This window comes from Microcoleus sp. BROC3, from assembly GCF_036702515.1.
In the GTDB taxonomy this organism is placed as follows: Bacteria; Cyanobacteriota; Cyanobacteriia; order Cyanobacteriales; family Microcoleaceae; genus Microcoleus.
Map to the genome: position 1 here is coordinate 1 of NZ_JAUBTQ010000016.1, position 57671 is coordinate 57671.

Annotated in this window: 41 protein-coding genes and 1 pseudogene (1 of these 42 running past the window's edge); 22 read left to right on the forward strand and 20 right to left on the reverse strand. The window is 45.4% G+C overall.

The annotated features are described in order from the left end of the window. The first annotated feature begins 46 nt into the window (after positions 1-46). The 3 genes from coaD to QUB30_RS12410 all read left to right on the forward strand — a co-directional run bounded on the left by coaD (position 47) and on the right by QUB30_RS12410 (position 2598). Positions 47-625, forward strand: a complete 579-nt coding sequence (gene coaD, locus QUB30_RS12400; protein WP_333333567.1) for a pantetheine-phosphate adenylyltransferase — start codon at positions 47-49, stop codon at positions 623-625. Next, positions 508-1194 carry a DivIVA domain-containing protein gene (locus QUB30_RS12405; protein ID WP_333333569.1) on the forward strand — a complete coding sequence of 229 codons (687 nt, stop codon included), beginning with the start codon at positions 508-510 and terminating at the stop codon, positions 1192-1194. The genes coaD and QUB30_RS12405 overlap by 118 nt, the downstream gene beginning before the upstream one ends. Positions 1195-1545: 351 nt before the next feature. Further along, complete coding sequence (locus tag QUB30_RS12410) at positions 1546-2598, forward strand: acyltransferase (RefSeq protein ID WP_333333571.1); 1053 nt, start codon at positions 1546-1548, stop codon at positions 2596-2598. Between the two features lie 14 nt (positions 2599-2612). Here the strand turns inward: QUB30_RS12410 and QUB30_RS12415 are convergent, their stop codons facing one another. Then, positions 2613-3344 carry a TIGR04283 family arsenosugar biosynthesis glycosyltransferase gene (locus QUB30_RS12415; RefSeq protein ID WP_333333573.1) on the reverse strand — a complete coding sequence of 244 codons (732 nt, stop codon included), beginning with the start codon at positions 3342-3344 and terminating at the stop codon, positions 2613-2615. 229 nt (positions 3345-3573) lie between these two features. Between QUB30_RS12415 and ubiG the strand changes: the two genes are divergently transcribed. From ubiG to QUB30_RS12435, 4 genes are all read left to right on the forward strand, one after another. Further along, positions 3574-4419, forward strand: a complete 846-nt coding sequence (ubiG, locus tag QUB30_RS12420; protein WP_333333575.1) for a bifunctional 2-polyprenyl-6-hydroxyphenol methylase/3-demethylubiquinol 3-O-methyltransferase UbiG — start codon at positions 3574-3576, stop codon at positions 4417-4419. A gap of 709 nt (positions 4420-5128) precedes the next feature. Further along, entirely contained in the window at positions 5129-5449 is a 321-nt protein-coding gene (locus tag QUB30_RS12425) for a hypothetical protein (protein ID WP_333333577.1), read from the forward strand. A 168-nt stretch (positions 5450-5617) separates the two neighbouring features. Next, entirely contained in the window at positions 5618-6130 is a 513-nt protein-coding gene (fldA, locus tag QUB30_RS12430) for a flavodoxin FldA (RefSeq protein ID WP_333333579.1), read from the forward strand. Positions 6131-6259: 129 nt separating this feature from the next. Beyond that, the gene (locus tag QUB30_RS12435; RefSeq protein ID WP_333333581.1) at positions 6260-6997 is read left to right on the forward strand and encodes an alpha/beta hydrolase; all 738 of its coding nucleotides are present in this window, start codon (positions 6260-6262) and stop codon (positions 6995-6997) included. A gap of 36 nt (positions 6998-7033) precedes the next feature. Here QUB30_RS12435 and QUB30_RS12440 read toward each other — a convergent pair whose 3' ends face one another. Beyond that, complete coding sequence (locus tag QUB30_RS12440) at positions 7034-7174, reverse strand: heavy-metal-associated domain-containing protein (protein ID WP_333333583.1); 141 nt, start codon at positions 7172-7174, stop codon at positions 7034-7036. 578 nt (positions 7175-7752) lie between these two features. Here QUB30_RS12440 and QUB30_RS12445 point away from each other — a divergent pair. Further along, entirely contained in the window at positions 7753-8661 is a 909-nt protein-coding gene (locus tag QUB30_RS12445; RefSeq protein ID WP_333333585.1) for an alpha/beta hydrolase, read from the forward strand. An 85-nt stretch (positions 8662-8746) separates the two neighbouring features. On the opposite strand, the gene QUB30_RS12450 is transcribed toward QUB30_RS12445, so the two are convergent. The 5 genes from QUB30_RS12450 to QUB30_RS12470 form a co-directional block, all read right to left on the reverse strand. Then, positions 8747-9190: a DUF4079 domain-containing protein gene (locus QUB30_RS12450; protein WP_333333587.1), complete on the reverse strand. Its 444-nt coding sequence runs from the start codon at positions 9188-9190 to the stop codon at positions 8747-8749. Positions 9191-9384: 194 nt separating this feature from the next. Then, positions 9385-10179 (reverse strand): WecB/TagA/CpsF family glycosyltransferase, encoded by a 795-nt coding sequence (locus tag QUB30_RS12455; protein WP_333333589.1) that lies wholly within the window; start codon positions 10177-10179, stop codon positions 9385-9387. A gap of 443 nt (positions 10180-10622) precedes the next feature. After that, a complete protein-coding gene (locus QUB30_RS12460) occupies positions 10623-11990 on the reverse strand; it encodes an O-antigen ligase domain-containing protein (protein ID WP_333333591.1) in 1368 nt (455 codons plus the stop codon). A 103-nt stretch (positions 11991-12093) separates the two neighbouring features. After that, positions 12094-13218 (reverse strand): glycosyltransferase family 4 protein, encoded by a 1125-nt coding sequence (locus QUB30_RS12465; protein ID WP_333333593.1) that lies wholly within the window; start codon positions 13216-13218, stop codon positions 12094-12096. A gap of 419 nt (positions 13219-13637) precedes the next feature. Continuing rightward, a complete protein-coding gene (locus tag QUB30_RS12470; RefSeq protein WP_333333595.1) occupies positions 13638-14831 on the reverse strand; it encodes a glycosyltransferase family 4 protein in 1194 nt (397 codons plus the stop codon). A 1158-nt stretch (positions 14832-15989) separates the two neighbouring features. Here QUB30_RS12470 and QUB30_RS12475 point away from each other — a divergent pair. Continuing rightward, positions 15990-18203, forward strand: coding sequence for an ATP-binding protein (locus QUB30_RS12475; RefSeq protein WP_333333597.1), 2214 nt, complete (start codon positions 15990-15992; stop codon positions 18201-18203). On the opposite strand, the gene QUB30_RS12480 is transcribed toward QUB30_RS12475, so the two are convergent. Continuing rightward, positions 18196-18885, reverse strand: a complete 690-nt coding sequence (locus QUB30_RS12480) for a CPBP family intramembrane glutamic endopeptidase (RefSeq protein WP_333333599.1) — start codon at positions 18883-18885, stop codon at positions 18196-18198. The genes QUB30_RS12475 and QUB30_RS12480 overlap by 8 nt on opposite strands. A 365-nt stretch (positions 18886-19250) precedes the next feature. Here QUB30_RS12480 and QUB30_RS12485 point away from each other — a divergent pair, with 365 nt between their 5' ends. The 3 genes from QUB30_RS12485 to QUB30_RS12495 all read left to right on the forward strand — a co-directional run bounded on the left by QUB30_RS12485 (position 19251) and on the right by QUB30_RS12495 (position 23053). Beyond that, positions 19251-20840 carry an Hsp70 family protein gene (locus QUB30_RS12485; RefSeq protein WP_333333601.1) on the forward strand — a complete coding sequence of 530 codons (1590 nt, stop codon included), beginning with the start codon at positions 19251-19253 and terminating at the stop codon, positions 20838-20840. A 300-nt stretch (positions 20841-21140) separates the two neighbouring features. Further along, a complete protein-coding gene (locus QUB30_RS12490) occupies positions 21141-21797 on the forward strand; it encodes an ester cyclase (RefSeq protein WP_333333603.1) in 657 nt (218 codons plus the stop codon). A gap of 938 nt (positions 21798-22735) precedes the next feature. Further along, positions 22736-23053 (forward strand): DUF1963 domain-containing protein, encoded by a 318-nt coding sequence (locus tag QUB30_RS12495; protein WP_333333605.1) that lies wholly within the window; start codon positions 22736-22738, stop codon positions 23051-23053. Positions 23054-23240: 187 nt separating this feature from the next. Here QUB30_RS12495 and QUB30_RS12500 read toward each other — a convergent pair whose 3' ends face one another. From QUB30_RS12500 to ftsH3, 4 genes are all read right to left on the reverse strand, one after another. Continuing rightward, positions 23241-23762, reverse strand: coding sequence for a L,D-transpeptidase (locus QUB30_RS12500; RefSeq protein WP_333333607.1), 522 nt, complete (start codon positions 23760-23762; stop codon positions 23241-23243). A 101-nt stretch (positions 23763-23863) separates the two neighbouring features. After that, positions 23864-24502 (reverse strand): bifunctional 4-hydroxy-2-oxoglutarate aldolase/2-dehydro-3-deoxy-phosphogluconate aldolase, encoded by a 639-nt coding sequence (locus QUB30_RS12505; protein ID WP_333333609.1) that lies wholly within the window; start codon positions 24500-24502, stop codon positions 23864-23866. 240 nt (positions 24503-24742) lie between these two features. Further along, positions 24743-25105, reverse strand: a complete 363-nt coding sequence (locus QUB30_RS12510) for a nuclear transport factor 2 family protein (protein ID WP_333333611.1) — start codon at positions 25103-25105, stop codon at positions 24743-24745. Positions 25106-25252: 147 nt separating this feature from the next. Beyond that, positions 25253-27091 carry an ATP-dependent zinc metalloprotease FtsH3 gene (ftsH3, locus tag QUB30_RS12515; RefSeq protein WP_333333613.1) on the reverse strand — a complete coding sequence of 613 codons (1839 nt, stop codon included), beginning with the start codon at positions 27089-27091 and terminating at the stop codon, positions 25253-25255. A 680-nt stretch (positions 27092-27771) separates the two neighbouring features. On the opposite strand from ftsH3, the gene QUB30_RS12520 reads away from it, so the two are divergent. The 4 genes from QUB30_RS12520 (at position 27772) to QUB30_RS12535 (ending at position 37306) form a co-directional block, all read left to right on the forward strand. Then, a complete protein-coding gene (locus QUB30_RS12520) occupies positions 27772-30885 on the forward strand; it encodes a glycosyltransferase (protein ID WP_333333615.1) in 3114 nt (1037 codons plus the stop codon). 129 nt (positions 30886-31014) lie between these two features. Next, the gene (locus tag QUB30_RS12525) at positions 31015-32343 is read left to right on the forward strand and encodes a glycosyltransferase family 1 protein (RefSeq protein ID WP_333333617.1); all 1329 of its coding nucleotides are present in this window, start codon (positions 31015-31017) and stop codon (positions 32341-32343) included. A gap of 22 nt (positions 32344-32365) precedes the next feature. Then, positions 32366-36652, forward strand: coding sequence for an O-linked N-acetylglucosamine transferase family protein (locus tag QUB30_RS12530; RefSeq protein WP_333333619.1), 4287 nt, complete (start codon positions 32366-32368; stop codon positions 36650-36652). A 96-nt stretch (positions 36653-36748) separates the two neighbouring features. After that, entirely contained in the window at positions 36749-37306 is a 558-nt protein-coding gene (locus tag QUB30_RS12535) for a DUF7638 domain-containing protein (RefSeq protein WP_333333621.1), read from the forward strand. A 47-nt stretch (positions 37307-37353) separates the two neighbouring features. Here QUB30_RS12535 and QUB30_RS12540 read toward each other — a convergent pair whose 3' ends face one another. Then, positions 37354-37551: a hypothetical protein gene (locus QUB30_RS12540; RefSeq protein ID WP_333333623.1), complete on the reverse strand. Its 198-nt coding sequence runs from the start codon at positions 37549-37551 to the stop codon at positions 37354-37356. A 119-nt stretch (positions 37552-37670) separates the two neighbouring features. Between QUB30_RS12540 and QUB30_RS33835 the strand changes: the two genes are divergently transcribed. Next, a complete protein-coding gene (locus QUB30_RS33835; RefSeq protein WP_445300492.1) occupies positions 37671-37850 on the forward strand; it encodes a Rieske 2Fe-2S domain-containing protein in 180 nt (59 codons plus the stop codon). Here QUB30_RS33835 and QUB30_RS12550 read toward each other — a convergent pair. Both QUB30_RS12550 and QUB30_RS12555 read right to left on the reverse strand, forming a co-directional pair. Next, on the reverse strand, positions 37823-38716 hold the full coding sequence (locus tag QUB30_RS12550; RefSeq protein ID WP_333333627.1) for a CNNM domain-containing protein: 894 nt from the start codon (positions 38714-38716) through the stop codon (positions 37823-37825). The genes QUB30_RS33835 and QUB30_RS12550 overlap by 28 nt on opposite strands. A 368-nt stretch (positions 38717-39084) precedes the next feature. After that, complete coding sequence (locus tag QUB30_RS12555) at positions 39085-40170, reverse strand: hypothetical protein (RefSeq protein ID WP_333333629.1); 1086 nt, start codon at positions 40168-40170, stop codon at positions 39085-39087. Positions 40171-40284: 114 nt separating this feature from the next. On the opposite strand from QUB30_RS12555, the gene QUB30_RS12560 reads away from it, so the two are divergent. The 3 genes and pseudogenes from QUB30_RS12560 (at position 40285) to QUB30_RS12570 (ending at position 44159) form a co-directional block, all read left to right on the forward strand. Beyond that, positions 40285-41202: a YihY/virulence factor BrkB family protein gene (locus tag QUB30_RS12560; RefSeq protein ID WP_333333631.1), complete on the forward strand. Its 918-nt coding sequence runs from the start codon at positions 40285-40287 to the stop codon at positions 41200-41202. Between the two features lie 533 nt (positions 41203-41735). Continuing rightward, positions 41736-42999: pseudogene (locus QUB30_RS12565) on the forward strand (glycosyltransferase). Between the two features lie 101 nt (positions 43000-43100). Then, positions 43101-44159: a glycoside hydrolase family 104 protein gene (locus QUB30_RS12570; protein ID WP_333333633.1), complete on the forward strand. Its 1059-nt coding sequence runs from the start codon at positions 43101-43103 to the stop codon at positions 44157-44159. A gap of 116 nt (positions 44160-44275) precedes the next feature. On the opposite strand, the gene QUB30_RS12575 is transcribed toward QUB30_RS12570, so the two are convergent. From QUB30_RS12575 to QUB30_RS12585, 3 genes are all read right to left on the reverse strand, one after another. Beyond that, positions 44276-44992, reverse strand: coding sequence for a DevA family ABC transporter ATP-binding protein (locus tag QUB30_RS12575; RefSeq protein ID WP_333333635.1), 717 nt, complete (start codon positions 44990-44992; stop codon positions 44276-44278). A 253-nt stretch (positions 44993-45245) separates the two neighbouring features. Then, on the reverse strand, positions 45246-46430 hold the full coding sequence (gene devC, locus QUB30_RS12580) for an ABC transporter permease DevC (protein ID WP_333333638.1): 1185 nt from the start codon (positions 46428-46430) through the stop codon (positions 45246-45248). A gap of 64 nt (positions 46431-46494) precedes the next feature. Next, a complete protein-coding gene (locus QUB30_RS12585; protein ID WP_333333742.1) occupies positions 46495-47922 on the reverse strand; it encodes an HlyD family efflux transporter periplasmic adaptor subunit in 1428 nt (475 codons plus the stop codon). A 113-nt stretch (positions 47923-48035) separates the two neighbouring features. Between QUB30_RS12585 and QUB30_RS12590 the strand changes: the two genes are divergently transcribed. Next, the gene (locus QUB30_RS12590; protein WP_333333640.1) at positions 48036-48647 is read left to right on the forward strand and encodes a TetR/AcrR family transcriptional regulator; all 612 of its coding nucleotides are present in this window, start codon (positions 48036-48038) and stop codon (positions 48645-48647) included. A gap of 88 nt (positions 48648-48735) precedes the next feature. Here the strand turns inward: QUB30_RS12590 and QUB30_RS12595 are convergent, their stop codons facing one another. Together QUB30_RS12595 and QUB30_RS12600 are read right to left on the reverse strand one after the other, a co-directional pair. Further along, entirely contained in the window at positions 48736-49908 is a 1173-nt protein-coding gene (locus QUB30_RS12595; protein WP_333333642.1) for a flagellar assembly protein H, read from the reverse strand. Positions 49909-49918: 10 nt separating this feature from the next. After that, positions 49919-51430 (reverse strand): mechanosensitive ion channel domain-containing protein, encoded by a 1512-nt coding sequence (locus QUB30_RS12600; RefSeq protein WP_333333644.1) that lies wholly within the window; start codon positions 51428-51430, stop codon positions 49919-49921. A 998-nt stretch (positions 51431-52428) separates the two neighbouring features. Between QUB30_RS12600 and QUB30_RS12605 the strand changes: the two genes are divergently transcribed. Beyond that, a protein-coding gene (locus QUB30_RS12605) for a PAS domain S-box protein (protein ID WP_333333646.1) crosses the window boundary here: on the forward strand, positions 52429-57671 show its 5' portion. Its footprint extends 403 nt past the window's final position; the window shows 5243 of its 5646 coding nt (coding positions 1-5243); the start codon lies at positions 52429-52431; the stop codon falls past the right edge of the window.

The window sequence follows — 57671 nt, forward strand, 5'->3', positions numbered from 1 at the left end:
CACTCCCCCATTCCCCCACTCCCCCCCACTCGGTTGAGCCAAACTCGTGATTGCAATCTATCCAGGCAGCTTTGACCCCATTACCTTCGGTCACGCAGACATTATCGAGCGGGGCTGCAAACTGTTCGATCGGGTAATTGTTACGGTAGTCAGAAACCCCAGCAAAACCCCTCTCTTCACCGTAGAGGAACGGATCGAGCAGATCCTGCGCTCTACCCAACACTTGCCAAACGTAGAAGTAGACAGTTTTGAGGGTTTGACAGTAAACTATGCTAAGATTCGACAAGCCAAAGTGCTGCTGCGGGGGCTCCGGGTATTAACAGATTTTGAAATGGAACTCCAGATGGCCCACACCAATAAAACCCTTCTGGGTGAAATTGAAACAGTTTTTTTGGCAACTTCTAACGAGTACAGCTTTTTAAGTAGTAGTGTAGTTAAAGAAATAGCCAAGTTTGGTGGCTCCGTAGATCATCTTGTTCCGAAACACGTCGCCCTAGATATTTACAAATGTTACGCCAGCAGGAACCAACTCGCATCGAACCCGACAGTAACGGCCTCCGCACTGAGAACGAATCACCTCAGAACACATCCGCCTTCGGAGACCCCACCCGAACCGCAGGAGTAGACATCCAGCGGGAATTGAACCGGCTTGAGGAAATTGTTCTCGACAGCCCGCGAATTCCCATGACCAGACGCACTCTGGTGGATGAAGAACAGTTGCTCGATCAGTTAGACTTGGTGAGGCTAAATTTGCCGATCGCCTTTCAGGAAGCCGAGACAATCATCCGGCACAAGGACGACTTGCTTCAAGAGGCGGAACTTTACGCCCAGGAAGTGATAGAAGCAGCAGAACAGCGAGCTGCAGAACTTTTAAATGATATGGGCCTGCTCCAGCAGGCGAAGATAGAAGCGGATCAGTTGCGGCAGCAAGTTTTGCTCGACTGCGAGGCAATTCAGCAGGCGACGCTGGCGGAAGTCGAACAAATTCGCTACCAGGCTCAAGAGGAATTGGAAGAGATGAGAGTGAGGGCGATGGCTGAATGCGAGGAAATTCAAAACGGAGCCGACGATTATGCCGACCAAGTGCTAGATAATATCGAACACAAGCTGAGCGATATGCTGCGCGTGATCCGCAACGGGCGCGATCGGTTGGATAGTGTTTCTGCGTCGCACATCCATCACACCAACGGTTAGCCAACAGTTAACTCATTGCTTGAACCTTTATAAAAATCTACCTAATTTAGGTAGATTTTTTTTTGAATAGTCTTTATAGTCTTTCTTCCTCAATTCCAGCACTCGGTGACTTATTTTTGCCGAGATAAGTTTTTTGAACATAGGAGCAAATATAACATTTTATGATATTGTACTCCTCATACCAAATCCGGCTTAAAAACCCCCTTTATCTCTTAGTCTGCGGAGGCGGACTTCGTTTGACTCTATGCAGCGGTTTCAACCGCCGAATGATAAAAGGGGTAGCAAACCCGGATTTCGTATCAGACAAAAAATTCCTAATTTAAATCAAATTTTTGCAATCTAATTTTTACCATGCAAAAAGTTTCTAATCGGTTCGCTGAATTTGATTTGATCCGAGCTTTAGCGATCGTCAGTGTTGTGATTACTCATGCTGGGTTCTTGGCATTTAAAGATCGCAGAATTCTATTTGTTGCGATCGATACATTTCAACTATTTTGCGTACCTGCATTTTTACTGTTGAGCGGTTTTTTTCTCACCAACAAACTGGAAAATCAAAATAATCCCGCACTGGTAGTCAAAAAAAGACTGTCCAAAATTATACCCCCTTATCTGTTTTGGTCAGTAGCTTTGTACATCTTAAATAATTTGGGAGAAATCCAAAAATTTGATTTACTTTCATTACTCAGAGATATCTTGACGGGTTCAGTGATGCCTCCCTATTACTTCATCGTTGTGATTGTTCAATGCTACGGCTGGTGGTGGCTTCTCGTGAAATTAAGATTTTTAGAACCCAGAAAAGTTTTGGCTTTGGGCTTAACAATTCAAACAATTTTTACAATCTTCTTCTACTTAACCGCTTTCCAATACATATCAATACCTCTACCTTTGATGGAGCGCTGGATTTTCAGTTGGATTTTGCCATTTTCAACTGGTCTATTTTTGGGCGGCTCGTATGACAGAATTCAACCCGTTCTCGAACGGAAAAAAATACCAATTTTAGGGGCAACGATCCTTTTTTATTTAGCTAGTATTTGGGAATATTACCTGAAAAGTGGAGTGAGTTCGGAGGCATGGTTTCTCCGATCGTTTTTTAAACTATCGGCTCAAGGATACGCAATTTTGTTCGTATTATCGATCCTCGCATTTTCTAAGAGTATCGCACTTCCCAGTAGAGTATCTGGGTTAGTCAAAATATTGGCTGCTTACTCATTCCCTATATATCTCCTGGATTCGACAGTAGTGAAATATGTGTTGTTAGTGTTTTATAAGTTTATTGACCCGGTAAATCCCCTGCTGAAGCTCGGCTTTTTAGTTACGGGGACTTTGTTAGGTTGTTGGGCGATTATTTACCTGTTGGAAAAAGTTTTACCCAAAAATTACAAGCAGTACATTTTGGGAATTTAATCAAATTTTGTGTTTCAGCGGATGTCTTCATAAAACTGCTTGAGATACCTTGGGGAAACGCCAAAACCCCACAAAAAACCAATCGAAAGATAGAGCGCAATAGCTTTAAATTCGCCCCAATTTGCAACTCGACGATCGCTACTTTCCACTACCCGATTGACTAACTTAAGTCTCCCCCGTCGCACTAACTTCAAACACAAATCCGCTTCCTCCATAATTGGCAGCGCAGCATCGAAACCATCGCATTCCCAAAAATTGGTACGGCGACAAAAAATAACTTGGTCGCCAAACAGCAGGCGCAATCCTTGGAAAAATAAATGAGGTCGAAATAACAGCGGCGCGTAATAAGTTTTCAGGTAATTGTGGAGGGAAAAACCCCATCTTGTTTGCTGCGAACTAGCCATCAGGGAGATAAACCCGCCGCCCACAATTTCGGCATCGGACAATGTTTTCTGGATGACTGCTACAATGTCGTCGGGAACTAAAGTATCGGCGTGCAGAAAGCACAGAATTTCACCGGTGGCGACTTGAGCACCTAAGTTCATTTGCACGGAACGTCCGGCTATACTGCTAGGAATAACACGGGTGGCGGCGGAAAGTGCGATCGCCACTGTTTCGTCTTGACTGCCCCCGTCTACCACTAACACTTCCCAAGCCGGAGGATTGAGAATGCTGAGTTGGCGGAGGGTGCGTTCCAGACAAGTCGCTTCGTTGAGGGCTGGGATGATAATAGAAACGCGATCCATTTCGTTGAACTTTGTGCCAAAAGTATTATAATAAAAAGCTGTGGCGATTCGCAACTTTAGAGAAAATACAACTTATGCGCGCGGATTCCGAAACCCGGTTCCTGCCTGCGAACTCGTCACGAAACCTCGGATTTATCACAGAAACCGGGTTGGTTGGCGTCATTCCTATAAAATCAGGCAAAAGTGCAATCGCCCTCTATATTTTCCACTAATTAGGACTGAGAAAATCGTGCAGAAAACGGAAGTAAAAAATGATTTAGAATTTTATGAGGAAAATGCCGATAAGTGGTGGGACGAAAATGCTAAAATTTATGCCTTATACCATCTAAATAAACCCAGATTTGAGTTTTTCGACAGACACGCGACTAATTGGCAAGGGCTGAAAACCTTAGATGTCGGGTGCGGCGGCGGCTTTTCTTGCGAGTTTATGGCCGAGAGAGGTGCTATTGTTTCTGGAATAGATCGATCGGACAAGTGCATTGTAGCAGCTCAAAACCACGCAGTTACTAGCGGTTTGGAGATTGACTACAGGCAAGGTTTTGCCGAAAATATGCCCTACGACGACAATACCTTCGATGTTGTAATCTGCGTGGATGTTTTGGAACACGTGGCCGATTACAAAAAGGTTGTGTCAGAGGTTCACAGGATTCTCAAGCCTGGGGGACTGTTCTTTTTTGATACCATCAACCGAACTTTTTCCTCACAAATTGTGATGATTGGACTGATGGAAAATATTTTGCAGGAGATTAGGCGGGGCGTTCACGATTGGGAAAAGTTTGTTACCCCCGATGAACTGTTTTTCGTAATGCGCGATACGGGTTTCGGGAAGATTGAAATTAAAGGTTTTGATATGTTGGGAGAAATGGGCGCTGTTTTAGGCGAGATGCACGGTTTTTGGGGGAATTTTACAAGTGGAAAGCAGCTATTTCCTTCCCGGGAAAGTTTCCAACAAGTTTCTCAAGTGCTAATTTCTAATATAGCTAACTATGTTGATTACAAAAAGTCTGGTTTCTTTAAAATCAAAATTAATGAGGATACGTCGATTATGTATGTTGGCGTAGGGGCGAAAAATTAGTCGGTTAATTGTTGATTGTTGATTTTTGACTGTTAACAGTTGTCATTAGGGGCGAGTTTGAGACGGATTTTGGCGATCGACAAATCCGTCTCAAACTCGCCTCTCTTGCATTTTGTAGAGTGCGCCTAGCAAGCGCCTTACTCTATTGAGTGCAATACAGATATTCGGCATTAGACACGGTAAGGCTGTGTCTAATGCTAGATTGCGGAGAATTGAGAATTGCTATATCACTGCTGGACGCACGCTTCCCAAAAAAACCCGGTTTCTCGTTGTCGCGATCGAGCGTATATGACCAAATTACGTCAACAAACCGGGTTTTTGCGTCCTGGACTGCATATCAGTTCTGAACCCACCAAGCCTCATGACCTTGGTTTTTTACCGTTTCTGTGGGCTGCAACGAAGTATGACAACCCGTGCGTCCAGGACTGTATATTTGCGATCGCACTACAAACTTAATTACCCGAACTAACTGCAAATAATTAGCAAGTAATTTTAAACTTAAGCCATCGGGCTTCTCTGTTCTACAACCCAAAAATACCGCCCCGTCTCCATTTCGGCCTGCGTGCGCTGAGCGTAAACCTAGCCAGACAGTCTTTCGTAACAAATCTTAATATTAAAGGCTTGACAATCTATGTAAATTGCATGGTAGCTTATTGAATATTAATTGCAATAACGACCGGAAGTTAACAGTACCTGGAGTTCAATCACCGTGACAGCAGCAATAGTTTCCGCGTCAGCCTCGCGAATCAGCGACGGACAACCCGCCTACAGCCAAAAACTGATGAGTTTGGGTAGAAATTGCGAAATACCTGACCTCGATAACTCCAAAGATGTAACCCTCGCCGTCTTAGAAGGAGTGGGAACTCTCACGGTGTGCTCGCGAACAGTCACTTTAAAACCGGGAGTATTTGTGTTTGTACCCGCCGGCATCCCGCGCAGTCTAAAAGTACAAACGACGCTAAATTTGTTACTAATTGACTGCGAAGCCGACCCGGATATGAGCGAGTCAGTTTGGTTGATGAATTTTTAACTTTAACCCGATGAAAAAACAGTGTCCTTGCTGCCTTGACTCCTTAATTTCTCAGGTTTGCCACAACCGTGTCTACTGTTTTTGTCTGAATTGCAGGCAGGAAATGCCAAATCCTGACTCAAAAAAAATAAATTTTAAACACTGTCAAGTTTCACCTTCGGAGTAAAAATGTCAAAAGCAATTGGTCTTTTCTACGGAACTACAACAGGGAAAACTGAGTCTGTAGCTGAAATGATTCGGGATGAATTTGGCGGCGATATAGTGACCTTACACGAGATCGGCAGCGTTGAAAATGACGATTTTGCCGAATACGAATGTCTGATTATCGCTTGTCCCACTTGGAATATCGGCGAACTGCAAAGCGACTGGGAAGGTTTTTTTACCGAACTATATGATATTGATTTTAGCGGAAAAAAAGTAGCTTATGTGGGAACGGGCGACCAAGAAGGCTACCCGGATAATTTTATGGATGCCATGGGGATTCTGGCTGAAAAAATTTCCGAACAAGGCGGCGAAACAGTCGGTCATTGGCCGATAGAGGCCTATGATTTTAATGAATCTAAAGCAGTCGTTAATGGCAAGTTTTTGGGTCTTGCTATTGATGAAGACAACCAATCAGATCTGACGGAATCGCGCATCAAATCTTGGGTATCTCAACTCAAGAAAGAATTTAGCTTGTAGACTGAACGGTAGCAGGGTGAGTTGTGTAATTAGATGATATTAGGCAATCAAAATTACGGACTCAACCCGCCCTGAAAATCTAGCCGATAAATTATTATGGTTAATAAGTCGCTCACAAACTTAAAATAGATGAAATTTAGTTCAGATGACGTACTTTGGTTAAGTGTAAGTCCGAGTTTGCAATTCTTCGATCGCTCGCTGCTTTCCTACTTAAATGATTCTGTACCAGTGCAAATATGGGAATACCAACAAACTGAAGACGAAGCTTGCTCTTTAGATATGGCTGTTGAACTTTTGCACGATTTTTTAACATTCCGCGATCGCCCAATTCATCTAATAGGCCACAGTACCAGCGGATTAGTTGGTTTAATGTATGCGCGCCGCTATCCTCACAAAGTAAGTTCTTTGGGGCTTTTATCTGTCGGTTTGCCATCTGCTATTAATTGGCAAGCACATTACTATACGTATCTTTCAGCTTTTCCCTGGAGCCGCCAACAAGTTTTGAATCAAATAGTAGGCGATATGCTGGGATGCCAAAATCAAATTATCAATCAAAAATTCATATCATATTTTGAGGATGACTTAGCCTGTTCTCCGTGTCCTCACTCCTTATTTAGGATTAGTAATCCCCGCGACCGAGGTGTAGAAGTACCTTTGTTAATATGCAGCAGCAAAACAGATTTTCTGGTATCTCCTGTTGTGATGCGTCGCTGGTCGGAATTTCTAAAAAAAGGCGATAGGCTTTGGGAATGTCAAGACGGTAGGCATTTCTTTCACCACTTCTATCCAGAACAAGTGGGCGAAGAAATACTTAATTTTTGGCTATCTGTACACAGCCACCAAGCAATTTTAAATTTTAAGTTTTAGGTGAAGCTTGCTATTCGTTGTTCAATTTATCGAAACTTAATGTGGCAAAGACAGATTAATTTCGGTAATTCCGGGCAATTTTTGCATACCTGCTTCTACTTTTTTGGCGCAGTTGTCCCAGTTGATTCCGCCAAGTTGAGTTGCTAGGGTTTTGAGGCATGAAGTTTGAGTTATCATCAATATTCTTTTGAGATTTTAGAAGAATTTTTTAAATTATCAGTTTTGGACGCAAAAACGCGGTTTCTTCACGTAATTTGGTCGTATACGCTCGAAAGTGACAACGATCGACCGGTTTTTTGTTGGGAAGCGTGCGTCCTGGACTGATTATTTAACATACAGCAGATTCCACGTTTATCAAGTACACCCGCCTCTTGCTCCCCGTAGGGACTACCTCTGCTATGTACCTCACTTGCGACGACCAAAAGTGCTGTATATTCAGATGTTTGAGTAAATGGTATGCTAATTTTATTAGATTTGTTAATCAGTTTTTTTTGAATGAACCGCAGAGGCGCTCTTGACGCAGAGGAAGGTAATAATAAATTTAACAGGAATTATTAGCAACGATTATAAAGTATATTAACCTCAGGTTAAGAAACTCAGCCTTAGCCTGGGCAGAGGGATACTAAGTGTCGATCGAATTTTAATGGATCGATCGCCCGAACTCCTAAAATAGCGATCGAAGAAACATATATACTTAGATATTTAGGGTGAGTACAGGGACACAGACCCTACCGATTCACAATTTATCAAGAATTATGCCAGCAAGTTTTCTCCCAAAATCGATCGCACAGCTAACAGAATCTACCTCTATTGCTTTAGCGCAAAGCATTCAACAAGAGGCAATTACAACTCCCCTATCTTCTGGGCCAATTGCCACAACCTACGTGCGCCAAGGCAGGGGAAACACCCCTATTGTGCTAATTCACGGCTTCGACAGTTCCCTGTTTGAATTCCGTCGCCTGTTGCCGCTGCTGGCTGCCGAAAATGAAACTTGGGCGGTTGATTTGTTGGGTTTTGGCTTTACAGAAAGAGGGGCGGGTTTGGCATTTAGTCAAAAGGCGATCGCCACTCACCTCTACTATTTCTGGAAAACGCTAATTTCGCAGCCTGTAATCTTAGTCGGTGCTTCCATGGGAGGTGCAGCAGCAATTGATTTCACCCTCACCCATCCCGAAGCTGTCAAAAAACTGGTGTTAATAGACAGTGCAGGTTTTGCCGTCACTTCTAATAAGGGAAAATTTCTCATTCCTCCTTTAGGATATTTGGCAACTTCATTTTTGCGAAATCCCAAAATCCGTCAGCGAATTAGCATCAATGCTTATTTCGATAAAAAATTGGCTTCTCTAGACGCTCAAACTTGCGCTGCTTTGCACTTGGAAATGCCCAACTGGAATCAAGCTTTAATTGCATTTACCAAAAGCGGCGGTTACGGAGGTTTTCGGGATAAACTCTCGCAAATTCAGCAGCAGACGCTGATTTTGTGGGGAAAACAAGACCGGATTTTGGGGACGGCGGATGCGGAAAAGTTTGCAAGGGCGATCGGCAATTCTCAACTAATTTGGATACCCGACTGCGGGCACGTTCCCCACTTAGAAAAGCCAGAGATTACGGCGCAGCATATTTTAGAATTCATAAATAAAAGCGGACTCACGCCAAACATTTAAACGTAAGGTGCGCTGCGGCGCACCTTACACATATGTTTTATCTTCCGCATTTGGTATGTATAGTTTGATGTCAAACAGACAGGTGTCAAACTTTCGGCAAATACTTTTGTACGATCGTCCATCCTGTGAGTAACACAGTCACAAATCCCACAAACAAAGCCAAATTAGTGCTGATGTGGAGGGGACGCGCCCAAGGATGTTTAGGGCCAATTTGCAAACCGCTTCCAACAGAAACCAACACCAAAGCAACAACAGCTAATCCCGCCGGTAAATGAGCCGAGTGACCCAAATTGCCGTAGTATCCCAGCGTACCGACTACACCAATTCCCAGCAGTAAAATTACCAAAGTCGCCATCCCCGCACCAGTCGCCAAATGAAAGGGACGCAGCCATTTTGGGCGAGGCTGTTTCGTACTGCGAGCGGCAAACATCCAGGTTCCAGTAACGGCCAGCAACAGGTAAGCTAACAGGGAAACACCCATTGACCAAGCCGCTATTTTCCACAACCACAAAAAAGAAGGCAGATTCATGATTTAAATCCCTAATTAGGGATTTGCAACAAAGGTTTCACTCCTATTTTACCTGGACTTGAAAGCAAAAATGAATTATTTTGAGAGAACGTGCGATCCGACTATCCACAGCTTGCATCTATCTTGCCTTGAAGTCAAACGCAATTTTTCTCCTACTCAGCTTAATTTACGCTAGAGATTTGTCGCTCCAGTTTTTAGGAGCCACCTTCCCATTCTAGCTTTCTGCTTTTGCTCTCAATGAAAGGCCTTTTATAATACCCTAATTTTTGTTCTAAGATTAACCGGAAAAAAGGCAGACCTTCTATCAAATATCTTTTCCACAACCTTCTCGGTTCACTTAACAGCCGGTACGCCCATTCTATGCCGACTTCGCTCATCCATTTGGGAGATCTTGCTTTGCAACCAGCTTCAAAATCAATGGTTGCACCTACTGCTAAGAAAATTTTGACGTGTGTTAACTTGCTCCTGTATTTAACCAGCCACTTCTCTTGCTTTGGCGCTCCCACTCCAATAGCCAGAACTGTCGCTCCTGATTTATTGATCGCGTCAATTATTGTTTCACATTCTTCCTCATTGTTTTCAAAGCCAAAAGAAGGAGATAGTGCTTCAACCACTATTTCTCTACCAATTTTTTGGTTAATTTTTTCCTGGGCTTTCTTAGCAATACCTTCAGCAGCTCCTAGCAAAAATATTTTAATCTTCTCGTTATCTTTGTGATACATATAAAATGCAGGGAACAAGTCGGAACCAGAAATCTTTTCTTTGAGAGGAGTACCCAAAAACTTGGAGGCATACATCAATATTTGACTGTCGCAGACTCTATAAGTAGAGGTATTGTAAGCTTCATAGAAGTCGCGGTCATACTGCAACTTAATCAAGTGGTCTACATTGGGCGTAAATACGACACCACCTTCGCAGTCTAGTTTTTCAAACAACTCTGTGATGGACAAGTTATCTATGGAGACATTCAATAAATTAACTGTTTTCATTTGTGATTCCCTTCCAGCTTTTATATTAAACTACAACTCAAACACTCAAACTATTATAACCCACACTACAGCCTCGTGTTTTCACTACTTGGGCGTTTCGGTGAATATACTTTTTTAAGTATATCCTCGTACACCCTACCTGTCCAGTCATGCTTTTTAAAGATTGTGTAAAGACTCAGCTCGTTTTAGCAAAAAGTGTATAAAGCTAATTTGTGTTTACAACCCGGAAAACGATTGTAATAAAAACACAATCCCGTGCTAATATTTGCAGCATTATAAATCAGTGTAAAAAAAAATACACTGATTTTGAGCAAGTGAGAAAGATAGCGCAACTCCCGAAGTTGATTTCCGGAAAAAGTGGTAGATTTTATAGTTTTTGTATGCAGCAAATGCAAGATATTTTCAGGCTTGAAGTGAAGCGGCGATCGCATCCCTGAAAATCATCATGATTTTTGGTGAACTAGCGACTGTCTTCTTGGTGGCGAACTGGTTTTTTTGGTCTTAAGACTTTCGGGAGCTTTTAAGACCAGACCTGATATTCCTCCAGCAATCATCGCAAAAATCGGGTTAGTCATAGCGTTCAAAACACAGTCAAACACGTACATAGTTAAGGCTACTCCCAGGACGGCAGCCGGCGCTACTTTGGGATTAGACCAGGTTCTGGCGGGATATTTAAACACGCAAAAGACAATAACAGGAAGTAACAATGAAGAAAATAAACTAACTAAACCCACTGCACCGTTGATGCCAAATGTAATAATCCATAAGCTGTCGGTGACCGAGATATCTTTACCGGACTGGTCGTAAACGCGGTTTCCGCCGGAATCCCCCCAGCCAAAAAGAAAACTTTGCCGCGCTTTTTCCCCCAATATCTCTTCCATGTCAAATCTAAACTTCAGAGAGGCGGCTCGCTCTTCACCAAATATTGGAGTGATGAAGTCCATCACGTCTTGGCTCGAAAATTGACCCGATGCAGCTACGTACAGATAAAACACTATATATCCAATTATAAATAGCAGGGGCAAAGACGTGCGAAACCACTTGGCAGAAAATAATACGAGTAACGCCATTGCAAATAAACTGTAGGCACCAGTAGAACGGCAGAGGAAAAAAGCGATAGTTAATATAATTGCTAAAGTCTTGATGTTGCGACCCTGAAACTTTTTGAGCGTCCCAGTTTGCCACAGCCAAACTCCGATTAAAGCGGCTGTCATCATCCACAGGCCCACCATCAAACCGTGCTGCATAAATACTACCGGTCTCCATCCCCCCAAACGCCTTGCTTGACCCCAGTCTTCAAAAGCATTGACGCCGTAAATCATTAGGTGCAGAATTGGGCCCTTAACCCCTTCAATTAAAGTAAAAGGAATGTATGCCAACCCACCTGCAAAAATCCCGATCGCCAATTGTCGCAGCCCGTGTAAACTACCCACATACAAGCGTCCTAAAAAATAAGGCAGACCCCAAGTAATGATTTGGTTGAAAGTCGGAGAAATCGGGCTGCCGCCATTAGTAACTTGTGAAACAATTGGACACAAACAGCAAACTACGATTGGCACGTCCAGCCAACCGGGCTTAAAAGTGGTTATGCGCGCAGTATCGTAGACAATAGTCGCCAGCAAAATGCCATAGCAAGCTGCCGAGATTTTGGTATAAGGCGGCAATATGGGGATGGGATACTCAGCTTGCGGCAAAAACAGCCACGCTCCAACAAAACTGATAATTACCGCCCGCTGAGCCGGAAACCTCACAAACAGGTAAAAAACGATTGGAATAAAGCCGAACATAGCAAGTGGGATTAATGCAACCATAGGTCTTTTTTGGCAGTAAAATTGTAGAAAGAAAACACAATTTGCCCCCTAAAAATTCTCAAAAACGATCGCGCAACCCCAATCTTTTAAATCTACCTCAATTTTACGCCTTGTCAGTTAATTGTGGCTGACGTTTCACAGCAGCGTACAGTGCAGCCTCGAAGAGATTAGTTGCATCCTCCCAGGTATAATTTATCACCGTCTGCAAAGCAATCTCAGACATTGCGCGCCATTGGGCCTCAGACAACTGACAAATCTGCTCGATCGCTTTTGCCATATCCTTTGGGTCTTCTGGCTTGACAAGTATTCCACCCCCGCCAGCAAGTAGTTCCGGAGCCGCACCAGCAGGAGTGGCGATGACTGGAGTGCCGCAAGCCATAGCTTCTAAAATTGGCAAGCCGAAGCCTTCCGAGCGACTGGAAAACAGCCAAGCATCGCATTTGCTGTAAAATTCTTTGAGTTGGTCTTGGGTAGGTGCCTTATTATACTCAGTACCAGGCGGCAGCGGCAAATAGGGAGGAGGAGTATCGCCGGAACCAAAGGCAACTAAACGAAGGTTGGGAATTTTTTTAGCAGCTATAGAGAAAGCTTCCAGAGCAATATCGCAGCCTTTCCAAGGAGTTGTTGTATAGTACATCCCGACTGTGGGAACTGACTGCTTGCCTCGTCGCTCCTTGCCTCGCGACTGCGGGTCGTGAAACTGTTTGGTGTCCACAGTGGGAGGGACGAGAGATACAGACAAATCGCCGTATTCATTCCGAGCTATGTCGGCCAGCCACTGGGCCACAGCGATTTTGTGCATTGGCAGCCGCCAAGTTGCCTCTACTCGACCTTTTGGTACGTAGTCAAAAGCCTCGTAGTGTTGGAGAAAATATACTTTCGCTCCTTTGGTCGGAGAGAGTTTTGCCACCCACTCGGCAGTTTCCCACCAAGTAGCCATGATAATATCGGCATCAGGTACGTCCTTGTCAGTAATTGGACGGTAGGTTTCGAGAACTCGGCTTTCGACATCCACCTTGTCAAAGTGAGACGGCCCTTTCTTGGGAGCCGACTGCCAACCCCTACCCCTCAGCAGCCATGGCAATTGTTCGATCAAAGTTGGTTGTCGCTCGGGTGTAGAGACGATAAATATTTTGTGTCCTCGCTTTTGAAGAAGTTCTGTGTAGATAGATAACACCCTCATGCCACCTGTAAGACTAAGGGTAGGCAGGACAAAAGTAATTTTCATGAATAGATGCCCAAGATTGACACTGGTTAATAAAACTTCTCCATAACAGAAAGTTCACACTTACGAGCCTCTTTTTGGCTTTTATGCAGGGTGCGGGCTTCTGCTGGAGGCGATCGTCACTTGATAGTCGAGCCGACCTTACTTTGTCGTCAGGGACTTTTCCCAATTACAAATCGGGAGATGTATGAGGACTAGACAAGTCTAACCTGTAACGGCGCGAGCCTCAAAACCGCCGTTGCACTCGGGTTCAGATTTGGGCCGACGATCGCTTTACAACCAGTATTCGCTAGTTGGTGGGGTCAGTATTTGTGTCTAGACTGCTCGGTAGAAAACAGGACACGGGCGATTTTAATTGTGACAAAAGCACCCCACCAAATGATATTGAGTTTCTGCCGAGAATCCCACGCCACAGCTAGCCGTTAGCGCAGAATTTCCAATGGCTGCAATAAGCCTCCACCGTCAACTCTGTTTGTCGCTACTGCTGGAGCCGGATAGTACGGAGAATAGGAAACTATGTTAACGTCCCGGTGTTTAGATTTGTCTACAGCAACTTTCAATCCCGCTTCAAAATGATCCGTGGCATCTTCCCAAGTATAATTCCTCACCTTGGCATAGGCGGCTTCGGACAGGGCTTGCCACTCGGAATTCGGCAACTGACAGATATACTCTATGGCTTTTGCCATTTCTTGGGGATCTTCTGGTCTTACAAGTATGCCAGTACCGCCGCTCAAAATTTCAGGAGCAGCGCCTGCTGGGGTACTGATGACGGGAGTGCGGCACGCCATCGCTTCGATAATTGGCAAGCCAAAGCCTTCTGAGCGGCTAGCCAGCAGCCAGGCATCGCATTTGCTGTAAGAGTCTTTGAGTTTGTCTTGGTCGGGTTGAACTACATACTCGGTATTGGCCGGCAGGGGCAATTCCGAGGATGGGGCATCTACACCGAAGGCAACCAGACGCAGGTTGGGGATTTTTTCAGCAGCCAGGGAAAAGGCTTTCAGGGCGATGTCGGTTCCTTTCCAGTAGATTGTAGAGTACATTATTCCAATTGTAGGAACCGATTGTTTGTTGCGAGGAGGGGCGTAAAATTGGTTAACGTCCACGCTCGGAGGGGCTATGGAAACTTTGCGATCGCCGTATTTAGTCCGAGCTAGGTCAACTAACCACTGAGAAATCGTAATTTTGTGCATCGGCAGCATCCAGGTTGCTTCTACTCTACCTTGAGGTAGATAGTCAAAAACTTCGTGGTGCTGGAGAAAATAAGCTTTTGCTCCTTTGCTGGGAGAGAGTTTTGCTACCCACTCGGCGGTTTCCCACCAGGTGGCTACTACTACGTCAGCGTCAGGTACATCTTTGTCCTCTACCGGGCGGCAGCGATCGGTAATTTTTTGTTCTACACCTAAGTTATCGAAAAATGAGGGTTCGTTTTCAGGTGGAGAAATCCAACCCCGTCCCCGCAGCAGCGACTTGACTTGCTGGCGCATACTCGGTTGGGGGTGGGGTACAGAGATGACGAACACGGAGTGTCCTCGCTTTCTCAAACGTTCTGCGAAAATAGATACTACTCGTATTCCACCAGTCAGACACAGAGTAGGAAGAACAAACGTGATTTTCATTTTTAAGTCCCGCTGAAGACTCCGACTCGCTTTCGGCGCTGCGATGAGCGCTCGTTTGAGAGTCCGACAGGAAAGAGGGGCGGGTGAATATTAATACCGCTTTCCTGGTGTGTAAATATAATCAAACTTAGTGACTGTTCGCAACACCCCAGTTATTGATATGCCACAAATTCCCTGTCATTGAATAGATAATAACGACAGAGGCGAGCGCCCAACAGTGCTCTAGGGATAATTTTTAGGTGAGCGAAAGTTCATCCTGAAGACAGATTCCTCATCAAAAAGCAACTTTTTTCCCGCCAAACACCAAGCTAGACAACACTTCATGTTTAACTTGACAGCACTTGCCTATCCTACAGACAGCGATGTACGGGAAACCGAAAAGCACCCAACCTTTACTGTGGGGACGCCCGGTAGCATTGGCAACAATACTCAGTAGATTGACATCGCCTTTGGCCAAATTTTATACTGCATTAAACAGGAAATTCTTACTTTAAGAATCTTGATTTCCCGATCGCCCCCACAGATCTAAACACCGCATCGGCGACTTTGACTTTTTGGTAAATGTCCTGTAGGTATTGCTTGACAAAATATCGTATTTGTCAGGATTCACAGATGATGGTTTTTTCAAATACCGGCACGGGGGCGCTGGGAGACAGGCGATCGCGCGAATGACCGTCCTGGACGCGCGCGAATCAGGGAAGAAACCGGGTTTTTCAACCAATATCCCTCGCCCTCACTTGTCGTATTTTCGTGAAAAAACCCGCTTGATGCCTCCGGGACTCTTTGAAAAAGTAGCTTTCCCAATCGCACTACAGAACAGAGAGTTTCACCGCTATAAATTTAATTAGCTGGCTCAGTTTTAAATTTGTTAATAAAAGGCGATCGCATCAAAGAGTCTCAAAAAGCGACTGCCACTTCTCGGTCGAGTATATGTAGCGTCGCTGCGCAAGTCTTGTCTAAGTAATTAGCGGAAAAAAAGTTCACCAACTTATCAAATGACCGTATAAAGATAAAATAAATACTGAGGGCAAAGTGGCATATATCGTGCCAACCTTGACTCAATCAGCAGTAGCAGCTTAGCGGTATGTATCAAAAGACCTCACCTACAAAAAATTTCCTGTTATGAAAGAATCATTCTTCCTAAGTTTGCGATTCCGGATGACAATCGGCGTGCTCTTGGGGGTTGTGCCGCCGATGCTTGCAGCGATATGGTTTGCCAGTTTTCACGCAGCTAACATTATTCGATCGCAAGCGAAACAAAACCTAGAATTAAAAGCCGATGTCTTAACTGAAAGCATCTCGCGGTGGGAACAAATGAACATTCGAGTTTTGCGCAGCATCAGTCAAAATCCCAATACCGTCAGCATGAATGCCAGCAAACAGTTGCCGCTGCTAGTTGGCATCAACCGCAGCTACAGCCACATATACATTGCCGAAGCTTACAATTTAGAAGGGTACGTTGTGGCCCGCGGCAGCGGCACGCCGCCCGATCGCATCAACCGCAGCGATCGCTATTGGTTTAAAAGTGCAGTTGCTGGCACTGAAATTACCCGCGAAGCTTTGATATCTCGCTTAACTGGGAAACCCGCAGTTATTTTCTCAACACCCATTCGGGAATTTGCTAGTTTAACTTTGGGCGATCGAGGAAATTCAGTCAGCCAATTGCAGCAGCAACTCAAACAACTCGGCTATTACAAAAACGAAATTACGGGAATTTACGGAAACGCCACCGCCGACGCCGTGGATCAATTTCAAAAAAAATATTCAGGCTTGCCGGCAGGTGGCAGCCTCGATTCTACAACCAAGCAGCTTCTCGAACTAGCAACTAATTTTCAACAAAAATTTTCTCAAACACCTCAATTAAATTCAACCGATAAATCTGCCGACCAACTGGGAAAAATTCAAGGAGTAGCTATGATAGGTATATTATTAAGCGACCTCGCTAGAGCGATCGGAACAGTCCGCATCGGGAAAACAGGCTTCGCTTTTTTGGTGGACAACAAAGGTCAATTAATCGCTCATCCAGATGAAAAATTTTTTGCACAAAAGCAACTAATAAACCTCAGCAACTATCCGCCAGTCAAAACCCTGTTAGCAGGCAAAAGAGGTGCATTTTACTTCGCAGACGAGCGGGGCGTGAAATGGCTTTCATGTCTAAACCAATTAGACAGTGGTTGGGGCGTAATTATCTTGCAGGAAGAAGCCGAGGTTTTAGAAAAAGAAGAGTTATTTTGGCAGTTGGCAATTACTATTGCCACCATTGCAGTCTTGGGAGTCGGCGGTTTGACCTGGATATTAACCAGCCGTTTGGTTCGGCCGATTGGCGACTTGACAGTTGCAGCAGCACAGTTGTCTAACGGCGACTGGAATCAGAGAGTAAATATCGATCGCCAAGATGAATTGGGAACTTTAGCCAACGCTTTCAATCACATGGCTGTGCAGTTGCAAAAGTTATTTGCTAGCTTGGAAGCAAAAAATCAGGAAGCAGACAAAGCTCGCACGGAAGCTGAAAAAGCTAGCAAGGCAAAAAGCTTATTTATGGCAAATATGAGCCACGAACTCCGCACGCCTCTGAATGCGATTATGGGCTACAGCGAAATCTTAGAAGACGAAGCCTGCGAGCTGAATTGTGAAGAATTAGTCCCGGATTTGCAAAGAATTAATAATGCAAGCAAACATTTACTATCTCTCATTAATGATATTTTAGATATTTCTAAGATTGAAGCTGGTCGCATAGAATTATACCTAGAAAAATGCGATATTTCGGCAATAATTCACGATGTTGCTAATACTATTAAACCTTTAGTAGACAAAAATAGCAATGTTTTGAGCGTCAATTGTCCGCCAGATATCGGCACGGTTTATACTGATGTTACTAAAATTTATCAGTGTTTGTTAAACCTGCTAAGCAATGCCAGCAAATTTACCGAATCTGGTAAAATTACTTTAGAAGTAAGGCGATTTAGAAGAAAGCAGGAAGAAGAAAGGGAGAAGCATGAAGAAAAATTGAGTTTTCTAGGAGATGAGGAAGTAGCATCGGATGTTTTAGGTGTAGAAGCGAAGCGGGAAAGAAGCAAAAGCGAGAAAGAAGTAGAATCGGATATTCCGGCTGCTGAAGAATGGATTAGTTTCACAGTCAGCGATACGGGAATTGGAATGAACCCAGAGCAAATTGAAAGAGTATTTCAAGCTTTTACCCAAGCGGACGAGTCTACTACTCGCCGATACGGCGGTACGGGTTTAGGACTGGCAATCGCCAAGAAGTTCTGTCAGATGATGGGGGGAGATATTAGTCTGGAGAGCGAGTTGGGAAAAGGGTCAATTTTTACTGTAGAATTGCCGGCGATAGTCGCTGAAAAAGCAGCTAGTTAAAGAGGATTTGCCAACCAATACTTGCCAGGGCAAAATCTGCGATCGCGTGGCTGATATAACTCGACCAAAGCGAACGGTAAGTCAGATAAGACTGAGACCAAATTATCCCGGCGGCGAAGACAGCTAAGGAGCCTAAGAGCACAGCCTGCCAGTCGCTGTAAGCTGCTATTACAAAAATGTGGTGGATCGTGAAAAATAGCGAACTCAGAAATATTGCTTTTGTTCCCGGTATGAGAATCTGGCACTTGTTGCAGACAAACCACCGCCAAGTAAATTCTTCGATTAATGAGTTAACTAGCACAAAATATGCTTCAACAATTAAGTAAATATTAGGGCTGCTAATACCTAATTGGTGAGATTTTTCTTTAGCAACTACAGGATCGATCCACTGCTGGCCAAAAAGGTTATAGATACCCACAATCACCGCAAACATGAATATTCCCCAAATAGATCCAGCCAGCAATTCTTGGCGCTTGGGTAGGGATAAACTGAGCTTTTCGCGATCGACAAAAACAGACCACGCGATCGGAAAAACCAGCAACCAAACTTGACACAAGACTGACAGTGTTTGTCCCCAGCCTCCCGGGGCAATATACAAGCCTGCTATGATACCGATACTAGCGGCAGGGACAAGCAGTGTTAAAGCCAATAGTGCTGTTTTGCGATCGCCCATATTTAACATTTTTCACGCTTTATTTGAAAATAGGATTAATATCAAAGGTAAAAAATTGGCGGCGGCGGACAATTTATACCACTTTCAATAAACAATGCAACTGTATTCCCAAATTCCCAACCCTTATGCAGTTAGTCATTCTCAAGTTTTTAATTTAAAATCTAAAAGGGTATGAGTTTTGTGCAGTTTACAAAAGTTGCGCTTATTTGTTGCAACGAAAAATATGCAGTTGCACAAAATTGAAGACTCCGCCGCTAAAGCTGTTCCGGTTGTAACAAAATCTTTATTCAAGCACAATTTGAGAATCTATTTGCATTTACGACTCTAAATACCATAATATAATCTAATCCCTAGTAGCTGTGTATTTTGGCTGAATGACGATCGCAATTGATTTTGGAACTAGCAACACCGTGGCCGCTCGCTGGAATCCAGCCCGATCGCAGCCCGAAACTTTGAAATTACCGGGATTGTCGGCAATCTCGGCTCAAAATCCGCCCCTAATTCCCAGTTTACTCTACGTTGAGGACGCTGCTCAAAGTAAAGTCTTGCTCGGTCAGCAAGTCCGCGACAAAGGCCTTGATTTGAGTGGAGATTCTCGGTTTTTCCGCAATTTTAAGCGGGGAATTGGCACTTCTGTTCAGGGTTTTGTGCCGGAACTTGACGGGCAACATATTACTTTTGAACGAGTAGGTGAGTGGTATTTGAGCCAAATTGTGAACTCAATTCGCGAACTGCCCTTGCCGATCGATTCTTTGATTTTTACTGTGCCGGTAGATAGTTTTGAAGCTTACCGCCATTGGTTGGGCAAAGTGTCTCAATCTCTGCAAGTAGAACAGGTGCGGATGTTGGACGAACCTACGGCGGCTGCTTTGGGTTACGGTTTGGCCGATCGCGAAAATCTGTTAGTAATTGATTTCGGCGGCGGAACTCTAGACCTTTCTTTGGTGCGTTTGGACGCTTCCTCCGACAAAAAGCCCCTCGGTTTTATTCTCAAATGGGGCGAAAAATTATTAGCTGAATCTTCAGCGCAAAAAACAAAAGTTGCGCGGGTTTTGGCTAAAGCCGGACAAAATTTAGGCGGTTCTGATATTGATAATTGGCTGGTTGACTATTTTGTTCAAACAAAAGGGCTGGCAAAATCTCCGATTACAACGAGATTGGCAGAACGGTTAAAGATTCAGTTGTCTTTAGTGAATCAGGCGGTTGAGGTTTATTTTGATGACGAAAATTTTGAGAGTTACGAATTAGAATTAGACCGAACTCGTTTTGAATCTATCCTCGCTGAACATCAGTTTTTTGACAAACTAGACGACTGCATGAATCAAGTATTGCAGCAAGCGCGCCGCCAAGGCTTAGAAATTGGCGATATCGATGCAGTTTTGCTAGTTGGCGGTACTGTACAAATTCCCGCCGTCGGGCGTTGGGTGGAGCAATATTTCGAGGCGGCCAAAATTCGCTGCGACAAACCCTTTGAGGCGATCGCCCAAGGTGCTCTGCAACTGAGTCAAGGGCTAGAAATCAAAGATTTTCTCTATCACAGTTACGGCATTCGCTACTGGAACCGCCGCGACAATTGCCACAGTTGGCACAGTTTAATTAAATCCGGCCAGTCTTATCCGATGAGCGAACCGGTAGAATTAGTCTTGGGAGCTTCTTTAGAAAATCAGCCGAGTATAGAATTAATTATCGGCGAATTGGGAGCGGAAACTGGCGGCACGGAGATATATTTTGACGGCGACAGGCTAATTACTCGGCAACTCGCGGGCCAAACATCGGTACAGCCCTTAAATGATAAAGACGGAGCACGCAGCATCGCTCAATTGACGCCGCCTGGGTATCCGGGGAGCGATCGCATAAAAGTTTTGTTCCGCGTTGACGAACAGCGCTTTTTGCGCATTACTGTTGAAGATTTGTTGACCAATGAAACTTTGTTAGAGGATAAACCAGTGGTGCAGCTAAGTTAAGGATAGACTTTAGATAATTCGGCTCTTGAAATCGCTGCATAGAGTCAAACTTTCGTCCGATCGGAGGGGGACTAAGAAATTACTGGTTCCCAGGCTCTTCCTAGGAACCAGTTAGTTTTTGGAGATGTCTATTGGAGACGACAACCGCAGATATTTAGATTTATGGCTGCGGGGGCTTGACAGGGCGAAAATTTTCGTGTACTCTATCATAAATTCGCATCGGAAACGTCAGTCTTTCAGTCAGTCTTTCATTGTAGTATCAAGATTTTTATTAACCCAAATCCTAGGAGATTAACAGCAATGAGTACAACTCCCGGCTTACCCCTCTGGGTGCAAGATAGAGAAGAAGTTCTGAAACAGGATGATGGAGTAGAATGGCGGTACGGGGATCGTCCAGACTATTCTCACACTAATGCTTTCTTGGAAAAGGAAAAGAAACACAATCATACCGAAGGGTCTTTGAATGCGATCGCCTATAATTTGGTGAGAACATTTGAAATGGAAGCATCCTTCAAAACCAATCCCCAACAATGGCTCTCTGTAGTTACGGATAAATTTCGTATGAGCACTAATGGAGGAAAAGAATACACAGCCCAAGAAGTTGTAGATCAGGGAACCTATAATCTCTTTCTAGAAAACTCAGAGCACTACCGCCCCTCTGATGAAACCTTTGAAACCTCCTACAACCTCTTTCACACAGCTTTTCCCGATGGCTTTCTCTGGGAATTAATCGAAGTCGTTGCAGGGCCTCCTAACGTTGTGTTTAAGTGGAGACACTGGGGTACTTTTAGGGGAGCTTACAAAGATCATCAAGCGACAGGAGAAACTATTGAAATTATTGGTCTTAGCATTGCTAAAGTTACAGAGGATTTAAAGATTGAGTCTGTAGAACATTTCTTTGACACCAATAAGTTCTTAACAGGGTTGACGACAGGAGGATGTCCCGTGAGTCATTAATCAAAGGAAGAGGTCATATCGTTTCCGCTGGAATCGGAATCATAAATAATTGTTCGAGTTGCGGTGCAAGCGTCTCGCTCGGTATAAGTAGCGAAAGCGAGCGAGACTATCGGTTTCGCTACGGTATGATTCCGATGTAGTTAGAGAGTCGATGGCAGAGTGTCCCCTACCATCTCTCCTACAAAACCGTGCTTGCGACTTTCACCGCACACGGCTCCTGAGTGATGTAATCCTGGTTATGGATACAGTACCATCGCATAGCGATCTTATTATTACCGCTTGATAGATGTCCTTTTACCCCTACATCCCACCATCAGATTTTTACTGTGGCCGACGGCTTTTAAAGGGCTACTTGGTCTCTATCTTTTACACCACCCGGTGCTGTCAGCATATCTCTGTCATTACAACAAAGCATTGGCTTCTGCGACCATCCCTCACACTCACAGCTTACGGCTAGCAACCTACTTAATTATTTAAGGGCTGTGAGAGCTTTACTTCGTTCCGATTACACATTAGTTGAACATGACAGCGTAATGCTTTCTACCGGGTTTATTGGGCAGTGCTGATAAGTCAATCCGATAATTGCTTATGCCCTATCCTTGCCTTTTGGCTTGGTCAGTCAGCCGTTTGACCATCTATCATAACGGTAGTTCAGACACATTTTTGCTTTCGCTACGCATAAGTTCTTGCTCGACAGCTACCCCCCAAGGCTAAGAGTCTTTCTTCCTTTTATCCCCGCTTTATCCTGTTAGTTGCTACCCAACAAAATAGGGGATATGCTTTTACCGCTGCACCTGCGGACTGGGACTTGACTTAATGTCTCACCCAGAAATGTAATCAGTTATCACTGGCTTCGAGGAGTCAGGCTAACCGTCCCTGGATAGGAGTACCTATCCATTTAGGTTAAACGAATCGCACACCGGATTTGATATTACAGCTTGCAATTTACTAAAAAATATGCACCGATTGGTACTGATGACTACCAATTTAGTCAACGTTTAGGAGAAGATTTGTATGAATTATTGAGCAATAACGATCGCATCATGAAACAGTATTTAGAGATATCGCGTCCCTTCGGTCATAAAATAGGCGGTTATCCCGATTTTATACAAGGCGACGCAAGATTGGTTAATAACCATGATAGTGACACAGAGCAAAATATTCTTTTATTTCAAATGGATTCCTCTGTTGATGATGCGGTACATATTCTGTGGAGAGACGACGGCATATATAACTTTTTTATTTCTCAATCATAACTTATCAACTTAGACTTTACTGATGTTTGGTACAATTGGGTTTGTGCTTGAAAGCAGCAGTTAAGTAAGCTCACCTAAAAAAACATAATACCCAGAACCCCGACTTCTTTAAGGAGTCGGGGTTCTAACAGATTGAATAGCGTTCGACTATGCCAAGCCCCATAGCCAATTCCCCATGCCCCATGCCCTAAACCTGAGATTTGTGCACCACCACGGGTGTTCCCACCGAGGCCCATTCAAATAGCCATTTAGCGTGATTGACAGCTACATTTGTGCAGCCATGAGTAACTGGATTGCCAAACAAATTGTGCCAGTAAGCGCCGTGAATTGCCATGCCTCCGTCGTAATACATTGTATAGGGAACGTCGGGCACGTCGTAGTCATCCCCAGTCATTCTAGTAACGCGGTGTTTGGTTTGAACGGCAAAGGTTCCCGTGCGGGTGGGAGTCGATGATTTGCCGCTGGAAATAATCACCGCGTAAACGGGTGTATTTCCTTCCCAAGCTATTAACCTTTGTCTTGACAAATCTATTTCAATCCAGCGTTCGCTGGATTGCTGCAACAGCATAATTTTATTGGCAATTATGTTGTGCTGTTCGCTGGCAAATGCGGTCATTGAACCGCCGCAGAATGTAGCAAAAGTGAGGGCGCAGCCGGCACAGAAAGTTCCAGCGCGACGGAAGTAAATTGAGTTGATAATGCTGTTCATTTCTCACACCTCGTACTATTTTAGATTTTAGGTTTTAGATTTTAGATTGGCTTGTCCTATTTTAGATTTTAGATTTGAAATGTTGGATTGGGAAACTGGACTTAACAAGTTGTTAAGTTTTGGGCGAGAGTTCGGGCAATTTGGACGATCGCCCGCCAATCGCGATTGTCCACTAAGTGTTTAGGAAATAAGTCTCCGGCTAAACCAACAGCGATCGCCCCGGCGTCTATAAATACTTTCGCATTTTCCAGCGTCACCCCGCCCGTGGGAATTAAAGGAATGTTTCCCAGGGGGCCTTGCAGGCTTTTCAGGTAAGCCGCGCCTCCCAAAGCCGATATCGGAAACACTTTAACGCAGGTAGCGCCTGCTTGCCACGCGGTCACAATTTCCGTAGGAGAAAAAGCACCGGGGACGATCGGCACTCCGGCATCAACTGCTGTTTTAATCATAGTTAAATCGGTGTGCGGAGTAAACAGAAACTGAGCACCGCAGTCGATTGCTTGCTGCAACTGTTCTAAGTTTAATAAAGTGCCAGTGCCAATACTAAAAGTAGGGAATTCGGAGCGGAGTTGGGGAATTAATTCAGCGGCTTTGTGGGTATTCCAAGTAATTTCAATAAACTGGATTCCGCCTGCTGCTACCGCTGATGCCATCTGCCAAGCAAGTTCCTTTTCTGAGGAACGGATGACTGCGATCGCCCGGTGTTTTTTTAGTAGTGTCAACCAAGATTGATGATTCATGCTAACTGATTTTGCCCCCAGATAATTCAATAAAGTTCATATAGGAAGACCGAGCGGTTGAAACCGCATCTATACAAACAAAACCCACCTCCGTGGGTTTCCGAGGGGGCGGTTAAAATTGCGTTATTTTCTTTACACCACAGGCGAGTGGACTGCGTTTGACTCGCTAGCTAGAGTAAGTAAAGCCTCAGCATCGCTCGGTTGTGCCATCCATATTACCGCCATTTGCATAACCTCGCTCTACCCGTTGTAATGAGCAACAACTTTAGTCACTTTTCCGGTTGAACTGACTTCCATAAACTCACCTGTCTTCGTGCCTTTTTGGTTGATGTAGTAAAGGACAACACTGGAAACTCCCCACATCACATCAAGCAACTCAAAGTTGAGGTCAGGATAAACTTCCAGCCCCTTTTTGAAGTAGTTTCGTAGCGCTTCTTTGCCTGTCACTGTCCCAGATGGTTCGTTTAGCAGTTGCGCTGCGACAGGCGATATCAGAATTACATCTTCTGCGTAATGGGACATGATTCGATCGAGGTTATGAGTATTCCAAGCTTCTACCCAATCAAGTGCAAGTTCACGCGCTCTATCTTCAGTGACGATCATGGTTTGCTACTCCAATGCTTTTTTTGACTGCTTCCTGTGTGCCCACAAAAAAATCGGGGCGATTCCCGACAATCCCAGAATCACCCCAATTATTGATTTCAAACTTTAGATTCAATCTAAAATCCAAAATCCAAAATCCAAAATTGATTAGGCGATCGTCGCCATTTTCACATCGCTATTAGCTAACAAATTTTGCAATTCATCCGCATCCACAGTTTCCTTTTCAACTAGCATATCTGCCAAAGCATTAAGGACGTGGCGGTTGCCGACGAGTACATCTTTAGCGCGACGGTAAGCTTGTTCTACCAACAAACGCACTTCATCGTCGATCGTCGCTGCGGTTTCTTCGGAGAAATCGCGTTCGGCCATGATATCGCGACCCATGAACATATTGCCTTGTTGGCGACCGAGAGCTACAGGGCCTAGCCGATCGCTCATACCGAAGCGAGTCACCATTTGGCGCGCCACTCTTGCCACTTCCTGCAAGTCGCTCGATGCCCCAGTCGTCACCTCTTCCTCGCCGAAGACAATCTCCTCAGCAATGCGGCCGCCCAAAGCTACCGCCATTTTATTTTGCAAGTAAGAACGAGAAAACAAGCCAGAATCCATCCGATCTTCGCTGGGTGTGAACCAAGTCAAACCGCCAGCGCGGCCGCGGGGGATAATGCTGATTTTCTGCACGGGGTCATAATCGGGCATCAAGGCACCAACTAAAGCGTGACCGGCTTCGTGGTAAGCTACCAAAGTTTTGCGCTTTTCGCTCATCACGCGGTCTTTCTTTTCCGGGCCTGCGAGTACGCGGTCGATCGCATCATTGACTTCATCCATCGAGACTTCGGTCAAGTTGCGGCGGGCGGCCAAAATTGCTGCTTCGTTGAGCAGGTTGGCCAAATCCGCACCTGTGAAACCGGGTGTCCGGCGGGCAATTTTTTCCAAGTCCACATCTTTCGACAAAGTTTTGCCGCGGGCGTGAACGTTGAGAATTTCGAGGCGGCCGGAGAAGTCGGGGCGATCGACTACAACTTGGCGATCGAAGCGACCCGGACGCAGCAGCGCCGCATCAAGCACGTCGGGGCGGTTCGTGGCAGCAATCAAAATGATGCCAGTATTACCCTCAAAGCCGTCCATTTCGGTCAGCAACTGGTTGAGGGTTTGTTCCCGTTCGTCGTTACCACCGCCCAAACCAGCGCCCCGCTGGCGGCCTACGGCGTCAATTTCATCGATAAATACGATACAAGGAGCGTTAGATTTAGCTTGTTCAAACAAGTCGCGGACGCGGGAAGCACCGACACCCACGAACATTTCCACAAATTCTGAACCGGAAATCGAGAAGAAGGGAACGCCTGCTTCTCCCGCCACTGCTTTTGCCAGCAGGGTTTTGCCAGTTCCGGGAGGGCCGACCAGCAGCACGCCTTTGGGGATTTTTGCTCCGACTGCGGTGAAGCGGTCTGCATTTTTCAGGAAGTCCACGACTTCTGCGAGCTCTAGCTTGGCTTGTTCGATGCCGGCCACGTCGCCGAAAGTCACCTGAGTTTGCGGCTCCATTTGGACTCTAGCTTTGGATTTGCCGAAGTTCATGGCTTGGTTGCCGGGCCCGTTTTGGGCGCGCCGCACCAGGAAAAACAGTCCGACCAAAAGCAGGATCGGGAAGAACAGGCTGCTGAGGGCTTTTACCCAGAAGCCTTCGTCGCTTTGGGGCAGAACTGAAATATCTACGTTATTTTTGGTCAGGATGTTGATCAGTTCTGGGTCGTTCGGCAGGTTGACGATGACCTTGTTGCCGTCCTGGGCTGTGACCAGGGCTTTGCTGCGGTCAGAACTGATATTTATTTTGTCTACTCTCTTGCCTTCGACTTCCTGAATGAATTGACTGTACTTCCAAACTTCGCGGCTTGGGGGCTGTTTGTCAAAAAAAGCCGTTGCTAAGGCAATGACTACAATAGCCAGCAGTGCGTACAGGCCAGCGTTTCTCCACCGTTTATTCACCGAGGTCGATCCTCCTAATTTTTAGTCCCTGTGATTTGGGAATTTTTATTTATGTTCATCAATCTTAACGTAATTGTAACTTGTTTGCGGCCGGCAAGTATTGTGTGAAGGAATAACGGAGTTTAGTTGTCTGTCCGAGAGAGCGCTGGGCTGGGTTGCGCAACGAACGACCGGAGGCTGAGGATATTAGGAGGATTTCCAGAACTCAAGGGCGGACGATCGCCCTCCGGCTTCCCAAGAGTGCGCTTGTGCGCTAGATTTAATTGGCGATCGAACTGGCGATCAAATTTTCCAATCTCGGCTGCTTAGACCTAAAACCTTAATTTGTCAAGACACAGGTAAAAAATTTATGAATGCCAGCTAAGTCTTTCTGGTTTGGCGATCGATATAACTGAATAACTGATATATTGCACCATTGGCGATCGGGTTTTAAAGAGCGGGCGCGGGCGGAACGCTCACGCCACAACAAGCTTGATATCTTATTGTGGAACAGGGATCCTTGATATCTTATTGTGGAACAGGGATCCTTAATATCTTCTTGTGGAACAGGCCCGACAGCCTGTTAAGCGAGAAGGGTGCAAAATATCAGATATAACGTATATATGCTCGTAAACTTTCTCGTGCCAAGATAGATAAGACCAAAATAAAAATAGATTTTTTTTCAAATCAATCCTTGAAAAATGATTAACACAAAACCATCAGTCAGTATCGGAATGCCAGTTTACAACGGTGAAAGCTACATTCGGCAAGCCCTAAATTCCCTGCTGGCACAAGACTACCCCAATTTTGAACTAATTATTTCCGACAACGCCTCTACAGACAAAACTCAAGAAATATGTCAGGAATACGCAGCGAATTATCCTCAAATTCGCTATTTCCGAAATGCCGAAAACCTCGGTTCTAGCAAAAATTTTAACCGAGTTTTTGAATTGGCGATCGGTGAATACTTTATGTGGGCTGCCCATGACGATTTGTGGCATCCGAGTTACATTAGCAAATGCGTTGCCAAACTCCAAGAACACCCCCAAGCCGTCATGTGTTGCAGCGAAGTTGCATTCATCGATGAAGAAGGAAATATAAATCCCGACTGGAATCATTACACAAATCGAGAAACCCTCGGCATGGAAGTTAGCGAGCGAGTATTTACACTCGTTAACAAGCTAACTTGGATTGAAGTGTACAGCCTGATTCGCAGCAGTGCTCTCAAACAAACAAACAAGGTGAGTTCCAGCTATGGAGCCGATGTTATTTTAGAGTTAGAACTATTTATTTTAGGTGAAACAGTCAAAATTCCCGAAGTTTTATTTAGCTACCGGATTCCCCGCAAAGTAGCTAAAACTTCCTACGATTTAATGGTGAGTCTCAATCCAGAGGGAGCAGACAAGCAGCGCCGAGATTATCACTTATCATTAGCCAAAGACTTGTTAAAAGTTGTGCAGAACTCCGGCTTAGACGAGAAATTGAAAAAGTCGATATGCACTGACTATATCGCAACTGTTAGCGAAAGTCAGGAATGGTTAGAAATTATTGCTAGAGAACAGTTATTGCCGTTCCAGAACCCCGCCATTATCCAACAAGTTAGATTATTTGTCAGAAATCAACTGCAAGAACAATTTGGAAGGAGTAACTTGATGACAACCAGCCGACTGTGCATTTATCGAGACTTTTTAACAGATTATTATCGGCATTGGATTGCCCAAATGAAAGAGGAGTTTACTCCTGCACGCAAACAGTGGGAATTCGTGGCAATTGTCCAAGCTTTGCACGAACGGGGCTTGCTGGGCAGCGGTAAAAAAGGTTTAGGATTTGCTGTCGGAAATGAGCCGTTACCGTCTTTATTTGCTTCCTTTGGCTGCGAGATTGTGGCGACAGATCAAGGTTTGAATCCTGTTAGCCAAAAACAGTGGGGCGAGACAGACCAACTTTGTAAAGGTAAAGAAGCTCTCAATGAGAAGGGCATTTGTCCGCCCGAACAATTTGAGAGATTAGTTGAATTTCGGGAAGTAGATATGAACTTCATTCCTGAAGATTTGAGGCTAGGAAAGTTTGACTTTATTTGGTCGTCTTGTGCTTTTGAACACATAGGCTCGATCGAGAAAGGGCTGCAATTTGTCCAAAATGCTATGGATTGTTTAAAAAGCGGCGGAGTTGCTTTTCACACGACAGAATTTAATTGTACGTCCAATGCAGGGACGCTAGATTTACCGAATTTAGTGTTTTACAGGCTTCAAGATATCGATCGACTAATTAAAGAATTAGAGAAAAAAGGACACTGGGTAGAGCCCGTCAGCTATGAAATTGGCAGCGATGAACCAGATTTAAAAGTAGCAAGAGCACCTTATACAGAACCGCATTTAAAATTGGAAATGGGCGGTTATGTGGCAACCTCTCTGTTGCTGATAGTCCACAAACCGCAGGAAATATATGCAGAATCTTACCCGCCAGTCTATGCGGATGGGGAAAAACAGCAGGAGTTTATCAAGATTTTTTATGACATATCCGTACTGGGATACGGACACTACGAGTCGCGTTCTCGAACCGGTGTTGCCCGAGTCATAGAGAATATCGCCTCGGGTTTAATTGACTCGAAACAGTTCGATTTATCTTTTTGCGCTACTCATTCTTGGTACGCCGTGAAAACTTGCCTGGATTACTTGCAGACTCAGCCAAGTTTTCGGGGGATACCTTTGGCTCACTCCAGCTTTTTCAGAAATTTTGAAAGTAAATTAATCGAGCTTTACAATATGCTAGAAAACCGGGAAAAAATCTTCCCGGAACACAGCCAAGAAACCCAATCCAAACTGTTAACAGACAAGTTAAAAAAATACCTTTCAAATTCGATCGATATTTCAAAGCAGCGCAGCCATTTAATCGACCAGGAGAGCTTGAGCGAAGCCGATATTTTCCACGCGACCTTCTATCACATTCCGCACCAAGCACGCGAGTGCAAAAAGCTCAAAAATTTTGCCACTGTTTACGATTTGATCCCTATTGTATTGTCGCAGTTCTTTATCGGTAAAAATGATGCCGACTACCAGAGAATGCAGGCATCTTTAAACAGCTTAACGGCAGAGGATTACATTCTCTGCATATCTCAAGCCACCAAAAACGATTTGCTAAATCACGTCAAACTCAACCAGGAAAGAGTGTTTGTAACTCATCTAGCGGCAAATACCGCTTTATTTTACCGCTGCAATGATGCGGAAAATATTGCCTCTGTCAAGCATAAATACGGCATTCCAGACGCACCGTATATCTTGGGTGTCAGCACATTAGAACCTCGAAAAAACCTCGAACACGTCATCCGCTGCTTCGCTAAAGTCGTGAAGCAACAAGGTATCAAAGACCTCAATTTAGTTTTAGTCGGCGCTAAAGGTTGGGAGTACGAAAAAATCTTTCAAGAAATTGCTAACTTCGGTCTCTCAAAAGACCGTATCATTATAACTGGCTATGTAGCCGATGAAGATTTAGCCGCCATCTACAGCGGTGCGATGGTTTTTATTTACCCGTCGCTGTATGAAGGTTTCGGTTTGCCGCCTTTAGAAGCAATGCAGTGCGGGATTCCTGTCATCACCTCGAATAATTCATCGCTTCCGGAAGTAGTCGGCGATGCTGGAATTATGCTCAATGCGGCAGATGCTGACGGACTTTGCCACAGCATTCTCAAACTGTACAGTACACCTGCTTTGCGGCAAGAAATGTCTTTAAAGTCGCTAGCACAAGCGAAAAAGTTTAGCTGGGAAAGGTGTACTCAGGAGACAATTGCTGCTTACAAAAAAGCTTTGTCTGGTTGAGAAATCCCAGCAGGTTGACTGCGTAATTCCTGTCTGTCATTCGCAAGTGTTGCGAAGAATCTCAAACCCTTTCAACACCGCCCGCTTAGTGCGTAAGTCCTATCAGTGTAAGAAGCGAGTTAACCGAGTATGTCAATTGCACGGCAGCATCAAATTAAAGTTATTTACGATATCTCTGTCCTCGGACAGGGACATATGCACCAGCGCGCTAGAACCGGCATTTTTAGAGTAGTTGAAAGTATTGCTGAGAATTTGGCAAACTCGAAAGAATGCGATTTGTTATTTTGTGTCAGTCAGTATTTGCATTTGTTGGATGCGAGTTTCGGTTATCTGGAAACCAATCCAAAATTAGCGGGTATTCCCCTGCTGCATTCGAGCTTTGCCAGGGTTTTTTACAGGCAGCTACTCGATGTTTACAATATGCTGGGTCTTCAAATCCAAGCAAATGATGCGGGCAATGCTGTCGCGGAAAAAGCTGTTTTTGACCATTTGAAGAACAATTTACAAAATGCCGTTCAAATCATGGGCGGTTCCTTTGTTCCGGTAGATGCTAATAATTTAGAGTCAGCAGATATTTTTCACTCGCCCTACGATGAAATCCCTGTTTCGGCAAAGCAAACAAGTAAAGCTCAGATTTTTTTGACTATCTATGACTTGATTCCTGTTTTGTACCCGCAGTTTTTGCTGAGCGAGCAAATCCCTTTACTTTACAAAAAAACCTTAGCGAGCATTTCTCAAAAGGATTGGGTGATTTGCATATCGCATTCAACTAAGAACGACCTTTGCAATTATCTCAAGATAGACGCTTCGAGAGTTTTCGTCACGCATCTCGCTGCGGAACCGACGGTATTCTACCCCTGCCGCGATGCGGAACAACTTGCTTCGACTCGCCGCAAATACGGCATTCCAGATGCTCCTTATATTTTGAGTTTGGGTACATTGGAACCTCGAAAAAATCTCGACGGTGCAATCCGCAGTTTTGCTAAACTAATTGAGGAACAAAATATTAAAGATTTATATTTGGTGTTAGTGGGGACTCCGGGATGGAAATACGATAAAATTATGGAAGAAGTTTCTAAGCAAAACTTTCTAAAAGAGCGGATAATTTTTACAGGATACGTCCCAGAATCTGATTTGGCAGCGCTTTACAGCAGTGCTTTAGCATTTGTCTATCCGTCGTTTTATGAAGGTTTTGGTTTGCCGCCTCTGGAAGCGATGCAGTGCGGAGTACCGGTGATTACCTCAAATACATCTTCGCTGCCAGAAGTAGTTGGGGAAGCGGGAATTATGGTAGATCCAAAAGATACCGACGCGCTTTGTCATAGTATGCTGGAAATCTACAACAAATCATCGCTGCAAGAAACTATGTCTTTAAAATCATTGGCACAGGCTAAACTTTTTAGCTGGCAAAGGTGCACTGACGAAACTATCGCTGCTTATCGAACTGCTTTATCGTAATTTTACAGGAAACTCACCAATCATGAAAATAGTTATTGACGGCATATTTTTTCAAAGCCAGCAAAGAAGCGGGATTGCTCGCGTTTGGGAGTCTTTGATGGCAGAATGGGTAAAAGACGGTTTTGCTGAGAATATAGTAATGCTAGATCGCGCCGGCACAACACCAAAGATTGCCGGGATTCAATATCGCTCAATTCCGGTTTACGATTACAACAAAACAGATGCTGACAAACAAATGTTGCAGCAAATGTGCGATCGAGAAAATGCAGATTTATTTGTTTCTACCTACTATACAACACCGATTTCGACGCGATCGGCATTTGTCGCCTATGACATGATACCCGAAGTTACGGGAGGCGACCTGAATAATCCCATGTGGCGAGAAAAACATCATGCTATCCGCCAAGCATCTTCCTACATCGCCATTTCCCAAAGCACTGCCCGCGACTTAGTAAAGTTTTTCCCCGAAATATCTCCCGCATCAATTACTGTCGCTCACTGCGGCCTTCAAAAACATTTTTATCCTTCTAATCTACCAGAAATAGAAGCATTTAAAACTGCACACCGGATTGAAAAACCATACTTTTTAATAGTGGGAGAAAGATTGGGATTCAACGGTTATAAAAATACGATCGCTTTTTTTCAAGCTTTATCGAGACTCAGCAGCAAGTCGGGATTTGATGTTGTTTGTACTAGCGGTCAACCTTCGCTAGAACCTACATTACAACCGTACACTGCTGGTTTAAACGTCCACCTGCTGTATTTGGGCGACGATGAATTAAGAGCGGCTTACTCGGGTGCGAGCGCCCTCATATTTCCCTCGAAGTATGAAGGTTTTGGACTGCCCATATTGGAAGCAATGGCTTGCGGTTGTCCCGCCGTCACTTCTCCCAACAGCTCGATTCCCGAAGTAGCAGGCGAAGCAGCATTGTATGTAAGCGAAAATGATGTCAATGCACTGGGAAATGCGCTGCTGGACGTACAGAAGCCAGATATTCGCAACTCGTTAATTGCTGCCGGACTTGGACAAGCCCGCAAATTTACTTGGTCAAAGATGGCAAAAACAGTTAGTTCGGCCTTGATTCAAGCCGGCGGCAGCCAACAGCAAATCCCGGCTAAATCGCCGGAATCTCCAATCTTATTGTCAAGCGTTATCGAGGAATACAAAAAAAATCCGACCGATTTATCTGCACTAGCAAATGTCCGCCAAGCTCGAAAACAAATTGCTGCTATCTGGCTTAATTTACCAGCAGAACAAGTTGCAAGTGCCTTTGCAGCCGATGCAGGCAAACAGCACCAAGCGCTGCTTGCTAGCGAGATTAGAGATGAAGCGCTAACCGATACAGAAGAGAGTTTTGTTAGCGAATTAGCCGCCAATGTGGCGAAAGGATTTAACGAGCCAAAAGCCATCAATTACCTGCTCGCAGCCATGCTGTACCGTCGGGCACACCAATTGCCGGTCAAGTACGATCGCGCTACATTGCCTAATTGGTTCGCTAACGAATATCTCAAATTCATGTTTACTTGTCCGAACCTCTTTCAAACAGGAGGAGAAGCAGACAGTTACTATCAATTTATCCAAGGATGGATTGATTACTTACATACTAATTTGTTTAAGAATGCAGATTCGCCACTTTGGCAGAATATTGCTTTGTTGTTCGCGCAAATTGCTAACTTTATCCCGCTTTATTTTACAACTGCCAACCTGCGCGATATTTACACCAAACGGGCGGAAATTATCGAGTTTGCACTCAAAAATCGCGGCTGTTCAATTGATTGTATCTTCCCGGCGCGATCGCCAAATCGGACAAAAATCCGCGTGGGCATAATCAGCGACCATTTCGCGCCGCAAACCGAAACCTTCGCCACAATCCCGGTTTTCGAGCATTTAAACCGCAACGAGTTCGAGATTTACCTGTACGCGCTCAACACCAGCGGCCACCAATTAGAACAATACTGTCAAAGTCGCGCCGACAAACTGGTTGCACTCCCGAAAGACTTTGCATCGCAAGTCCAAACAATCCGCGCCGACGACTTAGATATCCTGTTTTTCGGTACGAATTTAACAGCTATCAACAAACCAGTTGGATCGCTAGCAATGCACCGTTTAGCCCGGGTACAAACTACATCTTTCTGTTCCCCGACAACCACCGGAATCCGCCACATGGATTACTACATCGCAGGTCAATTTACCGCACCGGATGCTAGTTATGAAGAACAATATCGCGAACAGTTGGCTGTGATCGAAGGCAGCGGTTTTTGTTTCAAATACGCAACCGAATCGGAAGTAGCTACAGTCAAACCTACCCGCCAAAGTCTGGGAATTTCCGACAAGACAACAGTTTTTATCTCCGGGGCAAACTTCTATAAAATTTTGCCGGAGTTGAGAGAGAGTTGGGTAAAGATTCTAGCTGCTGTACCCGATTCCATCTTGATTTTATATCCCTTCGGGCCGGCTTGGACTCGCACTTATCCAGCCACACCTTTTGTTAACAATATGAACGCTGTCTGCGCTAAATACGGCGTGAATAACAACCGCTTGCGGTTTGTAAAACAACTGCCAAGCCGCGCGGATGTCAAAGAATTTTTGCAGCTAGCAGATGTTTATCTCGATTCCTATCCTTACGCTGGGGCAACATCGTTAATCGATCCTTTGCAAGTAGGATTGCCGGTGGTGGTTGTAGAAGGAAATGCTTTGCGCTTCCGCCAAGGTTCGGCGATGCTGCGGGAACTGCAAATGTCTGATTTAATTGCGTATGACGAAGCATCTTACATTCAGCTAGCCGTCACCCTCGGCACTAACCAGCAATTGCGGCAGCAAAAACGGCAGCAAATTCAGCAAAAAATGCAAGGCAATCCGCGCTGTTTTGACAGTGTGGCATACTCTGGGGCGATCGGCAAATTATTCCAAGAACTCTTTGGCAAATGGCAAACCAGCCACCTGGAAGTATCCCGCAGCTTACAAGATACCAGTCCCGCACCGACAGATTTTTTCGATCGCCTCTCGAATGCCGTCAAGCTTTACCAAAGAAACTCATCAAACATCTCAGCAATATCCGAACTGCGTCAAATCCGCAAACAAATCGCTGATTTTTGGCTGAACATTCCCGCCGAAAACCTCGAAACTTCCTACAAAACCGACCCCGGCAACAGCTATCAAATAATGCTTTCCAGTGGCTTCCAACGTCAACCGATGATGGAAAGCGAACAAATATTTTTGCAGCAATTAACCCAGATTAGCAAAGGATTAGTGCATCCCAAAGCTGTCAACGCCTTGCTGGCGGCGATGCTGTATTTCCCGCCGGGAACCATGCGAATTCCCGACGCTCGCAACCGTTTGCCGCACTGGTTAATTGGCGATTACGAACAATTTTTTGAGACTGATGCCACCGTCAAGTCTGAGTCAAGTTCTGACTTGTTAGCTCAATACATTCAATCCCCGCAATTTGCGAATCAACTGTTAGGATGCGTCAATCTTTACCGCATCGATCCGTCTGACGAGTCGGTAGTTTTGGAACTCCGGCAAATCCGAAAGCAACTGGCTGATTTTTGGCTGACTGTTCCCTCCGAACAATTGAAAACTGTTTACAAAGGAGAAGTTCGCAAGGGATATCAAGCACTACTTAGCTGCGGCTTGCAAGCAGAATCAATGACTGAAGCAGAACAAAAATTTTTGCAGCAATTGACCGAAATTAGCAAAGGGTTGGTGCATCCTCAAGCTATCAATGGTCTGCTGGGGGCGATGCTGTATTTTGTGCCGGGAAAAATGCAGGTTCCCGATGCTCGCACCCGCTTGCCGCAGTGGTTGCTTGAAGATTACGAAAAGGTGTTTGAGAGCGCATTGGCGGCAACAGAACCAACACTTGTCAAACAAGATTATCTGCCGCAGTTTCTCAATCAATTAACTGCTGCCGTTAATCTTTATGAAATCGACCCGGCTGCTGAATTGGTAATAGCAGATTTGCGGCATATTCGCAAGCAAATTGCCGATTTGTGGCTGAGTGTTTCCGGCGAACAAGTAGAAGTTTTGTACCGGAGCGATTTTGGTAAGGGTTACAAAGCAATGCTGGGCAGCGGGTTTATTAACGAGCCACTGCATGAGAGCGAGCGCGAGCTTTTTAACTCGTTGGTTGTTGAGTTGAGTAAAGGGTTTGGAGCGCCTAAAGCTGTAAATAATTTGTTGGCGGCGATGCTGTATTGTCGCCCTGGACTGTTGCGGGTTCAGGATGCGAATACTTGTTTGCCTCCGTGGTTGTTGGCGGATTACGAGCAGTTTGTTGGGGGTGCGATCGAGCTTGCTGTGAAGTAAACGGATATAACCTAGGGTGGGCTGCGGCCCGCCCAGCCCTGTCTGGCGCGATCGATTAGTTAGACAATTGGAACTTGATTTTTAAGGGCAAAAGAAATGCTTCAAATATATAGAAACGGTGAAAATGGAGAAATAATTCGGGGTATAGGATTGTCGGCTTTTATACACAACGGGGGCTACTACCAAACCATCATCGGAGTTTTTGAGGACGGTAAGATCAATTGTTGGGGATTGGTTAACTTTGAGGAATTCAAAAACAAAGTTGCTCGGGGATGGGTTGTTACCGAAGTTCCCAAGGGTGCGATGATAGGCTGTCACCATCTCTACTACGGAAACTCGACTTTAGAGTTCTATATAGAGATTGATGAGTTTGTCAAAGAAGTGGAAGATACGATCGATCGGCTTCAGGGCAAGCAAACAGTTGCAGAGACTTGTATTCAAGCCTTTGCTAGATTCTTAACGTTACCAACAGAAGAAAATAAAAGTAGCTTGCGAGCAGCTTACAATGCTATTCCAAAACATCTGAGAATTTATGTTCTTGGCGATATGGGTGGTGAAGATTACGCCCTCCGATGGTGTATCGAAAACAGAGATATTTCCCCGGAAATTCTAGAAAGATTTAAGAAGGATTATGAATGGGTCTTGGAACGGTAGAACTAGACAAGTCTGAAAAGGGATATCTAACCAAAATTATGTCATTTTTAGAGTAACTGGGCATAGACATCATCCTCAGTATTATCCCAAACTGTATCTACTGATGTTTGACTGGCTTGAAGCCAAAACTCAGCTTCTTCATCAGGTAAGAGTGTTACTAATACTTTTGCCCCTTCGGGTAACTCTGATAACTCCAGCAGTTCAATTTTCCCTTGTCGAACAGTAGCCCAAAGTGTTTTCAGCATATCCACCTCATAAACTGTGCTTTATGCAATTTGCAGATTTTTGGTAAGTTGTCGCACTAAGCGACTAATTACAACGTAATACTGTTTTAGCCCGATCGCCTGACGGGGAGTGGCTAGCAATTTTTCGCCCTGAAGATGGACAAACTGCCACATTACGCGATCGCTCGTTGCACCGCAGCAGTCCTTTATCCGCAGGAAAAGTTTGTAGCGGCGCATTGCAATGCCATTATCACGGTTGGATCTACAATCAAATTTGCACCCCGATTTGCTATCAATTTAACACGAGTTCTGGCTGCTGAGTCTCAAACAAAGGGCGAGTTACCTGACGCACTAGCACTGTTTCTAAACTCCCTTCTACCACATTTTCTGCTTCTATTTCCAACTCGCCCCACAATAGCCGATCGCCTTGATTTGGGATTTTACCTAAATTGTGGATCACGAATCCGGCGATTGTTTGGTAAGCTGGGTTTGTCGGCAGGTTTAATCCGAGTTTTTCGTTAACTGCTGTCACTTCCCATAGACCAGAAATCAGTGCCGAATGAGCATCTTTTTGCAGGAGAGTTGCCTCGGAAGGTAACAGCAGGGGTTGAGACTTTTTACTGGTAATCCAACCTGTCAGCAGCCGCACCGTACCGTTGAGAATTACTAGCAGCGGCCACAGTAATTTTGAGCATAGTTCGAGGGCTGGCATCAGCAGCAAAGCAGTGCGTTCTGGGGCGTGGGTTGCTAATACTTTGGGGATTAGTTCTCCTAAGACTATTTCTACGTAAGTTACTAAGATAAAAGCTGCGGGAACTGCGATCGAATGAGCAGTCAGCACCGCCGGCAAATGACCGATCGGCAATTTGTCGATCCACGGTTCGATCCAGTGTACAGTGGCTCCCTCACCCAACCAACCCAACAGCAAACTCCCTGCTGTTGTACCAGTTTGAGTCACAGACAGGTAATGCGGTATGTTGTTCTGAGCTTGGTGGACGAGTTCGGCAGTTTTAGCGGTTGGGCGATCGTCCAACTGGGCAAGTTGGCGGATTTGATGGCGATCGGCTGATACTAATGCTAGTTCTGATGCCACAAAAAACGCGATTACAAGTGTTAAGCCCAGCAACATTGCTAATCTCAGCACTGTTTCGGCGACTTCTATTTCTAGCGAGGTAATGTTGTTCAAGATAGATATCTAATACGATAGATGTTTTCAGTTAATTATTTAATTTTAGCTTGCGATGGAGATAGATTGAGCGCCAGACATTGCGGATATCCCCACTACCCGTATTCGTAGGTGCGCATTGCGCACCTTACTCGTAGAACTTGTGAACTCTTTCTCTTGTCTTCTTTCGCGCAATTGGCGTCTTCGCGGTTCGTTTTAACTGAGATCTTGCACCATTTTCAATTACTTGTTTGGGAACAGGCCGGAAAGCCTGTTCCACAAGAGATGAATTTTATTGTGGAACAGGCCGGAAAGCCTGTTCTTGACAATGGTGCAAGATGTGGGTTAAAAAAAGAATCTAATTCACAAAACCGGAACTCATTGCTGTATCAACTCTCCCTTACTTCCCGGAGCGAGTTAATTTCCGTAAACGTCTGCTCCGGATCGGACTTCAACCCGCCTTGAATGTAATTCAACTTCACTTCTTCTAACAAATCCGACAGCAGCGACTGCAATTCCCCGAGAGTTTTCTCATCTTGCAATTCTCGCCGCAAACTTTGATTAAATTCTTGGCTGAAATTATCTAGAATTTTTCGACCTTTATCGTCTTCATAAGTAGTAGCTACCACATCCACAGCAGTTTGAGCCAAATAATTCGCTAGCTGTTCCGTCATCTCAGTAGGCAAAATATTAATCGGAGAGAAAGTTTGCAGGATTTGATAGAAATCCGACTGTTTGATTGTTGTTTCCAAATTGTGGTGCAGCAAATCTTCCAAATCCGGTTGCACCTGCGGCAAAACTTTGTAAATTGTCAGATCCAAAATCCGCTTGGTAATTTGTTCGATCGTATTTTCCTGATTGACGTGAAGGTACGGCTGCTGCGCCAGCAACATCTGCGCCGCGTCGCCCTGTTTTATCGAACTTTTAGCTTGATTGATAAACCGCACCATCATGTATTCCGACATCGTATTGGCTAAATAAGCCACCGGTTCGTAGGTAACTTGAGCAACTACGCGATCGAGATTTACCCAACCCGACTTGTGCAGCCGCACCAATACCGGCAGAATCCGCCACCCCTGCCAAATCGGTATCACCAGAAACACTTCGTACCAGCGCCTCAGCACAAAATCAAACCAAGTTACCCCCGGTTTACGGCGGGTGTGGAACAGACTTTTAATCAAAAATTCCGCCCCAAAAAAACCGATAAACAACGCATCAATTCGCCAAAACTGGTCGGCGCTTTTCAAATATTCCGGATTTGGCAAACTTGAATCAATGCCTTTAATCGGGTCGTAAATTTTAACTAAACCCGGAAAATAGCTCTGATAAACAGGGCGCAACTGAAGGTAACTGAAATGGAAAAGTACCAGCAAAAAATTGACCACCGCTACTAATGCGCTCAGTTTTGCCCAAGAAATTGCTTTTTTGGACAACTTTACATCGGTGGTGTTAACAGTTTTGTGGGAATCTGACATAAAAGTAATTTTCCGAATTTGCTAGTCGATAAATCTATCTTGTGGCCGACGCTAAAAAACTCTTAACCTATTAAGATCCCTTGGTGGACGACAAGTATAAGGAAACCAAATGCCGTGAACATAAAAACAGTCATATCGCTGCTCAAACAAACTTTTACTGAATGGCAAGAAGATAAAGCGCCAACCCTAGCCGCCGCCCTAGCCTATTACACAGTCTTCTCCCTGGCCCCGCTGCTAATTATCGTAATTGCGATCGCCGGTTTAGTCTTTGGTCCAGACGCAGCCCAAGGTCAAATCGTCGCCCAGCTCCAAAGTTTAATCGGCAAAGATGGTGCCCAAACCGTCCAAGAACTAATCCTCAAAGCCTCCGAACCCAAGTCGGGAATGATTGCTACTCTAGTCGGCATCGCTACACTTTTGTGGGGTGCTTCCAACGTGTTTACTAATCTTAAAGAAGCCCTCAATACTATTTGGAATGTTTCACCTCCTCCCGGACGCGGAATCTGGGGATTTTTGCAAGACCGCGTATTGTCTTTTGCAATGATTTTAGGCATAGGCTTTCTACTGCTAGTATCTTTAGTAATTAGTGCCATTTTAGCCGCCGTCAGCTATTGGTTGAACGACTGGCTGCAATTACCAATCAACATTTGGCAGATTGTGGACTTTGCTCTCTCCTTTGGCGTAGTTACGCTGCTTTTTGCCTTAATTTACAAACTTTTGCCCGATGTCAATCTTGCCTGGAATGATGTTTGGATCGGCGCCGCCATCACCTCAGTGCTGTTTACGATCGGCAAATCCCTAATTGGAGTTTACCTCGGAGGTAGCGGTATTGCCTCTACCTACGGTGCTGCTGGCTCGTTTGTGATTATCCTGCTTTGGATTAATTATTCCGCTCAAATTCTGTTCTTAGGTGCCGAGTTTACCCAAGTTTGGGCTAACCGATACGGCTCCAGAATGCAAGGTTCGCGAAAGAATATCCTCAACAGCGAAAACGGGGAATCCTCCGCACGCAAACATAGGAACAAGTCTTAACATTAGACAAACGGGAAATTTGAGGTTAAATTCGCACTCCTGGTTTGACAGAAGAAGGCAGAAGGCAGAAGGCAGAAGGCAGAAGGCAGCCCAGAAAAATTTTGAATGCAATAATTTTGCTTTTTTTTCTATCGCCTATAACATTCTGTCTTTGGGATGACCTACTTCTGCTTTCTCCAAAGCCCTACCTATCGATCCAGAGGAGTAAAAGTTCTACCTTCGACTGACCTGGTATCTCGAACAGCAAGCTGTAAGCAGGTTTGAGTTTGACACCTACTTAAATCCGGGAAATTCCCTTCACCCTCGTTCATTTCCATTTAGATTATCTAGATTTTTATCTGCTGCACGTCTCTGTCAGCAGAAGGAAGTTCTCTTTCAATTTTTCCCTGCAACTTATCCCTGAAGGATGATTTACCGATCCCGCATTTTGACTTTAATACTCATTAGCTAGAAGATTCCAGTCCCGGCCCAGCAGCCAAAATAGCACTTTCAATCTTCTCCGGCAAGTTATTTTTAAATTGTGGTAAACAATCATGATTTTATTAACTAAAAAACGCATCGCCCTCATCTCCGTACACGGCGATCCGGCTGTGGAAATGGGCAAAGAAGAAGCGGGCGGGCAAAATGTTTACCTGCGTCAAGTATGGGAAGATCTGGCGAAACAGGGGTGGCAAGTTGATATGTTCACCCGCTCAGGCGATCGCCAACAAGCAAGAATTGTAGATCACAGTCCCATTTGCGGGACAATTCGGCTAGTAGCAGGGCCGCAATAATTTATTGCCCGCGACGAAATTTACGGATATTTGCCAATCTTTGTTCGAGAATTTCAGAAATTTCAGTTATAGTCAGGCTTTCAATATCCCTTAGTTCACACAAATTACTGGCTTTCTTCTTGGGTGGGAATAAAGTTGAAAAAATAGCAACCCCTGCTGCAAGTTCACACTTACCATTCTTTGGCAGCAATTAAATACAAGTCGGTTTCGACAATTCCGATGATTGCCAAAACCAGGCTGCAAGTCGAAAAAACACTTTTGGAAACAGCCGATCGCGTGGTGGCTACCAGTCCCCAAGAAAAAGAACACATGAGGTCTCTGGTTTCCTCAAAAGGAAATATTGACATCATTTCCTGCGGTACCGACATTGAAAGGTTCGGCTCGATCGCCCGATCGACCGCCCGCCGCCACTTGGGCATAGCCCCCGAAACCAAAGTCGTGTTGTACGTCGGCCGTTTCGACCCCCGCAAGGGCATAGAAACCTTAGTCCGCGCCGTCAGTCTGTCGGCCGTGTCCAAAGCCGATAAAACTCATAATTGGCGCTCTTTGGCGTGCGGGGGAAAGCGACGCCAAAGAGCGCGATCGTATCGGCAGCATAGTTGAAGAACTCGGCCTGAGCGACATTACCAGTTTTCCGGGCAGCTTGAGCCGAGACATTCTCCCCGCCTACTACGCCGCCGCCGATGTGTGCGCCGTTCCCAGCCACTAAGAACCATTCGCTTTAGTCGCCATTGAAGCGATGGCCTGCGGCACGCCGATAATCGCCTCCGACGTGGGAGGGTTCAAATATACTGTAGTGCCGCAAGAAACAGGTTTGCTTGCGCCGCCGAAAAATGAAGCTGTTTTTGCCGATGCGATCGATCGCTTGTTACTTGACTCAGTATGGCGCCAGCAACTCGGACACACAGGCCGCCAGCGCGTCGAAACCTATTTCAGTTGGGACGGTATCGCCTCCCAACTCAGTCAACTTTACACTCAACTGCTCGAACAATCAGCCCTTCAGCTTGACCCGGTGAGCGCTTAGTAGTATCACTTAGTATGGTTGAAGCCAGTTTCCCTCGATCCCCTGTCCCTCATCCGTTCTCACTGGGAACCTTCAACTAGAAGTGATATCAGGAGGTACTCTTGTACGCGCCAGAACATCTGGGAAGCCATCTGCAACCCATTTCAGACATCGAGCTAATTCGCCTCTGGGTGGAGCGCAAATCCCCCCGCAGCAAGCGCTTTAGCTGGCAGGCGGCCAACCGTTTTCGGCTGTTTGTAGAAAAACCGCTGGCAGAAGTGACTCTGACTGATGTCGAGACTTTCGCTGCAGCAATGAGATCTCGAAAACTTGCACCCGGTTTCTACAAGCAAACCTTGCTAGCGCTGAAATCGCTGTTCGCCTTCGGCCAGCAAACGGGAATCTTGCCCGCAGCCATCCCCCTGCACGGGTGGCCGGTGCGGCAGCGCAGGCAACTGTCCAAACGCCTCCGTTTTAGAATCTCTTGGACTTTGTTAATCTGTTTGTGCTTTTTCTTAGGTCGAATGACGCCGAGGCTGCTGTGGGCACAATCGGTCTCGCCAGAAAGCTCGCCCGCCCCGAAACGCCTGCCGGAAGTTGCGGCGATCGATTCACCAGACAAAAGAGAGGATAACATCAAGCGCGATCGATCGCCGGAAACTGCAACCCTGAATTCACCAGAGCCCAGACAGGATAGCAGACTCGATAGCATCGGCCCGGAACGTCGAGTCAAAGCCTTTCTCGACACGATTGCCGCCGCCGAAGGAACCGCTAGCCCCGACGGCTACCGCACCCAGTACACCGGCACGAAATTTGTCGGCTTTCAAGATCATCCCAGGGAAATGAGGTGCGGCCGCCGCTACGGCAAAAAACTCTGTTCCGACGCAGCAGGGCGATATCAGTTTCTCAGCACCACTTGGGACAGATTTGCCAAAAAATTTGGCGTCCGCGATTTCAGCCCAGAAAATCAAGATTTGATGGCTATAGAGTTAATCCGAGAAAAAGGTGCATTAGAAGATATAGAAGCGGGTCGATTGGAGTCAGCAGTGAGAAAACTCGCTTACATCTGGCCTTCTTTTCGGCGTTATGGCGGTTCTGTAGAATCGTCAATGCCCAAACTTGAAGCAATGTACCTGCAAAATTTGGGGATTGACCGCCCGGGATTGGTTGTTAGCAATTAGTCAACAGTCCAAGGACGAGTTGAGATGCGAGTTTGGCAATTTTGGATTAAATTTTGACATCCTAAATTGAAAATGAGGGATTTATGGGTGATGTCTATTCTTCGGGAATTAAAAAATTAGGCTAATTTTCCATCTTCCATGTGAACGATGCGATCGGCAATATCCAAAATTCGGTTATCGTGGGTTACTAACAAAATAGTACAACCCTGTTCTTTGGCAAGTTGCTGCATCAAATTCACCACTTCGCGACCGGATTTGCTGTCCAGCGCGGCTGTCGGTTCGTCAGCTAGAACAATTTGCGGTTGACTGACCAAAGCCCGGGCGATCGCAATTCTTTGTTTCTGTCCTCCCGACAAATCATCTGGATAATAGTTAATCCGCTGTTCCAGTCCTACTAACTCTAGCATTTTTGCAGAGCGATCGCGCATTTGAGAACGCGACAAATTGCCGTGAACTTCCAAACCCATTTGCACGTTTTGCAGCGCCGTCAAACTGCGGTGCAAGTTGTGCGCCTGAAAAATATAGCCAATTTTGCGTCGCGCCTTTACCAATTCGTCTGAACTCGCTTTGCACATTTCTTGACCGATAATTTTGAGACTTCCCGATTGACCGGATCTCAGCCCGCCAATCAAAGTTAAAAGCGTAGTTTTTCCCGAACCGGAAGGCCCCGTCATCAGCACGATTTCACCTGCATTAATGTCGAGATTAATGCCAAAAAGCACCTGTTTTCGCAGTTGACCTTGACCGAAGTAGTGGTCGAGTTGGTGCGCGGAAATTACAGGTGCAGGAATGTGTAATGCGTTGGTTGTTGGGTAGAGAGTAGTAGAATTCATAACTTTTTGGTTTGAGGTTTAAGAATAAATCGCTTTCGTCGCGGCGGAGAACGGAGAGAAAGAAGAAGAGAATGATTTTATAAAAAATATGTTTGGAGTCAGGACTTTATACCAAATCGAGCTTTAATACCCCTTTATTTTTTAGTCGGCGGAGGCGGACTTCCTTTGTGTAGGGAAGGTTTCAACCACCCAGTCTGATAAAAGGTTTTATCACCCAGATTTTGCTCCTTCAGACTGTCTTCTTCATTTTCCCTTAAAACATATCTGCTGGATCGGCTGCTTGCAGTTTGCGAGTGGCAATTGCTCCAGAAATAGTACACATAATCACGTTCAAAAGTAATACTATAAATGCTCTTAGCAGCGTCATATAAAGGGGTAAATTTGTAGCTTGGCGAGTTAAAGAGTAGAGTCCGAAAGAGACTCCTACTCCCGGCAAAAAACCGAGGAGGGAAAGAATTAGAGCTTCTTCAAAAACGATGCCGAGTAAATAAACATTGCGGTAGCCCATCGCTTTGAAAGTAGCGTATTCTCCCATGTGATCGCTGACATCGGTTGAGAGAACTTGATAAACAATAATGACACCAACTACAAAACCCATCGCTACGCCTAAATTAAACACAAAGCCGATCGCAGTATTCTTAGCCCAATAGTTTTTCTCAAAATCGATAAATTCTTGTTTGGTTAGTACCTTGACATCCGGCGGTAAATATGCTTTCAAAACTTGTTGAACTTCCACGGGGTCAGCACCCGGTTGCAGTTGAATTAATCCGGCATTAACACTCGCGGCGTTTTGTCTCGCAAACAGGCGCAGGTAATTTTGATCGCTAGTCATCAAAATACCGTCGGCGGCAAAAGATGCCCCAACTGTGAATAAACCGCTGACGTTAATCGTGCGTCGCTCGACCTCAGCTTTAACGGCTTTTCCTCGATCGATTTGCGCGATCGTTCCTTGGTACTCTCCCCTAGAAGCTCGATCGAACAACACGGTATCCGGCAATTTAATCGCGCTCAAATTTTGGTTAACTTCTGGAAGCGCAAACGCAGGGCGATCGGGATTGAAACCGACCACCATCAGCGACGTTTCGCGCCGAGTTTCGGGATTTTTCCAGTTAGCAATTTTCACGTAAAGCGGCTCGGCTGATTTCACACCTGGTACGTTCATTGCTTGATACAATCTGCGCCTGGGGAAGGAAGACAAATTAATCAAATTGCGCGCTTGGGGGTGAATCAAAACTAAGTCTGTTTGCAAGGCTTGATGCAGCCGCGTATTGCTGGTGTAAAGCGCATTTTGAAAGCCTAACTGCATGAACATCAAAACGTCAGCAAAGGCAATTCCTGCTACTGCAACAGCCATTCGCCCTTTGTCGTGACTCAGTTGCAGCCATCCGAGGGAAGTTCTGCGTCTTAACTGTTGTAAGGGTTTTATGAGTCCAATCATAGGATTTTAGATTTTATATTTTGGATTTTGGATTGAAGAAAGCGACCCTGCGGTTTAAGTCTTCTTAATCTTTAATTTCCCCGATCGCCACTTTGACTTGCAAATTGGTTAATCCCGCTACTTTCTGGCTGGAAGCTTCATCTAAGCGCACTTTTACTTCCACAATTCGACTATCAATATTCGCAGAAGGATCGGTGTTAACAATGTTTTGCCGCTGCACTTGCAAACCAATATATTCGACAGTTCCCCCCAATTCGCCGGTCACAGCATCGCTAGTAATTTTGGCGGTTTGTCCGAGGCGTACTTTGTCCACATCGCTTTCGTAGATTTCCGCAACAGCCAGCATCTCGCGAGTTTGTCCGAGTTCGACAATGCCGTCGTTTCCTACCCTTTCCCCCGGATGCGTGTGAATTTTCAGGACTTGGGCGTCTCTGGGAGCACGGATGTAAGCTAGATCCAGATTGGCTTTGGCTTGTTTGGCTGCTGAAGTGGCGGAACTGACTTCGGCGGCGGCTGCTGCTATGTCAACGGGACGCACTTCGGCGATGCGATCGAGATTTGCCACGGCTTCATTAATCTGCTGTTGTCGAGATTCCTGAATTTGGCTGAGTTTGGCTTGGGCTTCGTTAATTTGCTGTTGGCGCGATAGTTGAATTTGATTTAATTTGGCTTGGGCTTCGTTAATCTGCTGTTGGCGCGATTGCTGAATTTGATTTAGTTTTGCCTTTCCTTCGTTGAGTTGCTGTTGAGTTGTTTCGGCGGCGAGGCTTTTGCTGTCGCTAGTTGAGGCGGAAATTGCTCCCTGTTCATAGAGTTGGGAGTACCGCCGATCCTCGCTTTGAGCGTTGCGGAGTTCGGCTTGTAGGCGGGCAATTGCGGCTTTTTGAGTTTGAATTTCCCCTTGCTGTTCGGCCCTGATGCGAGCAATTGTGGCTTGTTGCGCTGCAATTTCGGTGCTGCGATCGACTTCTAGGCGGCTGACGATCGCCTGTTGCGCTGTGATCTCGTTGCTGCGATCGGCGGATAAACGGCTAATAGTCGCTTTCTGGGCTTGGATTTCGCCGTTTTTGGCTCCTGCTTTCACTTTTGCTAGGTTTGCCTCAGCGACGCGCACCTGTTCTTGAGCTTGGTCGAGGGCGGCTTGCAGGCGATCGCGACTGTCCAAAATTGCGATCGCCTGACCTGTTTTCACCCTGTCTCCCTCTTTTACCAGGAGTCGATCGATCCGGTTTCCTTCCGCGGCACCGGAGGCGGAGACTTTAATTACTTCTCCTCTGGGTTCGAGTCGTCCCAAGGCTGTAACTGTCCTTAATTGGGATGCTGTGACGGCTGCTGCTGCTGCTACTGCGTTGGGATCGGGTATGCGCGATCGCCAGATCGTGTAGCCTGTGGTTCCCCCTGCCGCCAGGGTTGCTACTGCTGCCACAACTAGGAGTTGTTTAACTAGGGATGGATTTGAGGATAAGCCGTCGGCTGTTACTCGGTGTACCATGACACACCTCATCATTTAGGTTGCTAAAACTAAACCGTTTAGTTCTAATTGAAATACTAAACCGTTCAGTATAATGATGTCAAGACCCGAAGCAAGAATTACAAAGACAAGCGATGGCCAGGACAAAACCCAGCGAACCAGACAGCGCGGCAGCAAGTGACAAAACCGAGCAAATCCTGCAAGGTGCGATGCAAGAATTTTTAGCCCACGGCTACGCGGGCACGAGTATGGACAAGGTAGCGAAGACGGGAGGAGTTTCCAAAGCCACGGTTTACAGCTATTTTGCAGATAAAGAAGGATTATTCGTGGCCTTGGTACAGCGGCTGGCGCGAAAAAAAGTCCATTTTACAGTTCTGGATGAAGAACCGGCCGTAGCGCTGCGATTCGTTGCCACAACTATATTAGAGCAGGTGACCCAGGAACCTGAATTTCTCAATTTTGTGAGGTTAGTGATTGCGGAGTCGGGGCGTTTTCCCCAGCTAGCGCAGACTTTTGTGAGAAACTTAGCTAAACCGGGGATCGAGCGGCTCACTCAATATTTGGCATCGCATCCAGAGTTAAAATTATCCGATCCGGAGGCAACGGCGCGGATTTTTATTGGATCGCTGGTATATTTCCAGTTAACGCAGCATATGATGCACGGCAAAGATATTATCCCAATGGAGCGTGATCGACTGATCGACGGTCTGCTGCACTTGGTTTTATCCCCGCAGTCCAATTCCTAAGTGCGATCGACAGAATCTAGGAATTTTATTGGATAATTATTTAAATGCCATAAAGAGCGAGATCCCTTTATGGCTGCGATCGCAGGTTTTAGTCAGGTGTTTTTCCTAACCTTTCCCTCAATTCCTCAGCCGATAACTCTGGCAGTTGTTCTACAAACAATGTCAATTCTGCCACAGGCAACGCCAATAAATTAGTAACGGCTGTAGGCAGAATATCGCCCAATTCAGGCGATCGTATTTGCAACGCACTTTCAGCTAACAACTTCACCGCCTGTTCGCGCCCTGTTTCATCGACTGTCAGCATCGATATTGCCAGCAACAAAACTGTAAATTCCGCCGCCGCCAACTTGGATATTGGAGATAGAAAAACTGTCATTTTTGGACTTAATTCTCCAAATCTAACTCGCAGAAAGTTTTCTAAGATTAAGCGCTGTTGTTCTTGTCTGCCTCGTTCTAGCCCTTGTTCTAGTCCTTGTTCTAGCCCTCGTTCTAGTCCTTCTTCTAGTCCTTGTTCTAGTCCCTGTTCTAGTCCTTCTTCTCTAGCTTGTTGCTGTGCTGCTTGTATTTGTTGTTGAAAAAGTGGTGCAATGGCCATAATTAACTCCCGCTCTTCTGGCTCTAATTCTTGTGGCGCATCGGTTACTAAATTTGACTGTAACCGATACAGCAATTCTAGCGCGATAATCCGCAACGGATCGTCTGTAGCTAAAGCGCTTAATTGGGAAATAGCCCTTTGCTGCACTCCCCCTTTGCCCAAAATCCTCAACCACAGGGTTTCTGGAGTTTCTGGCAACTGGTGAATCGCCACAATTGCAGTCCGCAAAGATTCCCCCAAAAAATAAATTCCCTGCATCCAATTATCTGTGTCTGGTATCGCATTAAAGCTATCTACCAATGCTTTCGATGCTGTGGGCATCAAAATCCACAGTTTCGGTAACTGAGCATCATCATAGCGAGTATTTTCTCTCCTAAATTTGCGCTCCAATTCACCTCGCACGTCCAATAACTTGCCCAGACAGCTACAAATTTCGCTGACGTTGGCCGGATTGCAAAACGGTTCAAAAATTGCCGTTGTGTTTGCCATTTTTCCCAACAATCCCAGGGTTTCTGAGTATTCGGGAATTGCGGTGCTGGGAGTGAAATAAACATCGATTTCTCGGACTTCTGAAGTCACATCGCGGCCGATATTAACCGTTCCGAGCGGCGACAGCAATTCCTCCAGGTATTCTTTGGCAAAGAGATCGTGAATAAATCGCGTCATAGAAATTATTTCAAACAGTAAATATATCTTTTAGCCGTTTTCTCACCCATTCTACAGGATTTTCATCCTCTTCTGCGGCATCTACCAATTCCATTTCTCGCAATAATTTCTGTCTCTCGCGGAGTTCTTCTTTGTGTTTGACTATTTCTTTAATAATCTGTTCAGATAAATCCGGTCGTTCAGTTAAAACTTTCTGGAAACCTTCTTTATTGATGGCAAACAAAATTGTTTCTTCCAAAGCTCTTACCGAAGCAGTTCTGGGGATGCCCAACATCAAAGAAAGTTCTCCGAGAAACTGACCACTACCTAGGTTATTCAGATGTTTGTCAATAGCTTCTACAAAAACTTCTACTGAACCTGAAAGAATCATGTAAAAAGCATCTCCGGGGTCGTTTTCGTGAAACAAAAATTCTTGCGATCGCAGCCTTTTGCGGTATCCAACTTCAATCAACTGCCGCAATTCAAGATCGGTCAGGTTTTCAAAGTATTCCACCTCTCGCAGCAAACAGCTAAGGGACGATGGCTTTTTCAGTTTCTCTGCCAAAATTGGCGGTTTCTGCTCATTTTCCGAGTAACTCTTCGGGAGATCAATTGCAGTTTCTTTTTTGTTGAACATTGACAACAGAACTTCGGGGTTTTGCAAATAAATTTCTCTGTCATTGAAGGGAAATTCGATTTTCTGGTGGCGGAAATTGTATTCAATTGCAAAATTCAAAGAACTTTTAATTAATTCTCTTTCAGTCGGCCTGTCCGTCCAAACTAAAAGTTCAAATTTAAAACTATCATCGCCAAACTCTACAAACAATACTTTCGGATTCGGTTCGTATAAAACTCCCGCTTCCGCGTAAGCAATATTTAACAGAGTTTCTGTCACTAACAGCGGGTTACTATTCTCGGCTACTTCTACGGGAACTCGCAAACATAGTAGCGAGTTTTCGTAACTCCAATTAACAATTTTGTTGCTAATCATTTTGCTGTTGGGAACTATAACGCTAGAGTCCTCAGTGGTTTGGATGATGGTCGATCGAATCGAGATTTTTTTGACGATTCCCATTAATCCTTCTAATTCCACAAAGTCTCCGACTTTCACAGGCCTGTCTAAAAGCAGCGTTAACCCACTGACAAAGTTAGTTGTTAAATCTTGGATTCCGAAGCCAATTCCCACTCCCAATCCCCCCGCAACTACTGCAAAAGAAGCGAGGTTGAAGCCGATGCTTTGGATGGCGACTATCACGCCCAAAGCTACTATTAAATACCCAATAATTACTGCGATGGCTTCCCTGTTTCCCTCGTCAATTCCCAGTCTGACTAGCAAGCGTTCCTTAAGAAAGTTGGTAAAAGATCGTGCTATGACAAGGATCGCCATAAACAAGACTATTAGTTCCACCAGTGACTGCAGCGATACAGGATTCTCGCCTATTTTAAATAGGGTTGCTGTAAACAGTTGGAAAAGCTGTGTTAATAATTCTTCTGGTATTGCGTTCAAATTAAAGTCAGTAAATAATATTATTTTTGTTTCCATTTTTTAAGCCGTTGGCAGTAAGTAATAAAGTCCTTAGTTCTCCGTCTGACAATAAAAAACTGAACTCGTTATCACGAATTTTGACATATTTTTAGGGTAAAAAAACTGAATTGCTGACATATATCTGTGGTTGCTCAGACTACGACGCCTTTATCCGTCTTGCCAATTTTTAGGATATAATTTCCTCCCATACCTAGGGTTAGCGTGCCACATTTTCAAAATAGCGGAATCATCTATTATTAATGCCAATCCCCCCTACTAACTTTAGTCAACGTTAACTATCTGGGAGTTTAGCATACTTTTAGCGAAAAGTTTGTTGATTTTCTGTGATAAAATTAATCAGGGATTATGGAATAACTGTTTAAGTGGACAAGTCAAATCTCCTAATATTACAATGAATTTAACTGGTGGGAGAGATATTTCTATCACTAGGCCAGTTGCGTCCGTATTGTGTATATATAAGAATATCTAACTGAAAATTTAACGGATCTAGCTAAAATTGAGAACGTTCCCAGAATACTTGGCATTCTACCGACATTGCGGACAAATTAAAACTTAATTGCATTTGTCAATCCGTAAAATTACTGAAAACACTGCTTGTTCAGGAGTGGAAAATTCGCGATTTGGGGGTGGGTGGAAATAAATATGGCGCGAGACATGATTCCTCGATCGCCCAAATCTAAGTTCTCAACCCAAAATATAAGTAAATGCTGAGCATAATTGCTGATTGACAAATGCTTCCCTAGGTTAAGTTGTCACCAATGTTCTACAGAGAGGATTGATTAGCAATAGAATTGATCGGAAATAGAAATACTTGGCGATACATCCGAATAATTAAGGGAAAGAGTGTCGCAAGGGATACATATATCGCAGATTGAAAGCCTAATGGTCGCGCTAATGAACGTTTTTTTCAGTACCCAAATAGGAAAAAAGGAAAACCTTGCGATCGCACCATTGGACAGAAGTTCTAGAATAAAAGCTGAAATGCACGAGCCAACATGAGCAAATTCCCACCAGAGAAAACCCAACCGCCACACCAAGAGAGCACAACAGCACAGGTATTGCGACAGGCTCACTTCGACGCTTTTTTTGCAGGTGCCAACGCCGGAATGCTGATTTTTGACCGCCAACTCCGGTATGTCCAAATTAACGAAGTTCTGGCCCAGATGAATGGCGTTTGTGTGGCAGACCATATTGGTAGGTCAGTGCGTGAAGTGCTGCCAGAATTGGCTCCGACTGTGGAACCAATTCTGCAAGGCATTCTGGATACAGGCAAGCCCGTTCTCGACTCTGAATTAGTGGGTGAAACGCCGAAACAACCGGGCATCGTCCGCTACTGGCAAGCATCTTACTATCCTTTGCTGGATGAAAATGGCAGGGTTTTTGGTCTTGGTGGCATTGTAATTGAAATTACCGATCGCAAGCGGGCAGAACAAAAGCAGGCACGACTGACGGCAATTTTAGAAGCAACTTCCGACTTAGTAGGAGTTTGTGATGCGGCTGGGCATAGCGTCTATCTCAACCAAGCCGGACAGGAAATGCTGGGGATGTCCCTAGAGGAAGCACGATCGCCGTTTACTATAGATTCTGTATTAGCTCCCTCGGCAAAAGCAAAGTTCCACAACGAAATAATTCCCACCGCCTTGCGAGAGGGTAGTTGGGCTGGTGAAATCCTATTTTTGTCACGCGATGGGGAAGAAATTCCAGTCTCCCAGGTTTTAATCGTCCACAAAACCGAAGCGGGTGAAGTCGAGTTTATTTCCACTATTGTGCGGGATATTCGCCAACAGCAGGCTGCGCTGCGCGATCGCAAAAAAGCAGAGGAAGAAAGGCAATTGCTCGCTACAACGATCGAGAATAGCCGTGACTTTGTTGGCGTTGCATCAATGGATGGTCGCCCTATACTCGTGAATCAAGCTGGTCTGGATTTGGTGGGACTCAGTAGTTTGGACGAGGCTAGAACCAAACACATGACCGACTTCTTTATGGCAGAAGATTTGGACTTGGTACAGCAGTCTATTCTGCCTGCAGTAATGGAAGAGGGAAGTTGGCGGAGTGATTTCCGCTTCAGACATTTCCAGACAGGTCAACCCATCCTGGTAGATTACACCCTATTTTTGATTAGACATCCAGAGACTAATGAACCGGTAGGGATTGCCACTATTACGCGCGATATTCGCGATCGCAAAAACGCAGAAGATGTCCTCAAACAAAGTGAAGAAAGATTTCGTTCTTTGATGGAAGCCACCGCTCAAATTATTTGGATCTGCAATGCGGACGGCGAAATGGCGATCGAGCAACCTACTTGGAGTGCATTTACAGGACAGACCTTTGATAATTACAAGGGATGGGGCTGGCTAGACACGATCCACTCAGACGATCGCTCCTATATTGCCACTGCCTGGTCAACTGCTGTTGCCAATCGATCGCTCTATGAAGTTGAATTTCGTATGCGTCGCTATGACGGAGAATATCGCTACATGAGTTGTCGTGGTGTACCAATTCTGAAGGCGGATGGTTCAATTCGGGAATGGGTTGGTGCTAATACAGATATTACCGATGGCAAACAAGCTGAAGAAGCTTTGCGCCAACAGCAAGCTGCGCTGCGCGATCGCAACGTCTTGCTGAGCTCTATTTTGGAAAGTACGCCAGACATAATTGTGGTTAAAGACCGGGAAGGCCGATATGTTGCCCTTAATTCCGAGGTGGCAAACTTCTTCTTTGACGGTAAACCCATAGAGGAGATTGTGGGTAAAGATGATTCGGAACTGATGCCCCCTGTGGCAGCCGTTCCAATAATGGCAAAAGACCGCGAGATTATGGAAGCCGGCACTACTGAAACCTACGAAGAAGAAATTTCTAATGGTGAGACCAGCAATTATTTTTTAACCACAAAAGCCGCTTGGCGGGACGCTCAGGGCAATATTATCGGCCTGATCGCCATAGCACGAAACATTAACGATCGCAAACAAGCTGAAGAAGCTCTGCGCCAACAGCAAGCTGCGCTGCGCGATCGCAACGTCTTGCTGAGCTCTATTTTGGAAAGTACGCCAGACATAATTGTGGTTAAAGACCGGGAAGGCCGATATGTTGCCCTTAATTCCGACGTGGCAAAATCCTTTTACGGTAGACCCATTGAGGAAATTATCGGTAAAGATGATTCGGAACTCCTTCCCCCTGCTGCCGCGGTTGCAATAATGGCAAAAGACCGCCAGATCATGGAAGCAGGCACTACTGAAAGCTACGAAGAAGATGTTTCTAATGGTAAGGGCATCACTTCTTTTTTAACCACAAAAGCCCCTTGGCGGGACGCTCAGGGCAATATTCTCGGTCTGATCGCCATAGCACGAAACATTGGCGATCGCAAACAAATGGAAGCAGAGTTGCGCGATCGCAATGCACTGCTCAACTCTATTTTGGAAAGTACACCAGACTTCATTTTCGTTAAAGATCGGGAAGGGCGTTATGTTGCCGTTAACTCCAATGTGGCAAACTTCCTGGGCAAGTCAATTGAAGAAATCATCGACAAAGATGATTGGGAATTACTACCGCATGAGAGTGTCCGTGCTATGGCAAAAGATCGCCAAGTCATGGCAGCAGGAATCGCTGAGACTTACGAGGAAGAGGTCTCTCAGGGTGAGACCACCGCGACCTTTTTCACTACCAAGACTCCTTGGCGGGATGCTAAGGGCAATATCCTCGGCATTATCGCCATATCACGAGATATTAGCGATCGCAAACAAGCCGAGCAAACGCTCCGTCAAACCCTAGAAATACTCGACTTAGCAAGCGATAGTATCATTATTCGAGATATGGATGACCGCATCATCTACTGGAACCAAGGTGCAGAAAAGCTCTATGGTTGGACAAAAGCCGAAGTAGTCGGGGAGTACATTCACACATTCTTGCAAACAGTCTTCCCTCAACCGTTAGAAACCGTAACTGCAGAGTTTCTCCAGCAGGGAAGTTGGGAAGCAGAACTGCACCATACCACCCGTGACGGTCGGGATATTATTGTGGCAAGTCGCTGGACATTACAGCGCGATGGGGAAGGAAAGCCGATTGCCCAACTCGAAATTAATAATGACATTAGCGATCGCAAACAAGCCGAAGATGCTATCAAACAAAGCGAAGGACGCTATCGTTCGCTAATCGCTGCTACGTCCCAACTTGTCTGGACAGCGGATGCTGAAGGAAGATGCGTGGATCAGCCGGGTTGGAGAGCTTACACCGGACAAACCGAAGCTGAGATGGCTGATGGTTTTGGCTGGTTAGATGCAATTCACCCGGACGATCGCGAACGAACGGCTCAGGTGTGGATGGAAGCAGTGCAAACGAAAACCCTGTATGACGTACAATATCGAATCCGGGGAGCGGATGGAAACTATCGTTATTTTCAACTAAGAGGGGTACCAATTCTGGATGAAGATGGCAGCCTCCAGGAGTGGATTGGCACTTGTAGCGATATCCACGATCGCAAACAAGCGGAAGATGCTCTCAAACAAAGCGAAGAACGCTATCGTTCGCTAATCGCTGCCACGTCCCAAATTGTCTGGATATCCGATGCTGAAGGAAGATGCCCGGATCTACCGAGTTGGAGAGCTTACACCGGACAAACCGTAGACGAAGTGGTTGGTTTTGGCTGGTTAGATGCAATTCACCCGGACGAGCGCGAACGAACGGCTCAGGTGTGGATGGAAGCAGCGCAAACGAGAAGCGTGTATGACATACAGTATCGAATGCGCGCAGCGGATGGAAACTATCGTTATTTTCAAGTTAGAGGGGTACCCATTCTGAATGAAGATGGCAGCGTCCGGGAGTGGGTTGGCACTTGCACCGATATCCACGATCGCAAACAAGCCGAAGATGCTATCAAACAAAGCGAAGAACGCTATCGTTCCCTAATCCTTGCCATCTCCCAAATTGTCTGGACAACGGATGCTGAAGGAAGATGCCAGGATTCACCGAGTATGAGAGCTTACACCGGACAAACGGAAGCTGAGGGGGTTGGTTTTGGCTGGTTAGATACAATCCACCCGGACGATCGTGAACGAACAGTTCAGGTGTGGATGGAAGCAGTGCAAACGAGAAGCATGTTTGAGATGGAATATCGAATGCGCGGAACGGATGGAAACTATCGTTATTTCCAAGCTAGAGGGGTGCCACTTCTGGATGAAGATGGCAGCCTCCGGGAGTGGGTTGGCACTTGTATCGATATCCACGATCGCAAACAAACAGAACTCGTACAGGCCAAAGCTAGAGAAGCCGCAGAAGCAGCTAGTCGGGCCAAAAGTGAATTCCTTGCCAACATGAGCCACGAATTGCGGACTCCGCTTAATGGCATCATGGGGTACGCGCAGATTCTTCAGCGTTCCAAAGTCTTGAATGAAGAAGAGCGATCGCGCATTGATGTCATTTATCAGTGCGGTTCCCATTTACTAACGTTAATCAATGATATTCTCGATTTGTCGAAGATTGAAGCACAGAAAGTGGAACTAATGCCCACCGATTTTCATTTCCCGGCGTTCCTGCAAGGTGTAGCAGAAATGTGTCGCATCCGAGCTGAAATTAAGGGAATTCACTTTCATTTTCCTTCAAGCCCCGAACTGCCGATCGGTATTCGTGCGGATGAAAAACGCTTGCGACAAGTGTTATTTAATCTTTTGAGCAACGCTATTAAATTTACGGATGAGGGCCGTGTTACTTTTATAGTCAGTTTTGCAACAGAAGGAAAAATTCGCTTTGAAATACGCGATACAGGTACCGGCATTGCCCAAGAGCAACTCCAAGCTATCTTTCAGCCCTTCGAGCAGGTAGGCGATCGCAGGCGGCAGACGGAAGGTACGGGATTGGGACTGGCAATTAGCCAAAGGATTGTAGAACTAATGGGCAGTACCATTCAGGTTCAAAGTGAGATGAATGTTGGCAGTATTTTCTGGTTTGATGTTAGTCTGCCTCAAGCCGATGAATGGGTGAAAACGTCTCAAATCGACCATCACGGGCAGATTATCGGCATCAAACACCGCCAACCTAAGATTGTGGTTATTGATGACAAATGGGCTAACCGTTCGGTAATTAACAATTTGCTCAGTCCGATCGGCTTTGAGGTGTTTGAAGCGAACGATGGGCAGGAAGGCTGGGAAAAAATTCTAGAGGTGCAGCCCGATTTAATTGTTACCGACTTATTAATGCCCGAACTAGATGGCTTCGAGGTAATTAAGCGGGTTCGAGAATCGGAAAA

Bases quoted from the DNA above. Each gene is read 5' to 3' on its own strand.
- QUB30_RS12405 (WP_333333569.1), top strand. From the start codon at position 508: ATGTTACGCCAGCAGGAACCAACTCGCATCGAACCCGACAGTAACGGC.
- QUB30_RS12410 (WP_333333571.1), top strand. From the start codon at position 1,546: ATGCAAAAAGTTTCTAATCGGTTCGCTGAATTTGATTTGATCCGAGCT.
- QUB30_RS12415 (WP_333333573.1), bottom strand. From the start codon at position 3,344: ATGGATCGCGTTTCTATTATCATCCCAGCCCTCAACGAAGCGACTTGT.
- fldA (WP_333333579.1), top strand. From the start codon at position 5,618: ATGTCAAAAGCAATTGGTCTTTTCTACGGAACTACAACAGGGAAAACT.
- QUB30_RS12435 (WP_333333581.1), top strand. From the start codon at position 6,260: ATGAAATTTAGTTCAGATGACGTACTTTGGTTAAGTGTAAGTCCGAGT.
- QUB30_RS12440 (WP_333333583.1), bottom strand. From the start codon at position 7,174: ATGATAACTCAAACTTCATGCCTCAAAACCCTAGCAACTCAACTTGGC.
- QUB30_RS12445 (WP_333333585.1), top strand. From the start codon at position 7,753: ATGCCAGCAAGTTTTCTCCCAAAATCGATCGCACAGCTAACAGAATCT.
- QUB30_RS12450 (WP_333333587.1), bottom strand. From the start codon at position 9,190: ATGAATCTGCCTTCTTTTTTGTGGTTGTGGAAAATAGCGGCTTGGTCA.
- QUB30_RS12455 (WP_333333589.1), bottom strand. From the start codon at position 10,179: ATGAAAACAGTTAATTTATTGAATGTCTCCATAGATAACTTGTCCATC.
- QUB30_RS12460 (WP_333333591.1), bottom strand. From the start codon at position 11,990: ATGGTTGCATTAATCCCACTTGCTATGTTCGGCTTTATTCCAATCGTT.
- QUB30_RS12465 (WP_333333593.1), bottom strand. From the start codon at position 13,218: ATGAAAATTACTTTTGTCCTGCCTACCCTTAGTCTTACAGGTGGCATG.
- QUB30_RS12470 (WP_333333595.1), bottom strand. From the start codon at position 14,831: ATGAAAATCACGTTTGTTCTTCCTACTCTGTGTCTGACTGGTGGAATA.
- QUB30_RS12475 (WP_333333597.1), top strand. From the start codon at position 15,990: ATGACAATCGGCGTGCTCTTGGGGGTTGTGCCGCCGATGCTTGCAGCG.
- QUB30_RS12480 (WP_333333599.1), bottom strand. From the start codon at position 18,885: ATGTTAAATATGGGCGATCGCAAAACAGCACTATTGGCTTTAACACTG.
- QUB30_RS12485 (WP_333333601.1), top strand. From the start codon at position 19,251: ATGACGATCGCAATTGATTTTGGAACTAGCAACACCGTGGCCGCTCGC.
- QUB30_RS12490 (WP_333333603.1), top strand. From the start codon at position 21,141: ATGAGTACAACTCCCGGCTTACCCCTCTGGGTGCAAGATAGAGAAGAA.
- QUB30_RS12500 (WP_333333607.1), bottom strand. From the start codon at position 23,762: ATGAACAGCATTATCAACTCAATTTACTTCCGTCGCGCTGGAACTTTC.
- QUB30_RS12505 (WP_333333609.1), bottom strand. From the start codon at position 24,502: ATGAATCATCAATCTTGGTTGACACTACTAAAAAAACACCGGGCGATC.
- QUB30_RS12510 (WP_333333611.1), bottom strand. From the start codon at position 25,105: ATGATCGTCACTGAAGATAGAGCGCGTGAACTTGCACTTGATTGGGTA.
- QUB30_RS12520 (WP_333333615.1), top strand. From the start codon at position 27,772: ATGATTAACACAAAACCATCAGTCAGTATCGGAATGCCAGTTTACAAC.
- QUB30_RS12525 (WP_333333617.1), top strand. From the start codon at position 31,015: ATGTCAATTGCACGGCAGCATCAAATTAAAGTTATTTACGATATCTCT.
- QUB30_RS12530 (WP_333333619.1), top strand. From the start codon at position 32,366: ATGAAAATAGTTATTGACGGCATATTTTTTCAAAGCCAGCAAAGAAGC.
- QUB30_RS12535 (WP_333333621.1), top strand. From the start codon at position 36,749: ATGCTTCAAATATATAGAAACGGTGAAAATGGAGAAATAATTCGGGGT.
- QUB30_RS12540 (WP_333333623.1), bottom strand. From the start codon at position 37,551: ATGCTGAAAACACTTTGGGCTACTGTTCGACAAGGGAAAATTGAACTG.
- QUB30_RS12555 (WP_333333629.1), bottom strand. From the start codon at position 40,170: ATGTCAGATTCCCACAAAACTGTTAACACCACCGATGTAAAGTTGTCC.
- QUB30_RS12575 (WP_333333635.1), bottom strand. From the start codon at position 44,992: ATGAATTCTACTACTCTCTACCCAACAACCAACGCATTACACATTCCT.
- devC (WP_333333638.1), bottom strand. From the start codon at position 46,430: ATGATTGGACTCATAAAACCCTTACAACAGTTAAGACGCAGAACTTCC.
- QUB30_RS12585 (WP_333333742.1), bottom strand. From the start codon at position 47,922: ATGGTACACCGAGTAACAGCCGACGGCTTATCCTCAAATCCATCCCTA.
- QUB30_RS12590 (WP_333333640.1), top strand. From the start codon at position 48,036: ATGGCCAGGACAAAACCCAGCGAACCAGACAGCGCGGCAGCAAGTGAC.
- QUB30_RS12595 (WP_333333642.1), bottom strand. From the start codon at position 49,908: ATGACGCGATTTATTCACGATCTCTTTGCCAAAGAATACCTGGAGGAA.
- QUB30_RS12600 (WP_333333644.1), bottom strand. From the start codon at position 51,430: ATGGAAACAAAAATAATATTATTTACTGACTTTAATTTGAACGCAATA.